This window comes from Parachlamydia sp. (assembly GCF_050255895.1).
Lineage (GTDB): Bacteria > Chlamydiota > Chlamydiia > Chlamydiales > Parachlamydiaceae > Parachlamydia > Parachlamydia acanthamoebae.
On record NZ_JBFWIR010000012.1, the window covers coordinates 1 to 47765 of the forward strand.

Genomic DNA, 47765 nt, shown 5'->3' on the forward strand with positions numbered 1-47765 from the left:
CCATTATTGACTAAAAGACTTCTTTCAATAATTGATAGAATTTAAAATATAGGTCGTGAAGAAGCGAATAGATGAGTTGGATCTGATGGTGTATAAAGCCGTGAGTTTCATCTACCACTTTTAAATCAAATTCATGCTCTAAATGTGCTTGATGTACATGGATACCAAACTCCTCTTCCTCTTGAGGATCACTTCTTTTTATTATGCAAATCCCTGAATCATAAAAAATGATATCTTCCTGCTTGCAGATCCCAAAGCTGACTAAACAATCACAAAAAAACGTCCTGATTTGTTCAGTAAAGTTACTTAAATTTCTGATTACAACGAATTTATCATTCATTTCAACAACAGGATAGCTTGGATCATTTTCGCAAATGTACACATAATCATTTTTAAAATTTTCGTAGAGATTTAATTCAGCAAAACATTTTAGCCGACCTTTCGCGGCTCGAATTTTATCAATAGGAAGCGTTAAATCGGATTCGATGACTGCGGAGAAATCTTCAATTGCCAGTTGATAGCTTTCCAATTCGAAATATGCATGACCCCTGTCAACGAGTACGTAAAAATGGTCTTTATCCAAAACACCATCAAAGGAAGATAAGGCTTGCGTATAGCTGTCAATAGCCTCTGTATACTGTTTATTTCCCATAAAAGAAGTGGCCTGAATCCATTTCTCTAAGGGATCAGAAGAAGGATTCTCAGCAAAAAGAAAACAGTTAAAAATCAGAAAATAACATAGAAAAATTGTTCTCATTTCGACCTGGGGATTTGCTAGAAGTAAAAATTTAATTTACCGAAAAATCATTTTAGGAAAATGAAAAGAAAAAATTCAAGTTTTTTAAATTGTATGTTGTTCTTTAGAGCTTTCATCAAAACATAAAGAATATCTTTTTAAAGCTAAGGATGCCTCTTGATTCTTTATACTCAAATTGCAGCACATCAACTTTCATCATCCTTTCATTAATTTAGCTTTTCCTGATTCCAAAATCTCGCTACAAAGATCCGAAAGTGATTATGGTTTAACTTCTGAGTTTTCCATGAAAAGCTGAGACCACGTATTTTGAACCATTCTTAATTGGCTCTCATCTAGGGCTGGAGATGGATTTGGTTCTTGGCAAAATTCATAAGCCCAATTTGTCATCCACGGCTGTAGTGTGTCAGAAGAAAAACCAATGACATGATCATGAAGGTGCGATTGTGTCTGCCCACTTTTGCGACCGATTTTAGTGACTACAACAACCTCTGGACATACAAAATAATTATTAACGATAGAACACATTTTAGAAAAACACGAATATTTATCTAAAATTTCTTCAGGACTACTTGCAGAAATGGTTGTAATATGCCTTTTTGGAATGATCATCAGATGATGTTCAGGCTCTGTATATGGTTTTGAATTAGAAATGATATGATTGAAGGGGGTTTCTAAAACATCTTGTTTCTGAATAACTTTTGGATTGCAAAAGGCACAACTACTCGAAAGTGAAATACTAGAAAACCATTCTTTATTCCACACAAGATGACATTCCCCTTTGCGCTGGCTAATTTCCTCTTTAAGCAACAGAAATGCTTCATAAGTCTTTGTGACTTTGTAAGTCGCTTCTCGTAAGGGAAGAGGTTGTGGAGAACCTGATAAAATTCCATTTGCGACTACGATAACTTTTTTAATCTGGTCTGATGTTAATAAAATCTTTTCCTTTTTACCATATAGAGCAAAAGGCATTAGGCGTACATGATGCTCAAAGTTAAGTTCGTCCGTTTTAGCAGAGCGCTCTGTAGGCAAAAGATAGGAAACAACTCTTTCTTCGCAAAGAGGCATGCAACGCATAAAATCTCCACAACCAAAAGCTTCAAGAAAAACTCTTTCCATCTTACCAACGGTCGTTTCAAGTTCCAACTTTTCTTCGTCAGAGAGTTGCCCAATGACAACCTTTCGCTTTATGGTAGCAGCTAAAAGCCCATCTCTATTCTCTAGTAGAGTCAGCGATCCTTCCCATAATATTGAAAAAATTTCAGTATTCACACTGTCAATATCATGTATTTGCATAGAACCTTTGCCGTATTATTGCATGCCATAACTAGAGAATAAATTTAATGGACCGGAATTTAGCGAAATCTTGAGATATAATCAACTCTATAAAATCACTTATTGAGTAAGCCTTGAGAGTGTCTTTTCGAACCAATTACGATTTTTTAAAAACCTCGACTCTCTTTTTTTTCGCCTGATTATATTTTCTGTGTACAAATGCATTGCAGAGCCTACTTGAACAAATTTATTTGCATCGACAGTTAGCAAAAATGACTTCCCGCTTGCTCCCATCAACATCTACCCACAAACCTTTACCGCTTCGTTTATCTTTAATAAAATTCCCTTCGAATTTTGTCCCATCAGCATAAGTCAATATTCCATACCCATTCCGCTTATCATTTCGGTACATTCCTTCAAATTTGCTCCCATCGAAAAAAAAGTCAATACACCTCGACCATTCCGTTTATCATTTTTAAATTCCCCTTCATATTTATCTCCGTTAGGGAAAACCCATGATCCGTGACCATTACGCTCATCATTTTTCCAGAGACCTTTAAATTCACCTATCTTTTCAAAAGTCCATGTCCCGTAACCACTGCGTTGACCCTCTTTCCAATCTCTATCATCTTTTGTATCTTCCTTGATAAAGGTCCATATTCCATAACCATTCCACTCCCCTTTATATTTTTCCCCATTAGCGAAAGTCATTATCCCTTGACCTTCCCGCTCATTCACTCTCCATTTACCCTCATATTTCTTTCCATCTGCATACGTGAATGCCCCGTGATCATTCCACCCATCTTCTTCCCATTTGCCTTCGTATTTATCCCCGTTAACAAAAAACATTGTTCCTTACTCCACTCACCTTCGTATCGATCTCCATTAGCGTAAACCATTGTACCCTCACTCCTAGGCCTGTCGAATTTCCACTTACCTTCATATTTATTCCCGCTAACAAAAAACATTTTTCCGTGACCTTCGAGATATGATCAAAAGAATTAGAAAAAATTGCCGAAAAAGACCGTGTTTACGTAGATGAAAGCGGTATAAACAAGTATTTTACGAGAGAATATGCGAGAGCATCGAGAGGAAAGCAAATCTTTGGAGCTATTTCAGGTTTAAGATATGCTAGAGAAAGTTTTATAGCCGCAAAAATAGAATCTCGTATTTTAGCTCCCTTTTGTTACAAAGGCACATGTGATACACGACTGTTTAATCTATGGTTAAAAGATTTTCTAATTCCAGAGCTTAAGACTGGCCAAGTTGTGATTATGGATAATGCAACTTTTCATAAATCAGAAGAGTCACGAAAACTGATAGAAAAAGCTGGTTGTAGAATCTTATTTCTTCCTGCTTATTCACCAGATTTAAATCCAATCGAGATCTTTTGGGCAAACTTTAAAAAAATGGTTCGTTCAAACCTTGAGAAGGTTAAGAATTTAGCGGAAGCTATTGATTATTCTTTTTTGACTGCTCTAAATTTTGGATAAAAATCAAATTTAAATCACTATACATAGATCTGAGCCCTGATCAAAAATAAGGACAAAATCGCAAGAGATAAATTTTTTAATCTTCTCGAGAACTTTAAACGGCTTCTGTAAATTAAGAGAATTAAAATTCCAGAAACTTACTAATGACCGTGTTGAATAAAAATCAATAAAGGGATTAGGCTCAACAAAGCAAAAAGAGAGGGGCTTTTCCCCAAAAGGGTATAAGCAAGCGCATTGTTTTTGAAAATGTATGAAAAAGTTTTTTTAACTCTTCATAGCCATCATCCCCTAATTCAGACCTAATCATTTCTATTTTTTGAAAATCACCATAAGCAAAATTTTTACTTAGTGTATTCATGAAAAAAATTAAAAGAATAATGAATGTTTTATTTAAAAGCATTTGAATTTTTAAAAGCGGTCACATTGTTTGAATGTCTCTTCAGTAAGCTTTGAAAGGGTTTTTTCGAACCAATCAGGGCTTTTGTAAATTTCGATTACTTTTTTTTCCATCTGATTATACTTCTCCCGTAAAGCAATGGTTTCGGGATGAGAGTTGTCTACAGCAAAATTTACAGATTGAACGACTAGCAATCTTTCATCTCGATCTCGAAAAGCCTGAGACTTTATAGTCTCTTCTCGAAGTGTTTTTTGAATACCGGAGTAAACTCCCTCTGATCCAGACACAAATTCTTCGACGAATATGATTGAATTATGCGTACCATATCCCAGTAGTATACCCGTTATTAAATGATTTTCATTGGAAGGAAAATTAATCTCTTTCTTTTCTAACTTTTCGATAAATTCATCCGCCGTTATTCTTTGTTTCAAAGTCGTTTGTATCAGATTTAAATTTTCGTTAAAAACTTTTGTAAATTCAGGTTTATTTATCAGAATGAATAAACCTGAGTCCTTATCAAGAATAAGGGCAAAATTAGAGGAAATGAATTTTTTAATTTTTTCAAGGGCTCTAAAGGGTTTTTGCAAGTTAAGCGAATTAAAATTCCAGAAACTCACTATCGAGCGAGTTGAATAAAAATCAATAAAGAGATTAGAGCCGATAGAACAAAAAGAAAGCGGTTTTTCTCCAAAAAGAGTATATGCGAGTTCATTATTTTTGAAAATAAAAGCAAATGTTTTTTTTAACTCGTTAAAATCATCGTCCCCCATTTCAGATTTAATCGTTTCTATTGCTTTGAAATTCCCAAAAGCAAGATTTTTGCTTAGAAGCTCTATGAAAAGAATTAAAAGAAAAATGACTGTTTTATTTAAATGCATTTGAATTTTTCAAAAATGGCCACATTTTTTAATATGGCCTATAATTAAGCTACTTTTTTATTATCTTGTGAGGACATAGTCCCGATTGTTTTTGGGGATTATACCATCTTTTACATATGCCGCATCTTACGTCAACGCTAAAACCTTCTCTAAGATCTACAAAAAGACCATCATTGTCAAAACCAATATTTTCAACTTCCATTACATTGCCTTCAATGTCCACAAATATGCCATTCTGTGTCAAAGTTACATATTCTGGTTGAATGTATAATCTAGTATTTAAGTTGTTGTCATGTTCTTCTGCGAACCCGTTTATTGCAAGTGTAATCAAAAAAATTACCATAATACAGATATTTTTTTTCATCAGTAGCCTCCTTAAAGATTTTTTCCTAGCAGAAGGTAGCAAAATGCAAAAAATTAATCTACAAAAAAACAACTTAAAAATAAAAATTTATTTCTACGCCATTCTTTTTCAGATATACGGAGAGATTTTTCCATGAAATATAATGTCTTGCTAAAGACTTCTATGATGATCAAGCAAACGCGTTTATTCTTAATATAGACCAAAGCTTTGAAAATGAATCGCACAAGCTTGAAGGGTTATTTTTAGCCATAATGCTTTGCACTATTCATCTGAAAATCACGTTCCCCAATTCAATAAAGCAAATAAAGGTGCAGGATAGCATGATAGAAGGACTAGTACAGTGCACGAAATAACACCGACAGCTGCTGCAGGCCAGGAATATAAAGGTGAGACGTTTTCTGATGGGGCTTCTGAAAGCATCATCGCAATGATTCTTAAATAGTAATAGGCTGACAAAATGGTGGTCAGAAGTCCGACAATAATCAAACCATAGTAACCTGCCTGAAAAGCTACTTTAAATACATAAAATTTCGCAAAAAATCCAACCGTTGGCGGAATGCCACCGAGCGTTAAAAGACACACAATAAAAATTCCTGCCAATACCGGTGAACGTTTAAATAAGCCGTGCAAATCTTGCATGACGACCCCTTCACTTCGCTCATCCAAAAAAGCAAGTACAGCAAAACAACCTAAAGTGGCGATGACATAAACGACCAAATAAAATAGCAATGCAGGCAACGCTTCAGGTGTTCCTGCTGCTAAAGGGATGAGCAAAAATCCTGCGTGTGAAATTCCTGAGTACGCAAAAAAGCGACGCAATTGCGTTTGGCGCAATGCCAAAAAGTTCGCATAGATCAGTGTCAGATAGGCTAACCAAGCAATTCCCTCATTCCAAACCGGATCAAACTGGGGCAAAACGCCAAAAAAGAGGCGTACGAAAGCAGCAAAAGCTCCTGCTTTAGTTCCTACTGCCATAAAGGCGGTCACAGGCGTAGAGGCTCCTTCATAAACATCGGGAGCCCAGACATGAAAAGGAACAATCGCGGCCTTAAAGGCGATCCCCATGGTTACCAAAGCGATACCACTTAGAAATAAGGTTTTATCTGTAACAGAATGAAGTCCTTGGTAACCTGATAATAAGGCATTAAAATGTGTTGTACCCGTAGCACCATAAATTAACGCAATTCCATAAAGCAGGATGGCTGCTGCAATGGATCCCATTAAAAAATACTTAACCGCCGCTTCTTGCGAAATCGACCATTTTTTCATGTAACAGCATAAAATATAAAGCGCGATGGAAAGAGTTTCCAATCCCAAAAATAGCACTAAGAAATCCACAGCAGTGGCAATTAAGATCAATCCAAAAATAGAGGAAATTAGTAAAAAGTAAAATTCCCCTCTTGAGGCTTCAAACCGTTGAAAAAATGTCGAAGATAGGCAAGCCACACCCAAGCCAATACACAAAAATAATGCTGTAAAGTAGCGTCCAATGGCATCAAACTGCAACCAAGGAGACAACATGGGATGTTCAACAGGAGGAGAATTAAAGGTAGCCCAAAGAGCGACTAAAATTACCGCTAAAGTCACATAAAAAGCTCCTTTTCTGGATACCACTTCAGAAAAACTCTCAATCAGAATGAGTAAAAGAGCCCCTATTAATAGGATCACTAGCGGGCTGATAGAAGCAAAGTCAGCAAAATGCAGCACCGTATTCATTGAGTCTCCTGCGGTTCGGTGAGTGCGGAAATATGTGAAATGGATTCAATTTGTTTCAATACGGGCTCAGGATAAAGACCAATCCATAAGATCAAAGCAATCAAAGGAAACACGATCATAAATTCCTTTCCTCGCACATCACTCCAGATCTGTTTAAGCTGAGTGGGATTTTCAAAGTAGACTTTTTGCATGAATCGAAGCATATAAATAACAGATAAAATCACGGTCAAACCCAAAAATCCAGCCAACCAAGGATTTTTACTGAACAACCCAAAAAGAATGAGCAACTCTCCGATGAAGTTATTAGTGCCTGGTAGAGCCACGGATGACAATACAAAAATCATCGTAATCCAGCAAAGATGGGGAAAGTACTTCGCTAATCCACTTGTTTCAAGCATAGAAGTCGTTCCTAATCTTTCTTCTAACCACCCGATCACCAGAAAAAGACCTGCAATCGTCAAGCCATGGTTTAAGGCTTGCAAAATGGCACCAGACTGAGAAGCTTGGTTCCAGATAAACAGACCTGCCAAAATAAAATTGACATGGGAAAGACTTGAATAAGCAATTAAGCGTTTAAAATCTTTTTGACGCCAAGCGGCTAATCCCCCATAGAACACGCCGGCTATGGCAAATCCTAATAACCACGGATTCCATTTCTGCATAATTAGCGGAAATAATCCATAACTAATGCGTAGAATGCCATAAATCCCTGCTTTTGAAAGTAGAGAGGAAAGCAGAATGGTTCCCGGTGTGGAGGCTTGACAGTAAGCATCAGGCAACCAGGCGTGAAATGGAAACAGAGGTGTTTTGACTGAGAATGCTAAAAGAAAAACAGCACAAAGCCAGGGAGTATACGAAATATGTGAGGTTATTTTAGCAAGAGCATCCAGATTAAAAGTGCCCATACCACTTGTGGCTGAACTAAAATAAAGGGCAAGAACAGCTAAGACCATCAAAACGGAACCAGCAATCATGTAAATTAAAAACTTAAGTGCGGCCGATTGTCGCTGAGCTCCTCCCCACAAATTAATAATGAAGTAGAGAGGAATCAGCATGCCTTCCCAAAAAATTGTAAAAAGAGCTAAGTCCCTCGCGGTAAAAAATCCAATCAAAAGTCCTTGTAGAATTAACACAAGGGCATAAAAGGTACGAGGAAATGACAAAGCATCCCAAGCAGATAAGATCGCTATGGGGATGATGATCGCCGTTAAATAAAGGAAGAGCAATGACAGCGAATCCACATGCAAGTAAAACTCAATCGATAGAGGATGCAGCCAAGGTAGCTGAACAGAGGATCCATTCAAATTCGCATGATGGTACAGTAATATTCCTAACGGCAAAAGACTGAATAAAAAAGCGATTCCTTTTAAAAATTTTCCTGATCCTCTTGGCATAATGATCATCAAAATGGCAGCCAAAAATGGAATCAAAAACAACCATAGTAACGTTTGCATGATATCCTTCAAAATCCTAAGTAAAAAATCAAAATGACCATTCCCATAGCCATCCATGCCACGTATGAGCGAATCTGCCCGCTTTGAATTTTCTGTAAATAACCAGCACCCCTTTGCACACCATGACTTAAAATTTTTATCGAGTCATCAAATAAACGGGGTTCAAAAAAGCTTGTAATTGATTGTGCCAAAGCTTTTAAAGGTCTTATAATCCCTTTTTCATAAATGGTATCGACATAAAAGGCTTTACTAAGCAAAGGAAGAGGGCCTTTTAGATCATCTGTATAGCGTGTGTAAGCAATGACTGCCGCACAAACAGCTAAAATCCCTCCTATAATGGATAGCCATGTCTCAGGAGAGAAGAAAATATTTTCTTCCAACACTTTATCTTCCATGCTAGGATCGTGCCCTGCCAAGAAATATTCCAGTGGGGTTTGTTCACCAATTCCAAATCCTAGGAATCCCCCTACAATTGATAAAAAAGCCAGCAAAGCGACTGGCAAAATCATGACTCGAGGAACCTCATTGATTGTCTTTAAGATCTTTTCTTCAATGTGCATTTTTCCTATGAAGGTTAGACAATAGGCGCGTGTTAAGTAAAAGGCTGTTAAAAGCGAAGTCAATAATCCAATGTAAAATAGCTTTTTAAAGCCTGCGAGGTACTCTTCTTCAAGGATCAAATCCTTACTGAAGAATGCGGAAAAAGGAGGGATACCGGACAAAGCCAATACACCAATTAAAAAAAGAATATTGGTTTTAGGTAAAAACTTGTACAACCCGCCCATCTTGCGCATGTCTGTATTCCCTTCCATCGCATGCACAACGTTACCAGCGGAAAGGAAAAGGAGTGCTTTCACAAAGGCATGTGTGGTTAAGTGAAACATGGCCGCATAGAAGGCCCCAACACCACAAGCTAAAAACATATAACCCAATTGACTCACCGTCGAATAAGCTAAAACTCGTTTAAGATCGGTTTGTCCCAATGCACATAATGCAGCAAACAATGCTGTAGCCGCTCCTACATATCCTACAAAATGCATGGTATCAGGCGTTGCTAAAAAAACATATCGCATCCTGACAACGAGATATACACCCGCAGTCACCATTGTCGCCGCATGGATAAGGGCCGAAACTGGAGTAGGGCCTTCCATCGCATCTGGCAACCACACGTGTAAAGGAAGTTGCGCTGATTTCCCGACCGCTCCCACAAAATATAAAAGGGTCAAAACAGATAGGATAGGTGCCCCAACCAAAAAGCCTTGTGAAACTCGCTGAGAAATTTCTGTAATGTCACTTGTCCCAAAAAGATAGAATGTTAATAGAAGTCCAAGTAATAAACCTAAATCTCCAATGCGATTCACTACAAAAGCTTTTGTTGCTGCCGCCGCTGCTGCCGAACTTTCGTACCAAAACCCAATCAAAAGATAAGAAGCCAGTCCAACTCCTTCCCAACCAACAAACAAAAGCAGTAGATTTGCAGCTAAGACTAACAATAACATGGCGAATACGAAAAAGTTTAAGCAGGCAAAGTACCGCGCATAATCTTTATCGTGGCCCATATATCCAATCGAATAGAGATGAATGAGGAATCCAACCCCCGTAATAATTAAAGTCATCAACAGCGAAATAGAATCAATGTGCAAAGAAAAATCGGCTTTAATTTTTGCTGTTGAAATCCATTGGTATAGCTCTAAATTAAACGGTTTCAAATCTGTTTGTAGGTAGTGGTAAACAACACCTGAAAAACAAAGAAACGAAATAAATAGGGTTGTGCAAGCAATCACACCGGTCAAACGTCTTCCAATAAAATCGGAGGAAAACATAAGTGTTAAGAAACCTGCAAGTGGTAAAAAAAGTCCGATCAAAATGGCATATGGCATTTTATCCTCTCAACACATTGAATTGATCCACATCCACCACCTGTTTTGTACGAAACAAGTTAATCATAATGGCAAGCCCCACAGCCGCTTCAGCAGCAGCTACAACCAAGACAAAGAAAACCCAAACTAATCCGATTTCGTTTCCCCAATGATAGGCAAAGGCTACGAAAAGCAAGTTGGCAGCATTGAGCATTAATTCGATGGATAGAATAAAAATCAGTGCGTTCCGCCGAGCCAATACACCAATGATTCCAATCGAAAACATGGCCAAGCTGATAAAAATGATCAGCAATATATCCATTAATCCCCCTTCCTTGCAATAAACACCGCTCCAATGACTGCAATCAAAAATAGCAAAGTGACAGCTTCAAAAGGAAAAAAGAAATCCGCATAAAGCGCTTTTCCAAGTGTTTCAACCGTTCCGAACTCTTCTGATGGTCCATTCGATGTCTTAAGGTTATAAAAGCGTTCGCTGAGAAATAACATCGTGAATAAGAATAACCCTCCGGCTGCAAACAATAAAGGAGGTGAACTTTTTGCTTTGAAAAGTGCAATTTTTTCGTGAGCATCCTGAAAAAGGACAATCACAAACATAAAAATGACTAAAATAGCACCAGCATACACCAAAACCTGCATGACAGCAATAAATTGGGCAGAAAGCTGCTGATACAATCCTGCTAAAGCCAATAATGTCATTAAAAATGAAAGGCTTGCATAAATGGGCTTGCGAGATGAAATCACACCAAGAGACGATAAAATCAAAATGGTACCAAAAACCCATTCTGCTGTATTTGGGAGTCCAGACATAACCAATTAAATCTCCCTTTTTGGATCGCGCCCTGAATCACCCGGATTTTTCTCCGTCAACATATCTTTTGTGTAGATAAGAGATTCACGTGTATACCCAGATAACTCGTACTGATTTCCCAAAACGATCGCCCCCGTCGGACAAGCTTCTTCACAATAACCACAAAAAATACAACGAAGCATGTTGATTTGAAAATCTGAAGCATAACGTTCGCCATGCGAATGTTCATTCTTTGGCTCATTTTCAGATGGCTTGACATAGATGGCTTGGGCTGGACAGACGATGGCACACAATTCACAACCAACACATCGCTCTTTACCATCTTCCCATTTCGTTAGGTAGTGGCGCCCACGTGAGCGCTCCGGTAGTTTGCGTTTTTCTTCAGGATACTGAATCGTGACCGGTTTAATAAACATATGCTTAAGCACAATAAATAAACCACGCAACATCGATAGAACTTGTTTGAACGTCTCTTTCATTTTACACCAAAATAAAGTATGCGGTTACCAGCAAGTTCAGGGTGGCAATTGGAATCAATATTTTCCAACCAAAACTCATCAATTGATCATAGCGAAAACGGGGCAACGTAGCTCTTACCCACATAAACAAGAAAACAAAGAAAGCCACCTTCAAGCAAAACCAGATAATCGGAATATTCCCCGGCCCGTGCCAGCCCCCCAAAAAGAGAGTCACTGCTATTGAGGAAACAGCCAAAATATTGATATATTCTCCCAAAAAGAAAATAGCAAATTTCATTCCCCCATATTCTGTATGGTAACCCGCGGTCAATTCTTGCTCAGCTTCAGGTAAGTCAAAAGGGGCCCGATTGGTTTCGGCAAATCCTGTAATTAGATAGACCAAAAAGCTAATGGGATTTGTCCAAAAAAACCAATGTTGCCTCTGGGCTTCCACAATTTCGGCAAGATTCAACGTCCCGGCAGCCAAAACAACCGTCAAAAGTGACAATCCCATCGGAATTTCATAGCTGATCATTTGAGCCGTTCCACGCAATCCGCCTAGCAAAGAATAACGGTTATTGGATGCCCAACCAGACAACACAACCCCATAAACCGCTAAAGAAGAAAAGGCGAGCAAAAACACAATCCCGGCATTCACGTTGGCAATTTGCAAAGTAACCTCTCTTCCCCACAAATGGACCGTTCCGCCAAAGGGAATGAGCACAAAAATAAATAATGCCGTAAAGAGAGAAATACCTGGCGCAAACCAATAGGTGAACGTTTCAGCTCCGGCGGGTTTAAATCCTTCCTTACAAAGTAGTTTTATTCCATCCGCAATCGGCTGTAACAATCCCAGTGGTCCCACACGATCAGGTCCAATACGCAGCTGAAGGCGAGCCAATATGATGCGCTCCAAAAAAGTCATGTAAGCTGCAGCGCCCATCAAAGCGAGAATAACAACTAAGCCCTTTATTAAAACTTCAACAGCATCCACCCACATGATTACACTTCTTTATTTATTTCGACGATCAAGCCATTTAATAAATTTAAATCTAGCTCTTGAACGGCAACTTGGGGAAACCCAAGCGGTAATACAGCCGTTTTTTCGGCAACCTTTCGGTCTAATTTTATATGTCCGACAATGACATTTCCTTGTCTAGAAACTCTGACCTTATCTCCATCCATGAATCCCCGTTTTTGTCCCTCCAGGGGATTAATCCGAATAAAAGGCTCTTTTGCTAAATGCATGACGTGCGGATTATGTTTCATCCGATTTCCTCGATCGAACAGGGCATAGACAAATGTCGCATAAAATGCATCCGTAGGAAGTGGATTTAATAGCGAAACCCCATTGACGTGTAGATTTGTATTTCTCGGAAGAGACAACATTTTCGATTGAATTTTTTCGACAATATTGACATCCAATGAAAGCGCCAGACCTAAATGTTGCCCAATTAAATTAAAAATCTGACCATCCGCATAGATATCAATAGGAACTTGTTTGCCTGGATGCAGCTTTTGAACACGCCCTTCGATATTCACAAAGCTGCCTTCTTTTTCTACAAAAGATAATGTAGGCAAAACAACATCTGCCTGCAAAGCTGTTTCTGTAAGGAAAAGATCTTGCACGACGAGGAACTTCAATTGATTTCGGCAAGCTTTCCAAAGCTTGGAAGGGAATTTAAGCACAGGATCAGCCCCAACCACATAAAGAAAATCCCAGCCACTTTGAGCTGCTTTCTCTAAAACCTGATTGGCATTCATTCCTGGTTTTTCAATGATCTCATCAAAAGGACCACTATCAGGACGCATGCCAGCTAATCGGGCGCCCATGCTATTTCCCCTTCCTTCCATCACATGCAGAGCACACGCCTGTCTTTGTTTACGTATTTGTGCGAGCTGGGATAACAGCTGAGCTCTGTTGGACATATCCAAATACTGCTTTCCTACAAAGATGGCCCCTTTACCCTTTTCTGCCATTCCATCAATGAAGTCATTGGCTTGTTTAATCATTTCAAGCTCTTGCCCAGGTGGATGAACGACGACATGTGCTAATTGTGCTGACATTTCAGGAGCATAATGTCCAAAATAATGCACAATTGCACCCTTGTTAAGAGCTTGCTTTAACCTTAACCATATCACCGGAAACTCTTCAGTCAGATCAAGACCGAAAATGACCGCATAAGCCAACTCTTCACATTCTCCAATCGTCCCTTCCATCCCTGGTGCGATTCCCTCATCTTTTTCATCGATGATTGGCATACCAATCCGATGATCGAGATGATTAACTGCCGCACCTTCACGCATCAATTTTTGCAGTAAATAATTTTCCTCTAAGGTTAGAGGATTCCCTCCCCACGCAGCTAGTCTCCCTTGCGGTTTTGCCTCGCGAATCTTTTCAGCAATCAGACTGAAAGCTTGATCCCAAGTTGCAGGCTCGAGCTTATCATTAATCCGAATCATAGGAGTCTGCAAACGATTGCGGTGTGCCGTAAATTCATACCCAAACCATCCCTTATCGCATAGCCAAATGTCATTTACAGGAGGATTCTCATGCGATCGCATCCGCATGATTTCTCCATCGCGCGAATCAATGGTCGTACTACATCCTACAGGACAAAGTGTACAAGTGCTATTCGTGGGATCGTTATCCCATGGACGGGCCCTAAAACGATAAACTTGACTCGTCAATGCTCCGACAGGACAGATTTGAATCGTATTGCCAATAAATTTTGATTGTGCGGGACCATTATCTGGTGTGCCCACTTCCGTGCGATACCCTCGGTTCACAAACTCTAGAGCATGATCTCCTGCCACAATTTCTCCAAAACGCGTGCAACGCGCACAAGTAATACACCTTTCACGATCTAGCATGAGTACATGGCCTAAGGGCAAGGGTTTTTTAAAGCGTCGCTTGTCTTCAAAAAATTGACTTTCTCCCGGACCAAACTTTAAAGCCTGATCTTGCAAAGGACACTCACCACCCCGATCGCAAATGGGACAGTCAAGTGGATGATTAATTAATAAAAATTCAAGAATCACTTTTCGCCCATCGACTGCTGGATCTGATTGTGTGCGGACGACCATCCCTTCCGTCGCTTCTAATGTACATGAGGTTTGAAGCTTAGCCATTTTTTCAACTTCCACTAAACATACACGACAAGCTCCAAATGGAGGCATCCGATCTTGATAGCAGAAAATGGGGATTTCAATGCCTAGTTGCTTAACAGCATGGTAAACAGTCGTCCCTTTTGGAACAGTGACTGCTTGCCCATCAATAGTTAAGTTAATCATGGTTGTTTCTACAGACTTTTGCACAAGCTACCTATACATATGGATATGCTATTTTCATTTCTGGTTTGCGATCGGCTTGCGGATTGCCCCGGATATACACTTCAAATTCATTTTTAAACTCACGCATCGCACTTACAATCGGAGGTGCAGCCCCTACAGCAAGAGGACAAAAAGATTCTACTTCCATGTGTTGGCAAACTTGTTCGATTTTCTTCAAATCCCATATGGTTCCTTTTCCAGCCTCTATTCTTTCTAACATCTGCACTACCCAGCGCGTTCCTTCTCGACAAGGCGTACACTTTCCACAAGATTCATTTTGATAGAACTGCATAAGCCGATGAGCAACCTTGACCATATCCGCAGTATCGTCCATCACAATAATAGAAGCTGTACCTAAAGCGGACTTTCTAGCTGCTAAGGCTTCAAAATCCATTGTAATGTCTAGATCGCGCTCTGTTAAGAGCGCACAAGAAGACCCACCGGGATAACATGCTTTGAAACGACGTCCTGGAAGCATCCCTCCAGCTGCCTCTAAAACCTCTCTCAAAGATGTTCCTAGAGGAAATTCAAAACAACCGGGCTTCTGAACTTGCCCACTCACTTGAAAGATTTTCGTTCCCGTATTTTTTGGTTTGCCAATGCTTTTATACCATTCAACGCCCCGATTCACGATGTGCACAACATTCGACAATGTTTCCACGTTGTTGATGATCGTTGGCTTACCATAAAGTCCTTCTACAGCAGGAAATGGGGGCTTAAGACGGGGAGTTGCACGATATCCTTCTAGAGAATTCAACAAAGCTGTTTCCTCTCCAGCAATATAAGCACCCGCTCCTGGGTGGACGATAATTTCGAGGGAAACTTGTGAACCTAAAATTGAATTTCCCAAATAACCTTTTTGTTTAGCATCTTGAACGGCCTTTTCTAAGTGTCTGATTCCCTCGTAAAATTCTCCTCGACAATAGATAAATGCTAATTTGGCTCCAATCGCATAGCTAGCTAAAATGATCCCTTCAATGACTTGATGCGGATCATTCTCGATGAGTAAGCGATCTTTAAAAGTACCCGGTTCGCTTTCGTCACTATTACACACTAAATATTTAGGAATTTGAGGATTTTTCGGTACAAAACCCCACTTCATTCCCGTTAGAAAACCTGCACCACCTCTTCCTCTTAGCTCAGATTGCTTCACTAAGTCGATTAATGCATCCGGTTGCATGTGTGGAATGGCCTTTCGAATGGCTTGATAACCTCCATTTCGCTCATACGTTTCAATGAGATGCTGATTTGGTTCATCTACATGAGCCATGAGCACGCGCATTTCAGGCATGATAGCCCTCCAAAATTTGTACCGGCGAAGGATGTCCCGGGCTCTTTTTTGCTTCCTCAAGGATATGCTCAACATCTTGTTCTGAGATAGGACCAACCACTTTGTCGTCGACTAGCACCATTGGGGCACGATCGCAAGCGGCTAAACATTCCGATGGGATCACCGTAAATTCTCCATCCGCTGTTGTCTCATGAGGCTCTACATTGAGCCTATGGCAAATCTTTTTAAGCACACCATCTGCTCCTCGCAACATGCAAGAAAGATTTTTGCACACGTGAATCAAGTGCTTTCCAACAGGTTGATCAAAAAACATATCGTAAAAAGTAACGACAGCGTTCACCTCGTTAGAATCAATATCGAATAACTCAGCGACCTCATTTTGAATATCGCGAGGGAGATATCCTATTTCTGCTTGAGCTAGATGAAGAGCAGGAATTAATGCCGAACGTTTATTCGGATAACGTTTTTGCAATTCTATAATAGACTTTCTCGTTTCTTCCGTTAACATTAGCGATCTACGTCTCCTAAAATTGGATCTACACTAGCAATTGCCACCACCACATCAGATAAAAAATGGCCTGGTAATACCCTTTGCAATACTTCAATATGTGGAAATGAAGGTGAACGCACCCTGACTCGATAGGGTCGATGCGATCCATCACTGACAAGGTAATAACCAAGTTCACCTCTAGCAGATTCTACGCATTGATATAACTCTCCTGGAGGAGCTTTAATTCCTTCGCTTACCAGTTTAAATTGGTGAATGACGGCTTCCATACTTCTGACAAGTTCATGTCGAGGAGGTAAAGCAACCTTACGATCATTTGTGATCACCGGGCCGGGCTTTAAGCGATTAAGGCCCTGCTCAACGAGACGTAGACTCTGTAACATCTCTTCCATCCGAACTAAATAGCGCGCATAAGAATCCCCTTCAGGGTGTGTCGGAATATCAAAATCATAACTGTCGTAATTTAAGTAGGGATAAACTTTACGAATATCATAAGGAACTCCCGATCCTCTAATGACCGGACCTGTGCACATATATTTTTTACATAACTCTTCATCAATGACTGCGACGCCTTTGAGACGCTCGCACCACACATAGTTTTCTGTTAAGAGATTATCTAAGTCTTTCCACGCTTTAGGAAATTCTTTTAAAAAGGTACGCGCATGTTCTTCAAAAGTAGGATTAAGATCTCGTGCAATGCCTCCAATTCTCCAAAAAGAAGGAAACATACGGGCCCCAGACAATTCTTCAAATAAATCAAGAATTTTTTCCCGCTCAATAAAACAGTACATATATACAGACGACATGTTGAGCTCTAATGCGCTCGTTCCAACCCACAACAAATGGCTTCCAATTCTGGACAACTCGAGGATGATCAAACGGATAATCTGTGCACGTTCGGGAACTTCGACATGCATAAGCCTTTCTACAGCACCTGCAAAAGCTTGTTCTTCGGCAGGTCCTGACAAATAATCGAGGCGGTCAATGAGAGTAAAAACCTGATGATAAGTCCGTGTTTCACATTCTTTTTCAACACCTGTATGAAGATATCCAATCACAGGCTCAGCTGAAACCACAATTTCCCCATCCAGGCGTAGTTTAATACGGAGAACTCCGTGTGTAGAAGGGTGTTGAGGCCCTAAATTAAGCTCTAATATATCCCCGGATAATCCGAGTTGATCAAGATTTTTGCTTGCTTTCGTCATAAGAAATAATCTGTGAAGGTATCTTAGGTTCTACACCATGTTTAAATTGAACAGGTTGTTCTGTTAATGGATAATCGCGTCGTAAAGGATGTCCTTTCCAATCGTCGGGCATTAAGATTCGTTTCAGATCTGGATGCCCCTCAATCGGAACACCGAATAAATCAAATAATTCCCTTTCGTACCATGCGGCTCCATCCCAAAGGCATGTTACAGAAGGAATAGGCTCTTCTCTTTCCACAAACACAATGACTCGAATTCTTTCAAAGTTTTTAGGATTATGTAACCAATAAACCACTTTTGTGTAAGGAGTTGGGTCCACATAGTCAACGCCTGTCAAATCCATCAACACTTCATAGTCGTGTTTTAAATAACTTAACACCTTGATTAGATTTTCCTTTTGGACCTCTAGAGTAGTCTCTCCCAAAAACTGTTTTTGCGCTAAAATAGCTTCAGGACAGTGATTCTTTAAGTTTTCAATAGCTTCAGCGGCATGCATGTCCATCTCGAATTTTATTTTGCAAAAGGATTAAACCATCAATTAATGCTTCAGGACGTGGAGGACAACCTGCCACATACACATCAACAGGTACGATTTGATCGACACCTGGAATGACGGCATAATTATTATAAACTCCACCTGTGGATGCACAATCTCCCATAGCAATGACCCATTTGGGTTCAAGCATTTGCTCATAAATTGTTCTTAGAACAGGCGCCATTTTTTGACTTACACGTCCTGCTACAATCATCACATCACTCTGTCTAGGAGATGCTCGAAAAACCTCCATTCCAAAACGCGCCATATCATAACGACTAGCTGCTGCCGACATCATTTCAATCGCACAGCATGCAAGCCCAAATTGAGCTGGCCAAAGTGAATTTGATCGAGCCCAATCAATCAGTTTTTGTAGAGGTGCCACGATAAAGGGAATTGATTCTTGTTGTGTTACTGCCATTGCAATCCTTTTTTACGCCATACATAGGCAAATCCAACTAAAAGAACGACTATAAAAAATGCCATTTCATAAAAAGCAAAACGGCCCATTTGCTTAGCGACTACAGCCCATGGATACAAGAAAATAACCTCGATATCAAAAACCAAGAAAATAAGCGCTACCAAGTAATGACGAAGAGGGAAGCGCTCTTGCAGCAAATGAGCTTCTGTTTGAATGCCCGATTCATAGGGCATAAACTTAGCGGGAGATGTCTTCTTTGATGGAAAAAGAGCAGACAAGCTTAAAGTTGCCAGTGTGACAAAGAAAACTAAACCAAAATAGACATATACAGGAAAGTAATCGGACACAATGTCTCCTTGTTTTAAGATTGCTTTGACTTCAAAAAATCTTGAAGAAATCTTTTTCCAAACGATATTCCCTCATATCAACAATTTCTTTATGGTGTCAACATTTATTTAGACTTTAAGACATAAGAAAAAAAGAAGATAAGAAATAAAATATTTTTCTAAAGTAACATCCTTCGAGATACCTAGAACAGATTAATCTTATCAATTAAAGCTCTGACCATACCCATGTCACGTCTTGTATGATGGAAGACAATTCTTGGAAGATCTAAAAATTCATCTTCTTCCGGAAAAGGCCCTCTCTGTTCAATTTTTCCCGACTGCACCAACGCAGAGAATTTTTTATTTAATTCTTCAACATACTCCTCCGAGATTGGGGTCAGCATGCGAATAACGAAGAAATCTTGAACATATCGACTTGAATGATAACGCTTATAAAATTGAAGAACATGTGCCACAGCATCATCCACAGATGTTGTGATAAAATATAAGTGCATATCTTCTTGGCTAATGAGATGGGGTTCTAAGAGATGGTCTCTAACATAAAACTCCCAAAATTTCCAATATTCTCCACCTGGTGCTTCAATCAAAACGATGGGAATAATATTTGCTTTACCCGTTTGGATAAGTGTTAAGCATTCGAACAGCTCATCGAGTGTTCCAAATCCCCCTGGAAAAGCGGATAAAGCATCCGAATGGCTCATAAACATCAATTTGCGCGTAAAAAAATACCGAAAACTGATCAGTTTCGGATCTCCCTCAATCACGGAGTTTGCCCCACTTTCGAAAGGAAGCTGAATAGATAACCCAAACGAGGATCCTCTTTCTGCGCCTTCTAGACCTGCTTTCATAATGCCATTAGCTGCACCTGTCATGCACATCCACCCCTGTTTTGAAAGCTCACTACTAAACGCTTTAGCTGCCTGATAATTGGGATTTGTCTCAGGGGTACGAGCCGACCCAAAGATGCTAATGCGCCGTTTCCCCGGATATTGATTAAAAACCCGATAAGCATAACGCATCTCTTTAAAAGTTCGCGTGATCAACTTTAACTTGCCTCGATCAAATCCTTCATGCAGAAGTTTCAAGCTGTTTTGAATTTGTTGTATAATGAGACTAGAATCTAAAGTCTCAGGATCGACATCACATAATTTTAGTAAGTGATTGATTTCTTCGAGAATTTCAGGTGAATTGACATCAATTTTAGCCATGTATCGAATTCTCCGATCGGTTTAGCATGAAGGATCTACTCAATCATTTCTTTAATCTTTCGCAAAATAGCAAAGTCTCAATATCTCCTCAAGATTGAGCAAAACAAAACAGGACTTTTTTCTTTGGTCTAATTGCTATTCTCAGGTATGTAATGTATATGGACATCTTATTTTATACGTTTTTTTTCATCCTTCTTATGTGGATTTTAATTTCCATCGTGGTCTGGTCATATAAGACTGGAATTTCCCCCATGCCAACAGCACCGGCTGTTAATAAAACTCTTTTTGCAAATATTTCATTTCTTAATTTAACGGAAGGAAAGATTTACGAATTGGGAGCTGGCTGGGGAACTTTGGCTTTTCCTCTAGCACGGGAATATCCCTCTCACAAAATCATTGGCTATGAGATTTCTTTCTTCCCTTATGTGTATTGTTTGATCCGTCAGCATTTTAGCCATCTTCGTAACCTACAATTTTCAAGACAAAATTTTTTCCACCCCTCTTTAAAAGATGCGGCACTCGTGGTTTGCTACCTGTATCCAGGGGCTATGCGCAAATTAAAAGAAAAATTTGAAAAAGAATTAAGGCCAGGTTCTCATGTAATTAGTAATACGTTTGCAATTCCCGGATGGACTCCCTATGACACGTGGATTGCGAATGATCTCTATCAAACAAAAATCTACGTTTATCGCATTCCAGGTTCAATGCCTCTCAAAAAAACACTCGCTAAATAACGGGTCTTTTTTGAATCAGTACTTTTTTTGTTCCGTTACCTTCTCAAAAGAAGCAGGATCATTTTGATTTTGGATTGGAAATGTCGTGTTTGCCGCTTTTTGAAGCTCGTGCCAATGCCCATTTTCCATGAAACCTGGGATACTCCCATTCCAAAAGAAGTAAAAGCAAAAAAAGCCCCAAATGGGCAACAAGATATAACTCAGTAGCAACCAACGAGGTACCTTGGCATCCGCACTCGTTACACGTGGATCACCGTATTCTTCAATTTCGTGGCTTGTATCATGTGTCATGTCTTTCCTCACTTATTCCTACATCGTCTTTAATTTGCAGCATATGTAATTTTGCTTCTTCATCCATGTGTAGCTTCTTTGCTCTCCAAAGATATAAAAAAATAAATACGGCGCTTCCTCCAAAAAAAAAACGCATAGCATATCCCATGTAGGTGCCATAAGCGCCTACTCCATCGAAATACTTGTCAATGATAGCTAAAAGAACCAAAAAGTTGCCCATCATGGTAATCTCCTTAATCCTTCGATAATTTCAATAGTCTGAATCGGATCTTTCCCTGTCCACCAAGCTTGTGTAGGGGGTGTAATGCGGGTTCCCTTGGTCATTAAATATTGAAAAATAGCTTCAAAACGGTGATTAGGTACTCCCATACCCGCTTTTGAAGTTCCACGTGGGTCAAAATCAAAGAAATGCTGAAAAGAGGGCATAATGGAACCCTTACTTGCCGTCTTAGGTGACCAAAAATGGGACATATGCCAATCACGGCTGGGTTTTTTAATTCCTACACGAGACAGATCTGGTCCAATTCGACGGGTCCCCGGAAATGTGATGTATTGATAAATGTATTCATTTGCAGACGAGGGTGGGGCAGGAAACGAATCAGATCCATTCAAAACCACGTCTTGCACTAACGTTCGCGTTTGATCTGTATGACAATACCAACATCCTTCAGCCGCATAAATTTGTTCTCCTTCATGAATAAATTCCTGACGAGAGCGAAAACCTAACGCATGACCGCGTAATTCCTGAATATTTTTTATAGACTCGCCTTTTGGATCGTATTGCCACCCTTTCTCCTCTCCAAACGTATAGTAGGAAATGCGATATTCAATCGGATTGTGCACATAAATAACCCCTTCACTTTGGTGATAAGGCTGTTTGATAGATTCATCTAAAATCTTAAAATCTCGATCGACCCAATCTTGTAAAATACCTTGCAACGGAGCTAAAGCAAATGCTTCAGAAGTTCCTGGATCATACAATTCCAATAGGGTATAACGGGGTTTCGGAAGATCCTCTTTTTCCCAATCTGGATTTGCGTTCTCCCACGCTTTTTGCAACTCTATTTGTTTTGTTTGAGCGATTTCTACAGGATTATATTCCTTCCCAGACTGAGCCACAGGGATACGTAAAAGCAAGAGACGCGAAGTTAACTTGAGCGTATGATCATCAACAGTAGTGATATACTTTTGGAGCTCCTTGGGAGCAATGATCCGTACAGTTGGATCCTCTTTAAAGGCCAATAACATATGGTCACTTTTAAGATGAAATACCGTTTGGACTTCATTCGTCTTTAGAGGAGCACTGCTAATGTAAACATGAGGATCCATCACCTCATACATCTGCACTTGGTAATCACTCGTCGGATGCGTCCAGGTAGGGTCTACATACCGTGGAGCAAGAAGCGTGACAGCAACAGAACCCGCAAAGAGCAACAAAACACCAATAATCGTGACTACAAAAGATTTTTCGATGTTATAAAAAAAGTTATTCTGGCTCATGACTGTGCCGCCTCTTTTTCCATTGGAATGGTTTCTGTACTTTTCAAAACGATTGTATTGAATATGTTAATTGCAAACAAAATGTTCCCAATTAAGATGATAACGCCTCCAATCCCTCTCCAGATCCACCAAATGCGCATTTCGGCAATTGTTTCAAGAAAAGGAAGAATCGCTAATTTTTGGTGAAATTCAGCGTAAGTCGTTCCTTCCGCCCAGGTTGCCCACATCATCCCTTGAAGATACCCTCCGATCCATAAGGCTAAAAGAAAAGGAAGGCTGCCAAAAAGATTAAGAGAAAAATGCCAGTCAGCAAGAGCTTGAGACCATAAAGGCTTTTTGGTTAAGGCGGGAAGTGCTTGATAGATCCCTGCAATCGCAAAAAAGGTGAAAGTTGCGTAAAGAGAAATATGAGAATGTCCAATCACCCAATCCGTTTTCGAGGTGATTTCATTGATATTTCTCAATCCCATTAAAGGACCTTGAATGCAGGTAAGCAAATAGAAAATATTGCCCATCATGATGAAGCGAATCGGAACATTTTGTGAATACTTTTCCCAGTATCCACTTAGAGTTGCAAAAATATTCGTTACAACCGTCCAAACAGGTATAAAAAGCCAAATTGAAAAGATAATCGCCGTGGTTTGTAACCATTGTGAAATAGGTCCATGGATCATATGGTGAGCGCCCACCCAAGAGTAAACAAAAGCAAGCGACCAAAATCCAATCATAGAAAGGCGGTGACTATAAATCGGCACATTTGCAAGTTTAGGAAGCGCATAATAAGCCGTTGCTAATCCCATCGGAGTGAAAATAAGACCCACAAGATTGTGCACATAAAACCAACTGACATTAACTTTAGAAATCCCTCCCGGAACCCAATTGATAGCAAAAAAACCTGCAATCACAGTAAAAGCAGTCCAGAATAAATTGCCCATCACATACCAAAGAGAGACATACATCTTCTCATATTTGCGTGTAAAAATGGTCATGTACAAATTTAAGCTAAATAAAATCCATGCCAGTGCAAACATCACTTTCGTCGGAATCCAAGAGACATAAACTGGCAATTCAGCATATTCCCAGCCAAAATTTGTGCCCCATGGAAGAGAATAGGTTCCAATAATAAGGGAAGACCACCATAAAGCAATCGTGACATAAGCCAGCTTGCTGCTCCATAAAGGCACGCCACACAAGCGAGGGACAAAATAAAAGAATAAGCCTGCATTTGCAGAAAGCAGCCACAGTAACGTCACATGCCCTACGTGTACAGGACGAATTTTACCAAAATGTATGTATTCCCCGGCAAAGTAATCGGGAAAAATAAAACCATTAAAGGCGATAAACACACCAGTTAACATGCCAATGAGCATGAAAATAATCGCTGGATAAATGAGCCATTTGGCAGGTGTGTCATCAAAAGGAATGGCACTTGCTGAAGATGTGGAGGCTGTCATGTTTGCGTACTCTTCTCTGTTTTAGGAGCTTCGTTAGAAAAATGGATTGTTTTCAATTTTTCTTGAATGTCTTTGTAAATTTTTAGCTCTTGCTTTTGAGCTCTCAAAGCTTCTTCAAAAGCATTAATTAACTGATTTTTAATCTGGTTATATCCACTCAATTCCGCGTTGTAATGTTCCAATTGCTCAAAACGTTCTGGCGATCCTATTTTCCCCTCAATGACTCTTTTTTGCTTTTCTATATCTTCCATTTGATGAGAAATTTCTTTTAATAATTCCTGCTGGATCGCTTCTGCTTGCTTTGTTTTTTCTTCTGAATTTGCAAAAGAAAACGTGTGATCTGAAATGCGATATTCAGGGGTCAATAACCGAATCATTTGTAGATATTGTGCAAAAAATGGCTCTCCCACTTTCTTTAAAATCAATGTGGAGCCAAGATTTTTAAAAAGGGTCTCTTGGTCATTAATGATCAAATTAAAATGTTCGTAAAGATTATCTAAGCTTTTGATTTGATCAATCTTGTCCTGAGTTTCAAGTTGCTGTTTATAGAACTGTGCTGCTTTTTCTGCCCAAGTATTTTCTTCTGCCATTCCGCGATGCAATTGTCGACGATCTTTTTGTATACTTTCCAATTTTTGACGCAATTCTGAAAGTGCTAGTGACGGCTGTATGCGGGCTTGCTCAATGATCTCATTAGCTTTGGCAAATAATTCATAAGTGGTGGTTTTCAGTTTATCTCTTAATGTTTGTTCTTCTGTTAGTGACCGAATAAACATAACGAGTTGTAAGCGCTGGAGTGAAGACGTTTGATCTCCCCAGGGAGTCATAGACGTCCCAGGAACTCCATATTTAATCGAACGGAGCAATCGCAAATCATCCCGACTATGAATCCAATTCAAATTGGTTAACATACGTGGTTTAGCATCAACCATTGTCCCTGCCCGCAGTCCGGCACCATCCGCGTCTTTTCCGTGACAAACAGCACAATTTAATTCAAAAAACTGTCTTCCGGCTTCCACATTTTCCGGCGTATAGTATTCTTTTTTGATGTAGTAAGCATATTTCTCTGTGCCACCATACAGATTAGGAATTTCATTAAAAACATCTGTAACATCCATATTTGCTTTTTTTGTGATCATGGAACCGGGCTCTAGAGCAGCAAATAAACCTTCCCCTTTTTCGAATACCTGCTCAAAAAGAGCCGCATGTTCTGAGGGAGGAGGTTCTTTAGCCTTCAACTGAGACCCTTCTCGTTTCAATTCCTCTAATACATCTTTTGGCTCATAGCGCCATTTTGGAATGTCTTCCGTGCTTCTGATCACTTGACCACCTGGCAATGAGGAGAATAACCAATCCGTTAATTGAATGATTTCATTTTTAGTTAAGACTGGAACCCCATCCGAAGTGGATTTATCAGTTGCGACTTCTCCCCATGGTGGCATAGGTGTTCCATTCACACCATGTGTGATGGCGGCAATCACATTTTCTCTCGAGTAATTTCTCAAAAAGTCTGCATTGCGCAGATTCTTAGGGATCGGATAAATCCATTCGGAGACAGGTCCATTTCCTTGCAAATGGTCACCATGGCATTGTGCACAAAGCATGTCATAGGCAATTTGTGGATTAAATCCATGTTGATTCCATTCCCTGCGCGAAGCATCCCGGTTGCGGATGCCAAGCTTATCTAGCATGTAAGTCAAGGCATAGAACTTACTGTCATCAAACGGAATAACAGGCATAATCGATCTTGCCACATGTGCACTTGGTTGATGGAAGTGATCCATTAACCATTCATCAGATCGGTATACCCCCGACCAATTTGGACGTGGTCCCACTAATCGTCCTAAGCCATATTCTTGAACATAAGCCATTAAGACACGGTGAATCAGCTGTTGCCAATCCTCCATCTCTTTTTGTACTTTCTGTCGTGCCTCAGGAGACTGGGCATTTTGGATAATCTCTGCGAACGGATGATTTTTTGCCCGAGAAGCATACTTAAAGCTTGTATATAGGGATTCAATTGTGTTGGGAGATTTTTCCTCTATCTCCTCTAAAATTGAATTTTGACGCACATTTTCCACAATGCGTTGATTGATTTCATCCCGATGTTCTTCTAAAACTTTCGTTAATTGGCTTCCGGTGATCATTTCAGGAACAAGTTGCCTAAACCAATCCCGCTCTTTTTGAAGTTGTTCAAAGGTAACCAATTTGTCTTTCTCAATGGCAAAGCCCACATTGGAATCGAATCCTTTGAGACGGTGGCAGGCCGCACAGCCTTCTGTTGCAAAAACAGTCATGGCGTATTTTAGATTATGTACATTGGCTGGAGTGATCGGTTTTTCTAATGCTGTTTTTTTACCGCCTTCCCATTCTTGTACAGCAAGTTGATAAGCAGCACCCTTGCGAATTGCACTATCATCTCTTTGCGCGAGAAGAAAGGTCATCAAATCTCGTACTTCTTCATGGTCCATGCGGTAATTGGGCATTGTCGAAGTTTTTAAATCCGCTTGAGGCCACACAATGGATTCCTTTACAAACCAAGGATAGCTTTCCCCTTCGCGGGTTAATTCTGGACCAACACCCCCTCTTGACAGACCTGCAATGCGATGACAGGCATAACAGGCTTGCGAAACAAATAATTGTTCCCCGCGGTGGAAGTTATGGGTCAAAATATCCACATCTGTTATCAGGCCTAAAGCATCCCGACTATTTTGAGAAAAAGGAAGTTCTTGATTTTCAACATGCTTCTCTACCACATTTTCCAATTTGACAGCAGCCAGCTTTGTAAAAATGGATCCAGTAGAAACCTGCCCCTCTTCCTCCTGTAAAAATTGATTGAGAGTATCGAGGGAATCTGACGATTTAGAAATCTGCTCTTCCAATTTTTCTGAGATTGCTTGTGAGCCTACAATTTGAATAATTTGCTGCCGAAGATGATTTAAAACGCGTTCTTTTGCGACGGGTGTCTGGATGGCATTTGCTCCCCCAGCAATTTGAAGTAAGCTTTTGGTCTGCTCTCCAATCTTGGTCCGCTCAGCTTGAGAAATACGATAATCTTCTGCCTCTTTCTTTAAATCTTCCACAACCTTTGGTAAGCCATTTTCTTCAATGCTTTTACGAATGAGAAGCATGGATAAAAGGGCTTCTTTCTCTTTTTCATAGGAAGTCTTGAGTTCTGAAATGCGGGATTTAAATTGGTCGATCACCCGATTCGCATTTGAAGCGGCTGATTGCAATGAGGCGTCACTGGATTGATGACATTGCATACATTTGGCCTGCATCAACGCTCCAGGCAGAATAGGATCTGTTTGGAATAAAAGTCGATGACCGGGTTTTGCATTAAAAACGTGTGCAAACTCAGGATCATTTTTAGCATCAGGCTCAGTAAACTGGGGTTTTTCCCCTACATATTCAACTTCATAATCCCCATCAAAAACAGGACCATGCGCCGTTTCCGTTGTTAAACCTCTTCCGTTTCCCCCGTGGCATGAAGTGCAACCGTATTGCTCCATCGGATGGTACTCAAATGGACGTGTTTCTCGCCCAATAAGAGGATGCATGGTCAAGACTTTTGTCACATCAAAAACGTGCTCTCCAACCTGAGCCGTCTTTAAAGACTTTAGCTTCTCCGCTTGAGAAAGTCTTGCGTTGACTTCACCTTGATGCCCCTGTTCCGTGAGTTGCTGAATCACTTTAGTATCTGTTAATTCTGCAACCTTTTGATTTAATCTTCCCCATACATAATCTTCATTAGGTACTTTTACTGGAAAGCCTTGTTCATCAACTAGAATATTTCCATTAAAATCTTTGGCAATTTTGGTGGGAGAAAAGTGATTAAATTTCATGGTCACGTGGCATGAAATGCACCGATCAATTTTAGCGGGGCCTTTATCACTTCGCTCCATCACAATTTGCTGAATCCCCTTATTAAAAGCCGGGGGAGGAGACCCACTGTAAGTAGATCGAAAGTCTTCTAAAGCCACATAATCATTTTGATAGATCTTGTATTCTGGAAAAATTTCACGATAGAAAAAAACCCCAAATAAAGCAGTCACCACCACACCAAGGAAAATAAGGGCGATTTGGTATAAGTCAGAACGCATTCCTAAATACTCCTTGCATCAGTGTCTCGCAAAATTTTCTGTCCATGGCCAAACCCATCCCCAGTTAGCTCCTCGAAAATAAGTCCCTACAATGATTAAAAGACCTTGAAACGTCATAAATGCCGTATAGAGGAATATGGCTAAATAACGACTACGATGGAACCACACACCTTGACCTTGAGGATTTCTGTCCAAATAAGGAATGGCCATTAACCCCAAAATGATTGCCGTTGGCACACCTACACCACCCCAAAAAGCATCATATGCCACCATTTCTTGAAGACCCAAAAAGTACCAAGGAGCTTTAGAAGGGTTCGGAGGTTTGGTGGGATTGGCCGGTTCTTCCAAAGGCGCGTCGATAAACGAAAGACATAAAACAAGGGCCGTTGTTAACAAAAATGCCACCAACTCAGCTCTCAGCAAATGAGGCCAGGTGAATACAAACTGGTAAGGCCCTTTATCAACAGTGGGACATGTGCCTCTCACCAATTCCATCAGACCATATGTGCGTTTGACACCAGGAGCAAAAGACTCTTTCGTATCCGATCTCTGCACAACGCGCAATGGGTCAGGAATAATCCGATCTGGAGGCCTGGAAAGTCCACCGTCCTTACGGATGCGCCAAAAATGCACGCCAATTAATGTGCCAGCTAATAAAGGTAAAAAAGCGACATGCAAAACATAAAAGCGAATTAAAGCATCTTGTCCAACATTCGTGGAGGCTAGAAGCATCACCCGATTGATATTGTGTTCAAATCCTGGAATATTAGGGACATATCCCGCAATGTTGGAACCCACCGTAATCGCCCAAAAGGCAAGCTGATCCCAAGGAAGCAAATACCCGGTAAAAGATAAGAGCAGGGTCAATACCATCAAAATGACTCCAATCACCCAATTAAAGCGTCTTGTTCCTTTATAGGATCCCGTGTAAAAAACCCTGGACATATGCAAGAAAACAAACAAAACCATCAAGTGAGCACTCCAACGGTGCATGTTACGATACATCATGGCAAAAGGGGTTGTGTCTTGCCAATCTTTCATGATGTCGTATGCACGATCTTCTGCGGGGATGTAATAAAACATCAAAACAACCCCTGTAAAAACTAAAAGAAGAAACAAGCTCATCGTGATTACGCCTAAACCCAAGGTATAAAAAGGATCAAGCGAGTGCTTGTGACATTTGACAGGGTGGAAATGCAAAAAGAAATTCTTAAAGACAATTTCGGAGCGGTCAACATCATTATTTGGATAGTTATGTCTGAAAATGGATCGCACAAACAAAGCAGGCAGATTAAGAAGATATTCTCCCCACGTTTCTCGAGGTCTTCCCTGGAAAACTTCCATATTTATTCAATCTCCAAAATAATCATATTTATACAGTAGGGGTAAACCATGCTTTTGACCAATCAAGGGTTGTTTTCGATTTATCCACCATGATCTCTCCAGAGGCGCCCAAAAAAACAAGAAAATACACTAATGGCAAAGGAGCAGGTCCGCCTGTATTTCTTCCATATTGATCATATGTTGAGCCATGGCAAGGACAGGCATATCCCGTTTCAACTAAATTGACCGTACAGCCCAAATGTGTACATACAGCCGTCTGAACACGAACTTTTCCCGACTGTGTTTCGACAAACACTTTTTGCTTTGGATCGAATACTTTGGCATCTTTGGAAAGCACCTCTTCAGGACGCCCTAGAGAAAAAATGCTAGGAGGAACCTTCATCGCATTCGGATATAAAAATCCTAAAAAAGAAGCACCCACCATTTGCCCAACACCGATCAAACACGCTCCGACTCCCATTAATGCAAGAAAAGAACGACGCGAAATTAAAGGATCCTTATCATCTGGATCTACATTTAAAGAATTACGATATTTTGGCATTGCCTTTACTCCTCATCACGAAACATCTGGTATTTGACATCTTCCGGATCTTCAAATTGACCTTTTTTTAAATAATATAAGTACACGCATATCCCTCCTACAGCAAGCAAAAGGGTTAAAATGAGATCCCAAAACATCTTATCCAATCCACCTGAAAGAATAATTCATCGCATCCATGGTTACAGCCTGGGTTGGACACTTCTCTGCACATAACCCACATCGAATACACAAATCTTCATCTTTTAACATAGCTGTTCCCATGATCGAAAGTTCTGAAGGGCTCATGCTGGCCGAGTCGACCCCATAGAAATTATCCACAGCTTTACGCAAATCCCCTTCTCCCAGATCCAAGTTTAACTTGCTAATCGGAACCTGCTTTAAACAATTACAAGGACAAACATCGACACATCCATTGCATTTGATGCATAATGTTCCATCAAAAACAGGGCTTACATGACACTGTAAACAACGATTTGATTGCTGATGAGCTTCTTCATCTGTATAGTTGTTTTCCACCATATTGAGATTATTTACACGTACACTTGGGGGCTGCATGGATGGCAAAGCCCATTTTGTTCGGAGGTAAGTTTTATCCCGCATAGGAGGTAATTCAGTAAATTCGCCCACAAATTCTTGATAGGGATGGGCATTTTGAAGATCCTCATCAATGGCTCGTGCCGCTTCTTGACCATGTCTAATAGCCGTAATAAAGAGAGCAGCTCCAAAAGCAGCGTCACCTCCCGCATAAATGCCCTTAACAGAAGTTCGACAAGTTCCTCTTTCCGCAGCAATAACCCCACGGTCTAACTTGAGTGCATCTTTTTTATCCCAACCATTAAATAGACTCATATCCATCCCCTGCCCAATGGCCAAAGCAATTGAATCGCATTCAATCACAAATTGAGAATCAGGAACAAATTTTGGAGCAAAACGTCCAGTGTGATCAAATAGATAGTAAATAGGTTGAACACGTAGACCTGTGATCCGATTCTGTGCATCTCTTTCAACAGCAATAGGGGCTAATCGATTGATGATTTTGATGCCCTCTTCAAGGCCATCTTCTATTTCAAACTCATCCGCGGTTTGTTCATCGCGTGCTTCTAAACAGACCATAGTGACCTGCTTAGCCCCGTTTCGACGAGATGTTCGGGCAACGTCAAAGGCAACGTTTCCACCTCCCACAACGACCATGCGCTCACCAATTTTCCATTCTTGATCCGCACAGCGCACGCGTAAATATTCAATTCCACGAATCACATCTGGTTGATCAGCTCCTGGGATCGGTAAATCACGCGACTTCCACAATCCAATGCCAATAAAGACGGCATCATATTTGGCTTGAAGTTCAGTCATTGTGATGTCACGTCCAACTTTCATGTTGTAGTGTATTTTGGCTCCCAGATACTCAATAGCAAAGCATTCATTAATCGCAATTTCATTTTTTAAACGGTAGGAAGGCACACCATAAGTTAACATTCCCCCAGGCATGCGCATCATTTCGTAAACATCAACCGCATAGCCTAAGCGTAATAAATCGTGTGCAGCTGTTAGAGAAGCCACTCCCGCACCTATACAAGCAACTTTTAATCCGTTTGGAACAGGCTTAGTTGATCCTCGGGCATAACTCATTTCAAGAGATTTAATATGAGCTTCTTTATCTAATCCGAACCATTCGTCCAGATAACGTTTTTGCGCACGAATGGTGAGAGTTTTATCGACACGATCTCGACGGCATGAGGTTTCACAAGGTGCCCCACAAATCATACCACAAATTGAAGCAAAGGGATTTGGCCCTCTGGCTATTTTGTAGCCTTCCATAAGATTTCCCGCATGCAAAGCCATCATATAACCGCGCGGATCCGTATTGACAGGACATCCATCCCGACAATCGATTTGTCGCAAGTAATAATCCAAATCTGGAATTACTGTCTCATAGATTTCTTGATATGCATTTATTGTGTCTTCTTCAAACACGCTACCCATCCCTTGTCAAAAAAAGAAAACCCTCAACCACATGTCAGCGGGTAAAGTGGCACTTTAGCAAGATAACGCTTTTTTTGAAATAAATAATCTCTTATGCCCTGCATATGACACATTAAAAATGTTGTCAGAAGAGGATATTGCTAAAACTAATTTGAGGGAAGAATGGAAAGTAAAAATTAAGCAAATAAAATTTAACACATTCTTAAAGAAAGTCTTTATGTATATTAAAAATATTAAACGTATTTTTGTTTATTTACATTTAATCTATCTACTAAACTTCCATTTAGTGATAAAAATTTAATTCATTTTAGTTCCGAAGAGGAATTCTTTTTACTAGAAAATAATAACCGTCATCCTGATCAAATTTGTTACAAAACTTTCCACATTCTGCTTTCACATTGAAGCTAAAACAGGCTTTTTATCAACGGTTGAATATTAGTTTGGTGAATCCTTGATGCTTAGCCAAATCAATGAGACCAAACGTCTCGCCATAAATCTTTACAAAATCAGGATATTTGAGAAAGACTACACGCAGGGAGGCGAGATAATGAATTATTTGATTGCTTTGAGTTACCAGTCTCAGCAGATTGATATCCAGGAAAATACTGGATTATATAAGAGATACGCTCATATGAGCAATCTCTAAAACGCCATTTGTAGCGGATAATACCCAAATACAATTTGCAGCTATTCCCTCAGAAAATGGATAAACAGATGATAAATTAACTAGACACCTCTCGTTAGAGAGGTGTCTTAATATTAATTACCATAGCCATTAGAAGAGTTATAAGGAACATCGTCTGATGGCTCGACCACTACAGGGGCAGGGTTTGATTCATCCACAAACACGCCGTGACGATTATTATTCCACTCACCCTCATGTCCATAACCATGTCTAAATTCATTGCCATGTCCTTCATCATGAAATCTTTGACCATTTTCATGGTGATTCATTTCGTGATGCTGACCTTCGTGATGGCCGCCACCTTCATGCTCACCTCCTCTAGCCAGAAGTGTAGATTGAGTAGAAAAGGCTAGAGATGAACAAGAAAGAGCAAACAAGGATAGAAACAAAAACTTACGAGGAAACATAACGCACCTCCTTAGTGGAATGTGATATGTTTTATTATAATATTTTTTGAATTAAATAAACGAACTTCTTTCGATAAGGAGTTTTTTTTAAATATCACTCCCCTCTAATTCAACTAATTCCTCATGATAATATTGTCGTTCATCTAATTCCCCTTCCTGCTTCGCCACGTAAATCGCACAAACTGCATCACCCAAAATATTTAATACCGTGGAACCCATCTCACGAATACGGTCAATACCTGCTAAAATAGCTAATCCTTCAATTGGCAAACCAATCGAGGTAAAGACAACTGTCAGCATAATAAACCCTGAACCAGGGATGCCGGCAGCTCCAATAGCGGAAAGAGTTGCCGTTACCGTAAGAGTAATCAAGCTCTGCCAGTCCAGTTCGATCCCGTAAGCATGCGCAATAAAAACAGCAGCCATGCCTTGAAAAATTGCAGCGCCATTCATATTAACCGTTGATCCAAGAGGGAGCACAAAATTCGAGATATTTTTGGAAACCCCCAGGTTTTCTTGCACGCAATGCATCGAAACAGGAAGTGTAGCGGAACTGCTGGAAGTTGAAAAAGCAACCATAATCGCGTCACTCATTCCTTTGAAAAAAGGTAAGGGACTAAGCTTTGCCATAAACCATAAAATTGAGCAGAATACCACAAGACAATGCACAATCGCAGCTGTGTAATAAGCGAGTAAGAATTTAATGAGAGGGATAAGCACAGCAATCCCAAAAGATCCTGCGACAGAAGCCATAATAGCAAACACCCCAATCGGAGAAAATTCCATCACAATAGAAGTCATCCGATACATCACATCTGCCAAAGATTCCATAAATTCAAGAAGAGGTTTCCCTTTTTCTCCAGCAAAATTAATCGAAATGCCTAGAAAAAGAGCAAATACAATGATTTGCAATACATTTCCTTCCACTAAAGATTTTATGGGATTATTAGGAACAATGGACAACAAAATTTCGCTTAAACTAGGAGGTGTTTGAAGAACAATTTCGGTCGATTGCTTTAAATTCAGACCTTCTCCTACCTGAAAAATCTGAGAAAACAAAAGTCCCATCACGATGGCCGCCATCGTCGTAAATGCAAATACCATCAAGGACTTTAATCCTACACGCCCCAACTTTTTTGGATCATGGATACTGGTAATTCCCACTGTCATCGATGCAAGCACAAGCAACATAATAATCATGTTGATGAGGCTTAGAAAAACACCTCCAATAGGCTTGAGAATCTCAGCCTGAGGGCCCCATATCAGTCCTGTTGCCACACCTAGAGCAAGGGCTATTAAAATTTTTAACCATAGCTTCATTAGTATCTCCTCAAGATCTGCCAAGCGTTGCTTTATATGCGATTCTGTAGTTCACTCTTCACTTTCGCAATAAAAGCATTCCACTCAAAAACTCCCTGTACAATTTGAAGTTGGATTTGCACCCACACGACAGGAAGGCAAAGTTTCTGCGGATCAACAAGCTTTACTTGATCTTTTTCTGTACAAACTAAAAAATTAGCTCCGCAGTTTTTGCATAATTTAGCAAATTTATTTAATTCTTGCGTCTCAAAATCTAAATGATCTCTTTCAAAATGGGAGGCAACGACTTCTGCCCCCAGCTCTTTCAGCGTTTGAAGAAAGTAGTCGGGGTGTGCAATGGCACAAAAAACGCCGATTTTTACTCCTTTCAAATTAATAGGGGCATGATCAATCAATGACCATACGCCACAAACATTGGCTCGCGTCGCTATAATTGGTGAAGACGAATAAACAGCAATTTGCTTTTTAAGCCTATCATATTCTGCATCTGAATAAACATGGTTTAGTATAATTATGTCTGCACGCGCAAGAGATTTTAAGCTTTCTCGCAAAAAACCTCGCGGCAAGTAGTAGCCTCCTCCGAAAGGATTAGCTCCATCCATTACCACCACTTCAAAGTCGCGAGCAAGACGACGGTGCTGCATCCCATCATCCAATAAGAGAAGCTGCCCCCCTGTCTTCGCAGCTAAAACCGCCCCTTTCCGTCTATCTCTTCCCACCACAATCACAACATCAGGCAAATTTTTTGCCAGCATATAAGGCTCATCTCCGCAGAAATTAGCGGGAAGAATAGGACCTTGTCCATCCCCATGACTAAGAATAACGGGTGAAGATAAACGTTCTGCCTGCGAACGGTATCCACGGGATAGAATGACGGCATGATAAGCTTCGGAAAATTCTTGCGCTAGTATTAAAGTCAAAGGCGTTTTGCCTGTTCCCCCCGCCACAATATTTCCAATGCTCATCACAACAGGCACAGGAGGGTTGTATTGACGGAATAATCCCTGATCATACCCCCAGTTTCGCAAAAAGACAATCGCCTGATAAACACAGCTTAAAATCCACAAGGCTCCCTTAATCAAAGAAGGAAAGAATCCTTTGCGCTGATCTGTGATCACATGAATAATGTAAGTTTCTATAAAGGCAAACATTCCTTCTCTTCCATCTTTTTAAATAAGAAAAATGGCAGCCCGCTTCGAATTATGTCAAAAAAAACATGATGATGAACAGGAAAAAGAAGCAGGATATAACAATTATACTTCAGCTGTCGCTAAGCAGTTGCATTCATGTTGAGATGATGGAGAAACAGAAAACAGTGTTTCTTCAATCATTTCAATTAAAATGTGAATAATCGCCATGTGGGCTTCTTGAATACGATCAGAAGTTTTAAAACCTTGAATGATAATTTCAAAGTCTGCAAATCCTTTTAGCTGTCCTCCATCTTTGCCGAGAAAAGCGACTGTTTTGAGTCCTCGCATTTTCGCCGCTTCAAAAGCACGGATGATGTTTTTGGAATTCCCACTGGTTGTTAAACCCACAAACACATCGCCAGCTTGACCATAAGCCTCAACACTCCGAGAAAAAATGGATTCAAATCCAACATCATTTCCCGTGCAAGTAATATGGGCAGAATCAGAAAGAGCAATGGCTGGAAGAGCGGGTCTTGATTGTCTAAAATAGCCTGTCAGTTCTTCGGCAAAATGCATGGCATCACAAAGGCTTCCACCATTACCGGCAATCAACACTTTCTGACCATTTTGAAAGGCAGAGGCAAGCGTAAGAGCTACATTTTCAATAAACATATGAACTTCAGGATTGTCAAGTTGTGCAATTACAGCCGTACACTCTCGCAGAGAATGCGCAATCAACTTTTTCATGATAGACTCCTTATCTTATCCTGTTGCGTTTATTGAAAAGCAACAACAATTACTACCTCATTAGTTTACGTTATTCGGTTCATTCTATAGATATCTTAAAAAAATGGAAAGGTAAAAAAAAGACTATTGGTAATTTCACAAATCCCCTAAAAGTTTGTGTAAATAAACTACAACGGATATTTTTATAAACAAAAAAGCTTTTTCATCACCCATTTGCTTTAATGCTAATATAATGTTATAATTAGTTAATTTTTTTATAAAAAGAAGAGTTTCATGCCTCCTGAAAATTTTATTGCTTTTGTCAACCAATCCAATGCACCTCTTGATTCCCTTTATCAAAAAGAGGACCATTTTCAAATGCATCAAGGGAAAGGATATAAAAAATTATCTGAGAACAAAATCATCGGTCTCGTTTCTGCATATCTTAAGCTCAATCCCTCTCCTTCTAACCTCTCTTACGAAACCGTAAAAAATATTTTGACCTCTATTTCACAGCCTCAACCAAAAAACACAACCCATAAAATCATTTTGTATGTAAAAGAGTTCTTTTCTAAAATTAAAAATTTTTTATTGTTCAGAGGATTTCACACTTCCCACTTCATTGCACAAAAAAGGGCTCAAAATTTACTTCACCACCTGTCTATTCCTGCTGCAAGAGTGGATAAAAAAGAGAAGAAAAAACAAGATTACAATTTATGGAATAAAACGTTAATCACCCATTACCATTGCCTAGTCAAACAACAGTACTCTGGGGATGCTCTCTTTACTTGGAGTCGCTATTCCGATGGCAATATTAGACCCAGTACACTCGGATTGACTCAAATTGCAAACCTATTAAAAGCAAGGCATCATTTTGAAGATCATCTTTTGCATGTGTGCCCCTCTCTTCAAAACCTCTCACAAAAACTCAAAGCTCTTGAGAAATTAGAAGGAGACCAGCGGATCGCATTTATTGTGCCAACACACTCATCTTTGTGGGGTCATGATCAAACTAATGTCGTTCCGAAACGCACCGAGACATCCGGTCAGCACATTATTGCCGTTGTTGCAGAAAAAATAGGAAATGCATTGCATATTGCCCTTTTAGATCCCATGATTCGACTTGGAAACGAGACCATTACGCCCTCTCGTATTGGCTTAGAGAAGGAGACTGATTTTTCAGAACAAGAGCTCATTTTAAGCCATATTTTAACTGCTGAATTGAATCCCGATACAACAACACTCTATTACTCTGGTGTGTTGAGAGAAAAATCAAATGGTTGTTGGGTTTTCGCTCTAAAAGATGCGGTTAATTTTTTAAAACACCCGTATTTTTTTACAGAGGTTGGAAAAAATTCCCCGACCAGCCAAACAATTGGTAAATTAACATTAAAAAAAATAGAAACTCTACCCGCTGATTTTATGAAGGTCGCTCAATTTTCTCCATCCGATTTTGAAGCCTACCTGCGTTTGCATCCAGAGCAAGACACACCAAAATTTAGAAAAAAAATTGCAAAGCATCAGATTGGAAATCAAAACTGGCGAGTTGGTCGCGCGACAGTAAAATGGATGAAAGTTTTGACCGCACATTCCGATACCCAACGTTCCTAATCCAGTTGGTTGATTCTGAAGAAAATTTAGCAACCCTCCCTGAAAGGCTTTCGATATAAGAGGATGTTCTGTTAGGATAAATATAATATCTTAGCAACAACTTTCCCATTTGTGGATTAGCTCATGAAGGAAGAGATTCATGGAAGGCTCTCGTTACATCACACAATCCAAAAAAATTATTCAGGATCTCAAAGGCAAATCGCTAACAGTCGAAGAGCGACGTGAGCTCGCCATTGAACTCGCCACGTTGATTCAAAAAGAAGCGCGTCGAACGATTTCCAATAAAGAAAGACGGATTCAGGCTCAGCTCGCCCGCATGATGAATGATCCGTCAGGTAAACTTTTTACTATCCATATGACAGATCAATGCTTCCGTAGCTCTAAAGTCACGCGCGTTGCAGATCAACTTTTATACCTGCTTAACAAATACGGGGTTCCTTCTTATCTTTCTTATGATAAACAGTTTCAACTACACGCTTTTAAATGGGTCGCAAATAAAATTCCAAGTATCGCTGTACCTCTCACAAAAAGAGCATTAAGAAAAGAAACAGCTGCCGTTGTTCTTCCTGGTGAATGGAGTACTCTTTCAAAACATGTTCGAAAAAGAAGAGATGAAGGAATTCGTATCAATCTCAATCGCCTGGGAGAGGCCATTTTAGGTGAAAAAGAAGCCGAAAAGCGTTTAGAAAAGTATATTGAAGATCTATCTAAGCCAGAAATTGAATACATCTCTGTTAAAATTTCCACCCTTTCAAGCCAGCTTAATCTTATCGATCGTGAAGGCACGCTTAATCATTTAGCTCAAACCTTAAGAAAGCTTTATCGCGCTGCTCAACAGTATCAATATGTCCAGCCAACTGGAATGCGCACCTCTAAATTTGTTAATTTAGATATGGAAGAATTTCGCGATTTATACCTCACCGTGGAACTATTTAAAAAAGTTCTAGAGGAACCGGAATTTCTGAAATATAAGGCTGGAATTGTTTTACAGAGTTATATTCCTGATTCCTTCCTTCTCCAGCAAGAGCTCACGGTTTGGGCTTTGAGACGAACGGCTAATGGAGGAGCCCCCATTAAAATTCGTATTGTAAAAGGTGCAAATCTAGCGGCGGAAAAAGTGGATGCCTCCATGCATGGATGGCCTCTCGCAACTTATCAAACGAAATTGGAGACGGATGGGAACTTTAAGCGGATGCTCACCTATGCAGCACAACCTGAGCATGCAAAATCTGTTCACATTGGAATTGGAAGCCACAACCTCTTTGATATCTGCTACGCCATCGTACTGACTGCTGAAAAAGATATTTGGCCTTACATGCAATTTGAAATGCTTGAAGGAATGGGAGCCCCCCTACCAAGGGTTGTCAAGGAACTCACAAATGATCTTTTGCTTTATTGCCCAGTAGCAGACAAAGAACATTTTCAGAATGCAGTGGCCTACCTTATCCGCCGCTTAGATGAAAACACGTCATCAGAGAATTTCCTTCGCTACCTTTTTAGCATGATCCCCGGAACAAAGCATTGGCAAGCACAAGCAAATCTATTCTCCTACGCTTGTCATACCATGCAAAATGTGAGCATTAATCCCAAGCGAAACCAAAATCGTTTTTTCCCACCGCAGGATCCTCCTCTCATCTCCCCTTTTTTGAACGAAGCCGATACCGACTGGTCTCTTCCAACAAATTCAAAATGGGCAGAAAATATTGCAAAAGATTGGAAAAATTTTTCTTTTGAGCCTGTTCCTCTGATGATCGCGGGAGAAATGATACATACCAATAACCCCGATTTAACAGCACACGGAATAGCCCCATCTAATCCTAACAAACCTTTATTCACATATTCCTTAGCTAATTCTTTACAAGTGAATCAAGCGATTGAAGCTGCGTTGAAAGCTTATCCAAAATGGCGAGAAACATCCTTTCAAGATCGTTCTCTTCTACTTGCAAAAGTAGCTCAAGCATTCCGCACTAATAGAGGGAAATTGATCGGGGTAATGATTGCTGAAACGGGCAAAACAATGGCTGAGGCGGACGGGGAAATATCGGAAGCCATCGATTTTATTGAATATTATCGACGTAACGCTGAGAAATTTGGACTATTTCAAGATATCTCGTGGTCTCCAAAGGGAATTGTAGTGGTTATCCCACCTTGGAATTTCCCTTGTTCTATCCCAACGGGTGGCATTGTCGCTGCTCTCGTTACTGGAAACTGTGTACTTTTTAAACCTGCCCTTGAAGCCGTATTGGTGGGTTATACGCTAGCACAGATCTTGTGGGAAGCCGGAATTGATCCACAAGTTTTACAATTTATTCCCTGCCAAGATGATCCGGTTGCAAGTGAGCTCGTGAAAGATCCTCGTGTTTCCACCATCGTCTTAACAGGCGCTACAGCAACGGCCAAACACTTACTTAAGCTAAGACCTGGAATGAATTTGGTGGCTGAAACGGGAGGAAAAAACACCTTAATCATTACAAGTTTAGCTGATCGTGATCTCGCCATTAAAGACCTCATGCATTCCGCCTTTTCGCATGCGGGACAAAAATGCAGCGCCTGCAGCTTAGCTATTTTGGAAGCAGAAGTCTACGATGATCCACTATTCCGAGCTCAACTTTGCGATGCAGTCGCAAGTTTGCCGGTTGGATCTCCCTGGAATCTCTCAACACGCATCAATCCTTTAATTCGTCCTCCAAATGAACATCTTTTAAAGGGATTAACCACGCTCGAAGAAGGGGAAGAGTGGCTGCTTGCACCCAAGCAAGATCCTGAAAATCCCCATCTTTGGAGTCCTGGGATCAAAATCGGCGTCACAAAGGGAAGTTTTACTTATACAACCGAACTCTTCGGTCCTGTTTTAGGAATCATGCGAGCAGAAAATCTCAAACATGCTTTAGAGCTGGCCAATGGGACTTCTTATGGGTTAACAGCGGGTCTGCATTCTTTAGACGAACGTGAGCAAAACTACTGGAAGCAGCATATTCAAGCAGGAAACTGCTATATCAACCGCACCATTACAGGCGCCATCGTTCAAAGGCAACCTTTTGGTGGATGTAAGCAAAGTAGCTTTGGACCTAGCATTAAAGCCGGCGGTCCCCATACACTCACACAATTTATGCATGCAGAGCAAAAAAACCTTCCTGAAAACCACGGTCAAACTCCGGCCTTCACCGCTGAAATAGTGGAGCATCTCGAAAAATCAGGATTTTCCCAGGAGCAAGTGACCCGCTGGAAGGCGGCTATCACAGACTATCAACAATCATGGACCACCTATTTTAGCCGAGACCATGACCCTTCTAAAATTCTAGGACAAGACAATCTTCTGCATTATACCCCCTATCCAAAAATGTTTTTTAGAATTCAGGATGCAGACGACTATGTGGATGGTCTACTTGTCATGGCTGCGGCACATATCTGTGGAACTCCTCTTGAAATCAGTGGAGATCAAAAACAACTCGGGATGTTAATCCAAGCGGATTGGATCAAACACTTCTCTCTGCTCACTTTAAAAATAGAAGCGGAAGAAAACTTTATCCACCGAATTTCAGAAACTCAAGACGGACGGATCCGACTGCTTTCTTCAAGTACGCCTGCTTTACTTGAAATGCTAGCAAAGAATAGCTTTAGCTTGGTTGTATCTCCTGTTTTAGCAAAAGGATATTTAGAGTTAATCAAATATCTTCGCGAAGTGGCATTTAGCATAAATTATCATCGTTATGGGAATTTAGGAGATCGTGAATTCCAGGTTTAAATAATATCCCTTTTCTGCGAAAATTGTTTCTCAGTTTTTAGTCTTTGACGACTTCGTGGAAAAAAGGATATTATGAAAAATCTTAATGATCAGCAAGTTCGCGCTATTCAAGCTTTAGAGGGTCCTTTTTTAGTGCTTGCGGGTGCTGGATCAGGAAAAACACGCGTTGTGACGCAAAGAATTGCGCATTTAATTGATGAAGGCATTCCTCCTTCCCAAATTTTGGCTGTGACTTTTACCAACAAAGCTGCCAGCGAAATGCAAAATCGAGTCAAAGAGCTCACTTTTCATTCTGTTTTAATTAGCACTTTTCATAGCTTGGGTGCACGCATTTTACGCGAATCTATTCATGCTTTCCCTCATTATTCCCGCAATTTTGTGATTTACGATGAAGAAGATGTTTTGAAGGTCATCAAAAATTGCATGGAAGAATTGCACATTTCCGACAAAAAACTTGAACCCAAAGCTTTTAAGCACTTAATTTCTCAAGCAAAGAATGCTCTAAAAAATCCCGATCAAATTAATGATTTTGACGCTGAATCAAATGCGGAGCTCCATTTCCAAAAAGTCTACGCTGCTTATCAACGCCGCATGAGTGAATACAATGCACTCGATTTTGATGATCTCCTCTACTTAACAGTTCGCCTTTTTCGGGAATACCCAGAGATACTGGCCTATTACCAAAATCGTTGGCAATTTCTATTAATCGATGAATATCAAGATACAAATGATGCGCAATATGCCATGGTCACCCACCTTGTAGAAAAAACGCATAATCTTTTTGTTGTGGGGGATCCAGATCAGTCGATCTACTCTTGGCGTGGAGCTAAAATTTATAATATCCTAAATTTTGAAAAAGACTTTCCGGGCGCACAGGTGATCCATCTTGAGCAAAACTATCGCAGCCGTAGCAATATTTTGGATGCCTCTAACGCCTTAATTGACAATAACCAAAATCGCCTTAAAAAATCCTTGTGGAGTGATCGAGGTGCTGGAGAAAAAATCAAACTATTTCCAGCTGAAACAGAAAGGTTCGAAGCGGGATTTATCGCAGAAAGAATCCAAAATTATCACGAACAGGGTATTCCTTATAACGAAATGGTGGTTTTTTATCGGACAAACTTCCAATCGCGTGTATTTGAGGATACTTTTTTACATAATGATATCCCTTATGTAATTGTCGGCGGTGTTTCATTCTATCAAAGAAAAGAAATCAAAGACATTTTAGCTTTTCTACGTATCGCAAATGAAGCTAGCGATTATGTCTCCTTTGCCCGAACAATCAATCTTCCCAAACGGGGCATTGGCGATACCACACTGGAAAAAATCCGCGTACATGCTCAAAAAAATCGGATGTCTATTCTAAGTTTTGCCCAAGCACTCATTGAGCAACAGCCCCTTCCTTTTATCTTTAAATTGAATCAAAAACAACAGGAAGGACTTAAAGAATATTTACAAGTAATTGCTCGTTTACAAGAAATTTCGGCAAAAGGAACCATTCAAGAAGGTGTGGAAGCAGCCATTAAAGAAAGCGGCTACTTAGGTCTACTAAAAGAAGATGCAGAAACCTTCCAAGATCGTAAAGCCAACTTAGAGGAACTTGTTTCAAAAGCAAATGAATGGGAAACCTCAACACCTGAACCCTCCTTATCCGCCTTTTTAGAGGAGCTATCTCTTAAATCCACCATCGATGACACCCATCACTCTAAAAATCGGGTCAATCTCATGACTATTCACAACGGAAAAGGGCTTGAATTTACTGCTGTATTTTTAGCTGGCATGGAAGAGGATTTATTCCCCCATGCCAATTCGAGAGGAAATTTTGATGCACTCGAAGAAGAACGCCGCTTGTGCTACGTGGGAATGACTCGAGCCAAAGAATATTTATACCTGACTTTTGCACGCAATCGCCATTTATGGGGAACCATACGCTCTCAGCGTGCCAGTCGCTTTTTAAGTGAAATTCCACCCAATTTTATTGAAAAAATAATCTTAAACCGACGACCCGACAGTTACCGGCCGCCCATACCAGAATATAAAATGGTTGAACCTGTTATTGCTGTAGAAGAACCTGAATCCCTTGAAACAGGTGACACAATATTCCACAAGGAGTTTGGAGTAGGAAAAATCAACAAATCTTACCAAGGCTCTATAGGACTTACTTACCAGATCTTCTTTGTTAAAGATAACCGCGAAAGAACGCTTGTCGCAAAATATGCTAAGCTGAAAAAATTATAATAGCGTGTTTAATACATTAAAAGGGACTGATATGACTGCTCTTGATTATAGTTTAGTGACACCTCAATATAGCCTTTTGATTGAAAATTATGTAAGACAACGATTAGGTGATTTTCGAGTGTTATGTGAAACGATCAGGGTACTGATTCAGTACATGACATTTGAATCATGGGAAGATCTTTATCGGCGTATAGCTGTCAGATACCAGTTGAATATCTCATAATTGCAAGTCGTGTTCCCGTAGGTTTGATTGTATTTTGTGTTCTTTAGCAAATTCCTCGATCTTCAAAAACAGGCTTCAAAAGAGCTTATGGGTTTACCTTGTAAAAAAATTAATTCTTCTAAAATTGACATGTTATTTTGTTTCTGGCGGGAATTACTGTTAAAAATAGCGGGCTAATGGTCCGTTTTTATAGGGGCAATTCCACACCTGGACAAATGCTTAATCGTATTGCGGATTTGCTTATCGAGCACTTTTCTATCGGTAATAACGATAACACTATCAAAGAGATGGACGTTCTTCAATTGTTAGAAATGCCCTATTTAATTGCGAAACATGCTACAAATACTCTTTGTTCCTTATTTCAGACTAATATATCGTTAAAATTTTAAAAAAAATAAAGATGCAAATGAATTTTTTTCTTATATATGCAATGAAACTAGCCGGCATTATCGCTGAGTCGATTGTATTCTCATACGCCCTATCTTTTCCTATTTATGATTTTTTAAATAAAATGAAATCCACCGAAGAAAACCAAAAACGAAAGGCTGTACAATGGTTGATTTTTTCCGTTCTCTTTCTGTTAACAGGGTATGTTTATTCTGTACAGCTGTTTCTTTTTCGCTAAGTACACTACCGATCCAAGCAGCTCCTCCGATAACAATTGGCGATATTGTCTACGCGGTAAAATTGCAAAATCTTGCTGAAAAGATGAAGAAATATGCTAATCGTTCAGACAACTCCAAACTCATTAAAACTATGTTTGAGTTTAAGCAAGAAGCTGAGGCGTGTCTTAACGCAAAAATTAACATGGATGAGATGTTAAATATGGGCTCCCTTCTTGTTTTTTTAAATATCTTGCTTCTTTTTAAAAAATCATTCCGTGTAATGTCTTAGAACCCATTTAAAATCTTTTTAAAGGAAGAACTACAAAGGCCAGATTTAAGCTGGTATTAAGCTTTCTCTCGCAGTTTTTCCATAACCTTCTGCATTTTTCCAGCCAGCTGTGGTTATATGAATTACATGAGGTAATCCTTGAGTGTCTACGGGGCTATGTACGTTTTATGCCTATGATCTTTTTTCCGACATCATATCCTCTATTTTCAGCTATATCCGTATACTTAATGTTTTGTGCATCAATTATTATAAAACTGGTTTTCTCTTTCCGACCACTGTTTTGACGACCTCTCCAACCATTTTTTTTAAAACTTACTCGAGGATATTTTCAGAGTTATGATAATCTTTTTGATTCCATGGACTAAAATAATAATAGCAAAGTTCCCATTTAGACGACTCTTTGGGTAACATACACCACTGACAACCACTTTTCAAAAAATAACCTTCTTAAAATGATGGAATTTATTTACTCACCTTACGCATTAAAGATTGAAAAGAGTGTTTTGAAAGTATAAATTTCTTTCTGAAAAATGGAAGAAAAATGCCTCAAGACATTCTAGATATCTATACTGACTATCTGATTTGTCAAAACCAACATGCAACAGCTATTGGACTTTCAAACCTTTTGGAAGGAGAGATTAGTCATGACCAGATTACAAGATTTTTAAATCGCAATGACTACGGGTCAAAAGATTTATGGCAATATGTCAAAGCAGATGTGCGTAGGCATGAGCAAACAAAAGGAGGAGTATTGATCATCGATGATGCAATTGAGGAGAAGCCTTATACAGATGAGAACGAAATCGTCAGCTGGCTCTTTTCTCATGCAAAAGGACGCTGCGTTAAAGGGATAAACATTTTATCATGCCTGGTTGGTTATGTTGAAATAGCTCTTCCAATAGGCTATGAAGTTATTAGCAAAGACTTGCATTTTTGCGATGTAAAAACAAGAAAAGAAAAAAGACATTGTTACAAACGATTTAGACAGCGATGCTGACCGAATTTATGAAGTCTACCAAAAAAGGAGGCGAATAGAGGAGTATCACAAATCGATAAAGCAAAACGCAAGCCTTGAGAAGTCACCAACAAAGGTGGTTCGCGCTCAAAAGAATCACATTTTTGCATCAATTGTGTCTTTTTGCAAGCTTGAATTTTTGAAAATTAGGACCTCATTGAATCACTTTGCTTTGAAATACAAGCTTATTTTGATAGCAAATCAAATGGCTTTTCGAGAACTAAAAATTTTACGTGAGAAAGCTATGAGTGGTCGCGGTAGGAATATCCCCCGCACAGATCCGTACGTGCAGAATTACCGCATACGGCTCTTCCCTCAGATAGTGACACCAAATCGTTCGCTCGGATATTTATGACAGATTCGCGGTAAATGTATCCATCGGTCCATCAGCTTAGTCATTTTCTCCCATGTAATAGCAGCTTTCTGGCTTCTTCTTTTAAGAGATTGTTTCCATTTCTGCGCTATTAAATGTCCAAAATCGTTCATAGCCTCATAGCTTCCAGGTACTCCATAGTATCTAAAGTGTCCTGTTGCTACAGCCTTTAGCCATTTACCGGTGCATTGGATAGGTTCATGCATACGTTTCTTGAGTTCATCTTTGACTTCCTCCAGTTTCTTATGCATTTTCTTCTTAATCGTTTGCCTCCAGATTGTAAACTTTCCATTCTTTCTTGTCTTTCCACATATATGTGTGAAGCCTAGGAAATTGAACGTCTCTGGTTTTCCTTCATTTCGTTTCTTCTTGTTTTCTGACGCAAAGCGCCCGAATTCAATTAGTCATTTATGAGAGCAAGACAAGTGCTTTTAATGGAAATTTAGAAATGCTTTTTGAATTTTTAACCATATCACAAAACCTTTTCATAAGTGACATGCTTGCTTACGGTCTTGATCGGGCAAATGAAATCTTAAAACACAATAAGGACCTGAATAAAATAATGATTATTCAGCTTATTCATTAGGCAATCGCTACAAAATAGAAGATTTTTTTATACCTTGCTTATTTGCCGCAGAAAGATTAGAAACCATATCCGAGCAACAACAACCTTCACAAGTCGAAATGACTGTTGATTGGAATGAAATTCCTAAAGAAAATTATCCAAAATTCCTCTCACTGGCAGTCAATCATCGTTTAGATAAAATTACACAAAAGCTTTGCCTAGCTATTAATCACCATTTTTTTCCAAAGACCTCAGAAAAGGGCAAGGAAAAGGTTGGTTTACCAGGAAAAATAACGCCCTAAGTTTTGATAGCAGTATCCAGCCCTAAGGATGTAAATTTAAAGGCTGTTCCATCAAACAGCCCCTTGTCACTCAATTTTAAAGAGGGAATGACCAAAAGGGCCATAAAGGAGAGTGTCATAAAAGGTGCATGCAAGGGACTTCCAAGTTGTTTCACTTTTTCATCTAATTGTGCATAACTTTTATCTACCTGATAGCCATCTTGATGACTCATAATTCCGGCAATAGGGAGCGGTAAAACATCGACCGAATCCTGAT

44 protein-coding genes and 3 pseudogenes are annotated in these 47765 nt (G+C 39.9%); 9 read left to right on the forward strand and 38 right to left on the reverse strand.

All coding sequences use genetic code 11. The features are described from left to right. Nucleotides 1–10: 10 nt before the first annotated feature. The 5 genes and pseudogenes from AB7E63_RS03280 to AB7E63_RS03300 form a co-directional block, all read right to left on the reverse strand. On the reverse strand, nucleotides 11–757 hold the full coding sequence (locus AB7E63_RS03280) for a tetratricopeptide repeat protein (RefSeq protein WP_428418717.1): 747 nt from the start codon (nucleotides 755–757) through the stop codon (nucleotides 11–13). A gap of 258 nt (nucleotides 758–1015) precedes the next feature. Beyond that, nucleotides 1016–2050: an HIT domain-containing protein gene (locus AB7E63_RS03285; protein ID WP_006342104.1), complete on the reverse strand. Its 1035-nt coding sequence runs from the start codon at nucleotides 2048–2050 to the stop codon at nucleotides 1016–1018. A 226-nt stretch (nucleotides 2051–2276) separates the two neighbouring features. Next, nucleotides 2277–2441, reverse strand: coding sequence for a hypothetical protein (locus tag AB7E63_RS03290; protein ID WP_006342105.1), 165 nt, complete (start codon nucleotides 2439–2441; stop codon nucleotides 2277–2279). Next, nucleotides 2402–2878, reverse strand: coding sequence for a hypothetical protein (locus tag AB7E63_RS03295; RefSeq protein ID WP_006342106.1), 477 nt, complete (start codon nucleotides 2876–2878; stop codon nucleotides 2402–2404). Before AB7E63_RS03295 ends, AB7E63_RS03290 begins: the two co-directional genes overlap by 40 nt. Nucleotides 2879–2910: 32 nt before the next feature. After that, a pseudogene (locus AB7E63_RS03300) lies at nucleotides 2911–2997 on the reverse strand (hypothetical protein); the annotation flags it as partial. 42 nt (nucleotides 2998–3039) lie between these two features. Between AB7E63_RS03300 and AB7E63_RS03305 the strand changes: the two are divergent. Further along, nucleotides 3040–3522, forward strand: a complete 483-nt coding sequence (locus AB7E63_RS03305; RefSeq protein WP_036746453.1) for an IS630 family transposase — start codon at nucleotides 3040–3042, stop codon at nucleotides 3520–3522. Nucleotides 3523–3930: 408 nt separating this feature from the next. Here AB7E63_RS03305 and AB7E63_RS03310 read toward each other — a convergent pair whose 3' ends face one another. The 17 genes from AB7E63_RS03310 to AB7E63_RS03390 form a co-directional block, all read right to left on the reverse strand. Further along, entirely contained in the window at nucleotides 3931–4797 is an 867-nt protein-coding gene (locus AB7E63_RS03310; RefSeq protein WP_006342109.1) for a hypothetical protein, read from the reverse strand. Nucleotides 4798–4846: 49 nt separating this feature from the next. Beyond that, nucleotides 4847–5161 (reverse strand): hypothetical protein, encoded by a 315-nt coding sequence (locus AB7E63_RS03315; protein ID WP_036746455.1) that lies wholly within the window; start codon nucleotides 5159–5161, stop codon nucleotides 4847–4849. Between the two features lie 276 nt (nucleotides 5162–5437). Beyond that, a complete protein-coding gene (locus tag AB7E63_RS03320; protein WP_006342111.1) occupies nucleotides 5438–6877 on the reverse strand; it encodes an NADH-quinone oxidoreductase subunit N in 1440 nt (479 codons plus the stop codon). Continuing rightward, the gene (locus AB7E63_RS03325) at nucleotides 6874–8331 is read right to left on the reverse strand and encodes a complex I subunit 4 family protein (RefSeq protein ID WP_036746459.1); all 1458 of its coding nucleotides are present in this window, start codon (nucleotides 8329–8331) and stop codon (nucleotides 6874–6876) included. The genes AB7E63_RS03320 and AB7E63_RS03325 overlap by 4 nt, the downstream gene beginning before the upstream one ends. A gap of 8 nt (nucleotides 8332–8339) precedes the next feature. Beyond that, complete coding sequence (gene nuoL, locus AB7E63_RS03330; protein WP_006342113.1) at nucleotides 8340–10211, reverse strand: NADH-quinone oxidoreductase subunit L; 1872 nt, start codon at nucleotides 10209–10211, stop codon at nucleotides 8340–8342. A 1-nt stretch (nucleotide 10212) separates the two neighbouring features. Further along, nucleotides 10213–10512, reverse strand: a complete 300-nt coding sequence (gene nuoK, locus AB7E63_RS03335) for an NADH-quinone oxidoreductase subunit NuoK (protein WP_006342114.1) — start codon at nucleotides 10510–10512, stop codon at nucleotides 10213–10215. Continuing rightward, on the reverse strand, nucleotides 10512–11018 hold the full coding sequence (locus AB7E63_RS03340) for an NADH-quinone oxidoreductase subunit J family protein (protein WP_006342115.1): 507 nt from the start codon (nucleotides 11016–11018) through the stop codon (nucleotides 10512–10514). Before AB7E63_RS03340 ends, nuoK begins: the two co-directional genes overlap by 1 nt. Nucleotides 11019–11024: 6 nt before the next feature. Further along, the gene (nuoI, locus tag AB7E63_RS03345; RefSeq protein WP_006342116.1) at nucleotides 11025–11498 is read right to left on the reverse strand and encodes an NADH-quinone oxidoreductase subunit NuoI; all 474 of its coding nucleotides are present in this window, start codon (nucleotides 11496–11498) and stop codon (nucleotides 11025–11027) included. Nucleotide 11499: 1 nt separating this feature from the next. Further along, nucleotides 11500–12477 carry an NADH-quinone oxidoreductase subunit NuoH gene (gene nuoH / locus AB7E63_RS03350; protein ID WP_006342117.1) on the reverse strand — a complete coding sequence of 326 codons (978 nt, stop codon included), beginning with the start codon at nucleotides 12475–12477 and terminating at the stop codon, nucleotides 11500–11502. 2 nt (nucleotides 12478–12479) lie between these two features. Continuing rightward, a complete protein-coding gene (gene nuoG, locus AB7E63_RS03355; protein ID WP_006342118.1) occupies nucleotides 12480–14795 on the reverse strand; it encodes an NADH-quinone oxidoreductase subunit NuoG in 2316 nt (771 codons plus the stop codon). Between the two features lie 7 nt (nucleotides 14796–14802). Next, on the reverse strand, nucleotides 14803–16101 hold the full coding sequence (gene nuoF, locus AB7E63_RS03360) for an NADH-quinone oxidoreductase subunit NuoF (protein ID WP_006342119.1): 1299 nt from the start codon (nucleotides 16099–16101) through the stop codon (nucleotides 14803–14805). After that, nucleotides 16094–16609, reverse strand: coding sequence for an NADH-quinone oxidoreductase subunit NuoE (gene nuoE, locus AB7E63_RS03365; RefSeq protein WP_006342120.1), 516 nt, complete (start codon nucleotides 16607–16609; stop codon nucleotides 16094–16096). Before nuoE ends, nuoF begins: the two co-directional genes overlap by 8 nt. Continuing rightward, a complete protein-coding gene (locus tag AB7E63_RS03370; protein WP_006342121.1) occupies nucleotides 16609–17814 on the reverse strand; it encodes an NADH-quinone oxidoreductase subunit D in 1206 nt (401 codons plus the stop codon). The genes nuoE and AB7E63_RS03370 overlap by 1 nt, the downstream gene beginning before the upstream one ends. After that, nucleotides 17789–18310 (reverse strand): NADH-quinone oxidoreductase subunit C, encoded by a 522-nt coding sequence (locus tag AB7E63_RS03375; protein WP_006342122.1) that lies wholly within the window; start codon nucleotides 18308–18310, stop codon nucleotides 17789–17791. Before AB7E63_RS03375 ends, AB7E63_RS03370 begins: the two co-directional genes overlap by 26 nt. Next, complete coding sequence (locus tag AB7E63_RS03380) at nucleotides 18297–18770, reverse strand: NADH-quinone oxidoreductase subunit B (RefSeq protein WP_006342123.1); 474 nt, start codon at nucleotides 18768–18770, stop codon at nucleotides 18297–18299. Before AB7E63_RS03380 ends, AB7E63_RS03375 begins: the two co-directional genes overlap by 14 nt. Then, a complete protein-coding gene (locus AB7E63_RS03385; protein ID WP_006342124.1) occupies nucleotides 18761–19117 on the reverse strand; it encodes an NADH-quinone oxidoreductase subunit A in 357 nt (118 codons plus the stop codon). The genes AB7E63_RS03380 and AB7E63_RS03385 overlap by 10 nt, the downstream gene beginning before the upstream one ends. Nucleotides 19118–19299: 182 nt before the next feature. Then, complete coding sequence (locus AB7E63_RS03390; RefSeq protein WP_006342125.1) at nucleotides 19300–20325, reverse strand: LOG family protein; 1026 nt, start codon at nucleotides 20323–20325, stop codon at nucleotides 19300–19302. A gap of 251 nt (nucleotides 20326–20576) precedes the next feature. Here AB7E63_RS03390 and AB7E63_RS03395 point away from each other — a divergent pair, with 251 nt between their 5' ends. Beyond that, nucleotides 20577–21059, forward strand: coding sequence for a class I SAM-dependent methyltransferase (locus tag AB7E63_RS03395; protein WP_006342126.1), 483 nt, complete (start codon nucleotides 20577–20579; stop codon nucleotides 21057–21059). Between the two features lie 15 nt (nucleotides 21060–21074). Here AB7E63_RS03395 and AB7E63_RS03400 read toward each other — a convergent pair whose 3' ends face one another. From AB7E63_RS03400 to AB7E63_RS03460, 13 genes are all read right to left on the reverse strand, one after another. Then, the gene (locus AB7E63_RS03400) at nucleotides 21075–21350 is read right to left on the reverse strand and encodes a hypothetical protein (RefSeq protein WP_013925695.1); all 276 of its coding nucleotides are present in this window, start codon (nucleotides 21348–21350) and stop codon (nucleotides 21075–21077) included. After that, a complete protein-coding gene (locus AB7E63_RS03405) occupies nucleotides 21340–21573 on the reverse strand; it encodes a hypothetical protein (RefSeq protein ID WP_013925696.1) in 234 nt (77 codons plus the stop codon). Before AB7E63_RS03405 ends, AB7E63_RS03400 begins: the two co-directional genes overlap by 11 nt. Beyond that, entirely contained in the window at nucleotides 21570–22850 is a 1281-nt protein-coding gene (locus AB7E63_RS03410) for a cbb3-type cytochrome c oxidase subunit II (protein WP_006342129.1), read from the reverse strand. The genes AB7E63_RS03405 and AB7E63_RS03410 overlap by 4 nt, the downstream gene beginning before the upstream one ends. Further along, the gene (locus AB7E63_RS03415) at nucleotides 22847–24304 is read right to left on the reverse strand and encodes a cbb3-type cytochrome c oxidase subunit I (protein WP_006342130.1); all 1458 of its coding nucleotides are present in this window, start codon (nucleotides 24302–24304) and stop codon (nucleotides 22847–22849) included. Before AB7E63_RS03415 ends, AB7E63_RS03410 begins: the two co-directional genes overlap by 4 nt. Then, nucleotides 24301–28407, reverse strand: a complete 4107-nt coding sequence (locus AB7E63_RS03420) for a c-type cytochrome (protein ID WP_006342131.1) — start codon at nucleotides 28405–28407, stop codon at nucleotides 24301–24303. The genes AB7E63_RS03415 and AB7E63_RS03420 overlap by 4 nt, the downstream gene beginning before the upstream one ends. A gap of 18 nt (nucleotides 28408–28425) precedes the next feature. Further along, nucleotides 28426–29751: a cytochrome b N-terminal domain-containing protein gene (locus tag AB7E63_RS03425; protein WP_006342132.1), complete on the reverse strand. Its 1326-nt coding sequence runs from the start codon at nucleotides 29749–29751 to the stop codon at nucleotides 28426–28428. A gap of 28 nt (nucleotides 29752–29779) precedes the next feature. Then, nucleotides 29780–30292, reverse strand: a complete 513-nt coding sequence (locus AB7E63_RS03430; RefSeq protein WP_006342133.1) for a ubiquinol-cytochrome c reductase iron-sulfur subunit — start codon at nucleotides 30290–30292, stop codon at nucleotides 29780–29782. Nucleotides 30293–30297: 5 nt separating this feature from the next. Then, a complete protein-coding gene (locus tag AB7E63_RS03435; protein WP_006342134.1) occupies nucleotides 30298–30429 on the reverse strand; it encodes a cbb3-type cytochrome oxidase assembly protein in 132 nt (43 codons plus the stop codon). A gap of 1 nt (nucleotide 30430) precedes the next feature. After that, complete coding sequence (locus AB7E63_RS03440) at nucleotides 30431–32266, reverse strand: FAD-dependent oxidoreductase (RefSeq protein ID WP_006342135.1); 1836 nt, start codon at nucleotides 32264–32266, stop codon at nucleotides 30431–30433. A 768-nt stretch (nucleotides 32267–33034) separates the two neighbouring features. Next, a complete protein-coding gene (locus AB7E63_RS03445) occupies nucleotides 33035–33367 on the reverse strand; it encodes a hypothetical protein (protein WP_006340429.1) in 333 nt (110 codons plus the stop codon). A gap of 87 nt (nucleotides 33368–33454) precedes the next feature. Continuing rightward, nucleotides 33455–34687: a dicarboxylate/amino acid:cation symporter gene (locus tag AB7E63_RS03450; protein ID WP_006340430.1), complete on the reverse strand. Its 1233-nt coding sequence runs from the start codon at nucleotides 34685–34687 to the stop codon at nucleotides 33455–33457. Nucleotides 34688–34719: 32 nt separating this feature from the next. Continuing rightward, nucleotides 34720–35838, reverse strand: a complete 1119-nt coding sequence (lpxK, locus tag AB7E63_RS03455; RefSeq protein ID WP_006340431.1) for a tetraacyldisaccharide 4'-kinase — start codon at nucleotides 35836–35838, stop codon at nucleotides 34720–34722. A 102-nt stretch (nucleotides 35839–35940) separates the two neighbouring features. Continuing rightward, nucleotides 35941–36567: a D-sedoheptulose-7-phosphate isomerase gene (locus AB7E63_RS03460; RefSeq protein ID WP_408633527.1), complete on the reverse strand. Its 627-nt coding sequence runs from the start codon at nucleotides 36565–36567 to the stop codon at nucleotides 35941–35943. A 270-nt stretch (nucleotides 36568–36837) separates the two neighbouring features. On the opposite strand from AB7E63_RS03460, the gene AB7E63_RS03465 reads away from it, so the two are divergent. The 5 genes from AB7E63_RS03465 (at nucleotide 36838) to AB7E63_RS03485 (ending at nucleotide 45254) form a co-directional block, all read left to right on the forward strand. Further along, complete coding sequence (locus AB7E63_RS03465) at nucleotides 36838–38154, forward strand: hypothetical protein (RefSeq protein ID WP_284452757.1); 1317 nt, start codon at nucleotides 36838–36840, stop codon at nucleotides 38152–38154. 139 nt (nucleotides 38155–38293) lie between these two features. Next, nucleotides 38294–41899 carry a bifunctional proline dehydrogenase/L-glutamate gamma-semialdehyde dehydrogenase gene (locus AB7E63_RS03470; RefSeq protein WP_006340435.1) on the forward strand — a complete coding sequence of 1202 codons (3606 nt, stop codon included), beginning with the start codon at nucleotides 38294–38296 and terminating at the stop codon, nucleotides 41897–41899. A 72-nt stretch (nucleotides 41900–41971) separates the two neighbouring features. Then, nucleotides 41972–44137 (forward strand): ATP-dependent helicase, encoded by a 2166-nt coding sequence (locus tag AB7E63_RS03475; RefSeq protein ID WP_006340436.1) that lies wholly within the window; start codon nucleotides 41972–41974, stop codon nucleotides 44135–44137. Nucleotides 44138–44168: 31 nt separating this feature from the next. Beyond that, on the forward strand, nucleotides 44169–44360 hold the full coding sequence (locus tag AB7E63_RS03480; RefSeq protein ID WP_080502580.1) for a hypothetical protein: 192 nt from the start codon (nucleotides 44169–44171) through the stop codon (nucleotides 44358–44360). 552 nt (nucleotides 44361–44912) lie between these two features. Then, complete coding sequence (locus tag AB7E63_RS03485; RefSeq protein WP_036745951.1) at nucleotides 44913–45254, forward strand: hypothetical protein; 342 nt, start codon at nucleotides 44913–44915, stop codon at nucleotides 45252–45254. A 7-nt stretch (nucleotides 45255–45261) separates the two neighbouring features. Here the strand turns inward: AB7E63_RS03485 and AB7E63_RS03490 are convergent. Next, nucleotides 45262–45695, reverse strand: a pseudogene (locus AB7E63_RS03490) (transposase); the annotation flags it as partial. Between the two features lie 100 nt (nucleotides 45696–45795). On the opposite strand from AB7E63_RS03490, the pseudogene AB7E63_RS03495 reads away from it, so the two are divergent. Further along, a pseudogene (locus AB7E63_RS03495) lies at nucleotides 45796–46501 on the forward strand (transposase); the annotation flags it as partial. Between the two features lie 83 nt (nucleotides 46502–46584). On the opposite strand, the gene AB7E63_RS03500 reads toward AB7E63_RS03495, so the two are convergent. Next, on the reverse strand, nucleotides 46585–46893 hold the full coding sequence (locus AB7E63_RS03500; protein WP_013925711.1) for a hypothetical protein: 309 nt from the start codon (nucleotides 46891–46893) through the stop codon (nucleotides 46585–46587). 433 nt (nucleotides 46894–47326) lie between these two features. Between AB7E63_RS03500 and AB7E63_RS03505 the strand changes: the two genes are divergently transcribed. Continuing rightward, a complete protein-coding gene (locus tag AB7E63_RS03505; protein WP_006340444.1) occupies nucleotides 47327–47509 on the forward strand; it encodes a hypothetical protein in 183 nt (60 codons plus the stop codon). On the opposite strand, the gene AB7E63_RS03510 is transcribed toward AB7E63_RS03505, so the two are convergent. Beyond that, a partial coding sequence (locus AB7E63_RS03510) for an adenine deaminase C-terminal domain-containing protein (RefSeq protein WP_428418724.1) occupies nucleotides 47506–47765 on the reverse strand: 260 nt, incomplete at its 5' end. The genes AB7E63_RS03505 and AB7E63_RS03510 overlap by 4 nt on opposite strands.

Bases quoted from the DNA above. Each gene is read 5' to 3' on its own strand.
- AB7E63_RS03315 (WP_036746455.1), bottom strand. From the start codon at position 5,161: ATGAAAAAAAATATCTGTATTATGGTAATTTTTTTGATTACACTTGCA.
- AB7E63_RS03475 (WP_006340436.1), top strand. From the start codon at position 41,972: ATGAAAAATCTTAATGATCAGCAAGTTCGCGCTATTCAAGCTTTAGAG.
- AB7E63_RS03285 (WP_006342104.1), bottom strand. From the start codon at position 2,050: ATGCAAATACATGATATTGACAGTGTGAATACTGAAATTTTTTCAATA.
- AB7E63_RS03400 (WP_013925695.1), bottom strand. From the start codon at position 21,350: ATGACACATGATACAAGCCACGAAATTGAAGAATACGGTGATCCACGT.
- AB7E63_RS03370 (WP_006342121.1), bottom strand. From the start codon at position 17,814: ATGACGAAAGCAAGCAAAAATCTTGATCAACTCGGATTATCCGGGGAT.
- lpxK (WP_006340431.1), bottom strand. From the start codon at position 35,838: ATGTTTGCCTTTATAGAAACTTACATTATTCATGTGATCACAGATCAG.
- AB7E63_RS03395 (WP_006342126.1), top strand. From the start codon at position 20,577: ATGCCAACAGCACCGGCTGTTAATAAAACTCTTTTTGCAAATATTTCA.
- nuoL (WP_006342113.1), bottom strand. From the start codon at position 10,211: ATGCCATATGCCATTTTGATCGGACTTTTTTTACCACTTGCAGGTTTC.
- AB7E63_RS03450 (WP_006340430.1), bottom strand. From the start codon at position 34,687: ATGAAGCTATGGTTAAAAATTTTAATAGCCCTTGCTCTAGGTGTGGCA.
- AB7E63_RS03310 (WP_006342109.1), bottom strand. From the start codon at position 4,797: ATGCATTTAAATAAAACAGTCATTTTTCTTTTAATTCTTTTCATAGAG.
- AB7E63_RS03505 (WP_006340444.1), top strand. From the start codon at position 47,327: ATGACTGTTGATTGGAATGAAATTCCTAAAGAAAATTATCCAAAATTC.
- nuoH (WP_006342117.1), bottom strand. From the start codon at position 12,477: ATGTGGGTGGATGCTGTTGAAGTTTTAATAAAGGGCTTAGTTGTTATT.
- AB7E63_RS03390 (WP_006342125.1), bottom strand. From the start codon at position 20,325: ATGGCTAAAATTGATGTCAATTCACCTGAAATTCTCGAAGAAATCAAT.
- AB7E63_RS03500 (WP_013925711.1), bottom strand. From the start codon at position 46,893: ATGCATAAGAAACTGGAGGAAGTCAAAGATGAACTCAAGAAACGTATG.
- AB7E63_RS03320 (WP_006342111.1), bottom strand. From the start codon at position 6,877: ATGAATACGGTGCTGCATTTTGCTGACTTTGCTTCTATCAGCCCGCTA.
- AB7E63_RS03340 (WP_006342115.1), bottom strand. From the start codon at position 11,018: ATGTCTGGACTCCCAAATACAGCAGAATGGGTTTTTGGTACCATTTTG.
- AB7E63_RS03410 (WP_006342129.1), bottom strand. From the start codon at position 22,850: ATGAGCCAGAATAACTTTTTTTATAACATCGAAAAATCTTTTGTAGTC.
- AB7E63_RS03380 (WP_006342123.1), bottom strand. From the start codon at position 18,770: ATGGCAGTAACACAACAAGAATCAATTCCCTTTATCGTGGCACCTCTA.
- AB7E63_RS03420 (WP_006342131.1), bottom strand. From the start codon at position 28,407: ATGCGTTCTGACTTATACCAAATCGCCCTTATTTTCCTTGGTGTGGTG.
- AB7E63_RS03470 (WP_006340435.1), top strand. From the start codon at position 38,294: ATGGAAGGCTCTCGTTACATCACACAATCCAAAAAAATTATTCAGGAT.
- AB7E63_RS03405 (WP_013925696.1), bottom strand. From the start codon at position 21,573: ATGATGGGCAACTTTTTGGTTCTTTTAGCTATCATTGACAAGTATTTC.
- AB7E63_RS03485 (WP_036745951.1), top strand. From the start codon at position 44,913: ATGGTTGATTTTTTCCGTTCTCTTTCTGTTAACAGGGTATGTTTATTC.
- AB7E63_RS03295 (WP_006342106.1), bottom strand. From the start codon at position 2,878: ATGTTTTTTGTTAACGGGGATAAATACGAAGGCAAATGGGAAGAAGAT.
- nuoI (WP_006342116.1), bottom strand. From the start codon at position 11,498: ATGAAAGAGACGTTCAAACAAGTTCTATCGATGTTGCGTGGTTTATTT.
- AB7E63_RS03465 (WP_284452757.1), top strand. From the start codon at position 36,838: ATGCCTCCTGAAAATTTTATTGCTTTTGTCAACCAATCCAATGCACCT.
- AB7E63_RS03445 (WP_006340429.1), bottom strand. From the start codon at position 33,367: ATGTTTCCTCGTAAGTTTTTGTTTCTATCCTTGTTTGCTCTTTCTTGT.
- AB7E63_RS03415 (WP_006342130.1), bottom strand. From the start codon at position 24,304: ATGACAGCCTCCACATCTTCAGCAAGTGCCATTCCTTTTGATGACACA.
- AB7E63_RS03325 (WP_036746459.1), bottom strand. From the start codon at position 8,331: ATGCAAACGTTACTATGGTTGTTTTTGATTCCATTTTTGGCTGCCATT.
- nuoK (WP_006342114.1), bottom strand. From the start codon at position 10,512: ATGGATATATTGCTGATCATTTTTATCAGCTTGGCCATGTTTTCGATT.
- AB7E63_RS03290 (WP_006342105.1), bottom strand. From the start codon at position 2,441: ATGTACCGAAATGATAAGCGGAATGGGTATGGAATATTGACTTATGCT.
- AB7E63_RS03435 (WP_006342134.1), bottom strand. From the start codon at position 30,429: ATGTTTTGGGATCTCATTTTAACCCTTTTGCTTGCTGTAGGAGGGATA.
- AB7E63_RS03280 (WP_428418717.1), bottom strand. From the start codon at position 757: ATGAGAACAATTTTTCTATGTTATTTTCTGATTTTTAACTGTTTTCTT.
- AB7E63_RS03375 (WP_006342122.1), bottom strand. From the start codon at position 18,310: ATGCATGCCGCTGAAGCTATTGAAAACTTAAAGAATCACTGTCCTGAA.
- AB7E63_RS03430 (WP_006342133.1), bottom strand. From the start codon at position 30,292: ATGCCAAAATATCGTAATTCTTTAAATGTAGATCCAGATGATAAGGAT.
- nuoF (WP_006342119.1), bottom strand. From the start codon at position 16,101: ATGCCTGAAATGCGCGTGCTCATGGCTCATGTAGATGAACCAAATCAG.
- AB7E63_RS03480 (WP_080502580.1), top strand. From the start codon at position 44,169: ATGACTGCTCTTGATTATAGTTTAGTGACACCTCAATATAGCCTTTTG.
- nuoE (WP_006342120.1), bottom strand. From the start codon at position 16,609: ATGTTAACGGAAGAAACGAGAAAGTCTATTATAGAATTGCAAAAACGT.
- AB7E63_RS03425 (WP_006342132.1), bottom strand. From the start codon at position 29,751: ATGGAAGTTTTCCAGGGAAGACCTCGAGAAACGTGGGGAGAATATCTT.